This is a genomic window from Saccharopolyspora sp. NPDC045941 (genome assembly GCF_056431445.1).
On sequence record NZ_JBWKKU010000073.1, the window covers coordinates 1 to 45,862 of the forward strand.

The 45,862-nt window shown below is 70.1% G+C and carries 46 protein-coding genes and 2 pseudogenes; 27 read left to right on the top strand and 21 right to left on the bottom strand.

From position 1 onward, the window contains the following. Positions 1-294: 294 nt before the first annotated feature. From AC07FN_RS38360 to AC07FN_RS38375, 4 genes and pseudogenes are all read right to left on the bottom strand, one after another. Complete coding sequence (locus tag AC07FN_RS38360) at positions 295-696, bottom strand: DUF418 domain-containing protein (RefSeq protein ID WP_478400061.1); 402 nt, start codon at positions 694-696, stop codon at positions 295-297. 168 nt (positions 697-864) lie between these two features. Further along, the gene (locus tag AC07FN_RS38365) at positions 865-1,599 is read right to left on the bottom strand and encodes a saccharopine dehydrogenase family protein (RefSeq protein WP_478400106.1); all 735 of its coding nucleotides are present in this window, start codon (positions 1,597-1,599) and stop codon (positions 865-867) included. Between the two features lie 64 nt (positions 1,600-1,663). Beyond that, positions 1,664-1,870, bottom strand: a pseudogene (locus AC07FN_RS38370) (NAD(P)H-binding protein); the annotation flags it as partial. Further along, positions 1,867-3,435 (bottom strand): MFS transporter, encoded by a 1,569-nt coding sequence (locus tag AC07FN_RS38375; RefSeq protein ID WP_478400062.1) that lies wholly within the window; start codon positions 3,433-3,435, stop codon positions 1,867-1,869. The gene AC07FN_RS38375 and the pseudogene AC07FN_RS38370, both read right to left, overlap by 4 nt. Before the next feature lie 36 nt (positions 3,436-3,471). On the opposite strand from AC07FN_RS38375, the gene phoU reads away from it, so the two are divergent. Next, a complete protein-coding gene (phoU, locus tag AC07FN_RS38380; protein WP_478400063.1) occupies positions 3,472-4,602 on the top strand; it encodes a phosphate signaling complex protein PhoU in 1,131 nt (376 codons plus the stop codon). A gap of 189 nt (positions 4,603-4,791) precedes the next feature. Here phoU and AC07FN_RS38385 read toward each other — a convergent pair whose 3' ends face one another. Then, entirely contained in the window at positions 4,792-5,073 is a 282-nt protein-coding gene (locus AC07FN_RS38385) for a hypothetical protein (RefSeq protein ID WP_478400064.1), read from the bottom strand. A 226-nt stretch (positions 5,074-5,299) separates the two neighbouring features. Between AC07FN_RS38385 and AC07FN_RS38390 the strand changes: the two genes are divergently transcribed. Both AC07FN_RS38390 and AC07FN_RS38395 read left to right on the top strand, forming a co-directional pair. Beyond that, positions 5,300-5,593, top strand: coding sequence for a hypothetical protein (locus tag AC07FN_RS38390; RefSeq protein ID WP_478400065.1), 294 nt, complete (start codon positions 5,300-5,302; stop codon positions 5,591-5,593). Between the two features lie 359 nt (positions 5,594-5,952). Further along, positions 5,953-6,702 carry a hypothetical protein gene (locus AC07FN_RS38395; protein WP_478400066.1) on the top strand — a complete coding sequence of 250 codons (750 nt, stop codon included), beginning with the start codon at positions 5,953-5,955 and terminating at the stop codon, positions 6,700-6,702. Positions 6,703-7,036: 334 nt separating this feature from the next. Here AC07FN_RS38395 and AC07FN_RS38400 read toward each other — a convergent pair whose 3' ends face one another. Then, positions 7,037-8,668: a protein kinase domain-containing protein gene (locus AC07FN_RS38400; RefSeq protein ID WP_478400067.1), complete on the bottom strand. Its 1,632-nt coding sequence runs from the start codon at positions 8,666-8,668 to the stop codon at positions 7,037-7,039. Next, positions 8,595-9,377: a class III lanthionine synthetase LanKC N-terminal domain-containing protein gene (locus AC07FN_RS38405; RefSeq protein ID WP_478400068.1), complete on the bottom strand. Its 783-nt coding sequence runs from the start codon at positions 9,375-9,377 to the stop codon at positions 8,595-8,597. The genes AC07FN_RS38400 and AC07FN_RS38405 overlap by 74 nt, the downstream gene beginning before the upstream one ends. A 1,187-nt stretch (positions 9,378-10,564) precedes the next feature. Here AC07FN_RS38405 and AC07FN_RS38410 point away from each other — a divergent pair. After that, positions 10,565-10,690 (top strand): hypothetical protein, encoded by a 126-nt coding sequence (locus tag AC07FN_RS38410; protein WP_478400069.1) that lies wholly within the window; start codon positions 10,565-10,567, stop codon positions 10,688-10,690. Positions 10,691-10,767: 77 nt separating this feature from the next. Here AC07FN_RS38410 and AC07FN_RS38415 read toward each other — a convergent pair whose 3' ends face one another. Further along, on the bottom strand, positions 10,768-12,189 hold the full coding sequence (locus AC07FN_RS38415; protein WP_478400070.1) for a PucR family transcriptional regulator: 1,422 nt from the start codon (positions 12,187-12,189) through the stop codon (positions 10,768-10,770). Positions 12,190-12,277: 88 nt separating this feature from the next. On the opposite strand from AC07FN_RS38415, the gene AC07FN_RS38420 reads away from it, so the two are divergent. The 5 genes from AC07FN_RS38420 to AC07FN_RS38440 are packed head-to-tail and all read left to right on the top strand — an operon-like array spanning position 12,278 to position 18,579. Next, positions 12,278-13,297, top strand: a complete 1,020-nt coding sequence (locus tag AC07FN_RS38420) for a DUF917 domain-containing protein (protein WP_478400071.1) — start codon at positions 12,278-12,280, stop codon at positions 13,295-13,297. After that, a complete protein-coding gene (locus AC07FN_RS38425) occupies positions 13,294-14,601 on the top strand; it encodes a hydantoinase/oxoprolinase N-terminal domain-containing protein (RefSeq protein WP_478400072.1) in 1,308 nt (435 codons plus the stop codon). Before AC07FN_RS38420 ends, AC07FN_RS38425 begins: the two co-directional genes overlap by 4 nt. Before the next feature lie 9 nt (positions 14,602-14,610). After that, positions 14,611-15,957: a purine-cytosine permease family protein gene (locus AC07FN_RS38430; protein WP_478400073.1), complete on the top strand. Its 1,347-nt coding sequence runs from the start codon at positions 14,611-14,613 to the stop codon at positions 15,955-15,957. An 11-nt stretch (positions 15,958-15,968) separates the two neighbouring features. Beyond that, positions 15,969-17,534, top strand: a complete 1,566-nt coding sequence (locus AC07FN_RS38435; protein ID WP_478400074.1) for a hydantoinase/oxoprolinase N-terminal domain-containing protein — start codon at positions 15,969-15,971, stop codon at positions 17,532-17,534. Further along, on the top strand, positions 17,527-18,579 hold the full coding sequence (locus tag AC07FN_RS38440; RefSeq protein WP_478400075.1) for a DUF917 domain-containing protein: 1,053 nt from the start codon (positions 17,527-17,529) through the stop codon (positions 18,577-18,579). Before AC07FN_RS38435 ends, AC07FN_RS38440 begins: the two co-directional genes overlap by 8 nt. A 112-nt stretch (positions 18,580-18,691) precedes the next feature. Here AC07FN_RS38440 and AC07FN_RS38445 read toward each other — a convergent pair whose 3' ends face one another. From AC07FN_RS38445 to AC07FN_RS38455, 3 genes are read right to left on the bottom strand one after another with little or no spacing between them, the layout of a single operon-like run. Next, positions 18,692-18,937, bottom strand: a complete 246-nt coding sequence (locus tag AC07FN_RS38445) for a hypothetical protein (protein WP_478400076.1) — start codon at positions 18,935-18,937, stop codon at positions 18,692-18,694. Positions 18,938-18,970: 33 nt separating this feature from the next. Next, positions 18,971-19,390 (bottom strand): DUF2000 domain-containing protein, encoded by a 420-nt coding sequence (locus tag AC07FN_RS38450; protein ID WP_478400077.1) that lies wholly within the window; start codon positions 19,388-19,390, stop codon positions 18,971-18,973. After that, on the bottom strand, positions 19,391-20,386 hold the full coding sequence (locus AC07FN_RS38455; RefSeq protein WP_478400078.1) for a DMT family transporter: 996 nt from the start codon (positions 20,384-20,386) through the stop codon (positions 19,391-19,393). A gap of 110 nt (positions 20,387-20,496) precedes the next feature. On the opposite strand from AC07FN_RS38455, the gene AC07FN_RS38460 reads away from it, so the two are divergent. Then, positions 20,497-20,964: an Lrp/AsnC family transcriptional regulator gene (locus AC07FN_RS38460; RefSeq protein WP_478400079.1), complete on the top strand. Its 468-nt coding sequence runs from the start codon at positions 20,497-20,499 to the stop codon at positions 20,962-20,964. Positions 20,965-20,983: 19 nt separating this feature from the next. Here AC07FN_RS38460 and AC07FN_RS38465 read toward each other — a convergent pair whose 3' ends face one another. The 4 genes from AC07FN_RS38465 to AC07FN_RS38480 all read right to left on the bottom strand — a co-directional run bounded on the left by AC07FN_RS38465 (position 20,984) and on the right by AC07FN_RS38480 (position 25,241). After that, positions 20,984-21,301, bottom strand: a complete 318-nt coding sequence (locus AC07FN_RS38465; protein ID WP_478400080.1) for a WhiB family transcriptional regulator — start codon at positions 21,299-21,301, stop codon at positions 20,984-20,986. 102 nt (positions 21,302-21,403) lie between these two features. Then, positions 21,404-22,687 (bottom strand): ATP-grasp domain-containing protein, encoded by a 1,284-nt coding sequence (locus tag AC07FN_RS38470; RefSeq protein WP_478400081.1) that lies wholly within the window; start codon positions 22,685-22,687, stop codon positions 21,404-21,406. Positions 22,688-22,841: 154 nt separating this feature from the next. Beyond that, entirely contained in the window at positions 22,842-24,866 is a 2,025-nt protein-coding gene (locus tag AC07FN_RS38475; RefSeq protein ID WP_478400082.1) for a CocE/NonD family hydrolase, read from the bottom strand. Between the two features lie 108 nt (positions 24,867-24,974). Then, on the bottom strand, positions 24,975-25,241 hold the full coding sequence (locus AC07FN_RS38480; RefSeq protein WP_478400083.1) for a DUF1206 domain-containing protein: 267 nt from the start codon (positions 25,239-25,241) through the stop codon (positions 24,975-24,977). Between AC07FN_RS38480 and AC07FN_RS38485 the strand changes: the two genes are divergently transcribed. Together AC07FN_RS38485 and gvpJ are read left to right on the top strand one after the other, a co-directional pair. Continuing rightward, entirely contained in the window at positions 25,194-25,529 is a 336-nt protein-coding gene (locus AC07FN_RS38485; RefSeq protein ID WP_478400084.1) for a plasmid stabilization protein, read from the top strand. The genes AC07FN_RS38480 and AC07FN_RS38485 overlap by 48 nt on opposite strands. A gap of 11 nt (positions 25,530-25,540) precedes the next feature. Beyond that, positions 25,541-25,747: a gas vesicle protein GvpJ gene (gene gvpJ / locus AC07FN_RS38490; protein WP_478400104.1), complete on the top strand. Its 207-nt coding sequence runs from the start codon at positions 25,541-25,543 to the stop codon at positions 25,745-25,747. A gap of 99 nt (positions 25,748-25,846) precedes the next feature. Here the strand turns inward: gvpJ and AC07FN_RS38495 are convergent. Next, positions 25,847-25,942 (bottom strand): annotated as a pseudogene (locus AC07FN_RS38495) (hypothetical protein); the annotation flags it as partial. A gap of 125 nt (positions 25,943-26,067) precedes the next feature. On the opposite strand from AC07FN_RS38495, the gene AC07FN_RS38500 reads away from it, so the two are divergent. Together AC07FN_RS38500 and greA are read left to right on the top strand one after the other, a co-directional pair. Next, positions 26,068-26,580 carry a DUF1360 domain-containing protein gene (locus AC07FN_RS38500; RefSeq protein ID WP_478400085.1) on the top strand — a complete coding sequence of 171 codons (513 nt, stop codon included), beginning with the start codon at positions 26,068-26,070 and terminating at the stop codon, positions 26,578-26,580. Positions 26,581-26,624: 44 nt separating this feature from the next. Continuing rightward, positions 26,625-27,110, top strand: a complete 486-nt coding sequence (greA, locus tag AC07FN_RS38505) for a transcription elongation factor GreA (protein WP_478400086.1) — start codon at positions 26,625-26,627, stop codon at positions 27,108-27,110. Positions 27,111-27,138: 28 nt separating this feature from the next. Here the strand turns inward: greA and AC07FN_RS38510 are convergent, their stop codons facing one another. Both AC07FN_RS38510 and AC07FN_RS38515 read right to left on the bottom strand, forming a co-directional pair. Further along, a complete protein-coding gene (locus tag AC07FN_RS38510) occupies positions 27,139-28,068 on the bottom strand; it encodes a polysaccharide pyruvyl transferase family protein (protein WP_478400087.1) in 930 nt (309 codons plus the stop codon). Between the two features lie 71 nt (positions 28,069-28,139). Beyond that, on the bottom strand, positions 28,140-28,331 hold the full coding sequence (locus AC07FN_RS38515) for a ubiquitin-like protein Pup (protein WP_478400088.1): 192 nt from the start codon (positions 28,329-28,331) through the stop codon (positions 28,140-28,142). A gap of 297 nt (positions 28,332-28,628) precedes the next feature. On the opposite strand from AC07FN_RS38515, the gene AC07FN_RS38520 reads away from it, so the two are divergent. Beyond that, positions 28,629-30,059 (top strand): MFS transporter, encoded by a 1,431-nt coding sequence (locus AC07FN_RS38520; RefSeq protein ID WP_478400089.1) that lies wholly within the window; start codon positions 28,629-28,631, stop codon positions 30,057-30,059. Here AC07FN_RS38520 and AC07FN_RS38525 read toward each other — a convergent pair. Further along, a complete protein-coding gene (locus tag AC07FN_RS38525; RefSeq protein WP_478400105.1) occupies positions 30,047-30,955 on the bottom strand; it encodes a glycosyltransferase family 2 protein in 909 nt (302 codons plus the stop codon). The two genes, AC07FN_RS38520 and AC07FN_RS38525, sit on opposite strands and share 13 nt — an antisense overlap. Before the next feature lie 96 nt (positions 30,956-31,051). On the opposite strand from AC07FN_RS38525, the gene AC07FN_RS38530 reads away from it, so the two are divergent. After that, positions 31,052-32,008 carry an NAD-dependent epimerase/dehydratase family protein gene (locus tag AC07FN_RS38530; protein WP_478400090.1) on the top strand — a complete coding sequence of 319 codons (957 nt, stop codon included), beginning with the start codon at positions 31,052-31,054 and terminating at the stop codon, positions 32,006-32,008. A 2-nt stretch (positions 32,009-32,010) separates the two neighbouring features. Here AC07FN_RS38530 and AC07FN_RS38535 read toward each other — a convergent pair whose 3' ends face one another. Next, a complete protein-coding gene (locus AC07FN_RS38535; RefSeq protein ID WP_478400091.1) occupies positions 32,011-32,457 on the bottom strand; it encodes a GAF domain-containing protein in 447 nt (148 codons plus the stop codon). A gap of 90 nt (positions 32,458-32,547) precedes the next feature. After that, complete coding sequence (locus tag AC07FN_RS38540; protein WP_478400092.1) at positions 32,548-33,423, bottom strand: glycosyltransferase family 2 protein; 876 nt, start codon at positions 33,421-33,423, stop codon at positions 32,548-32,550. A 246-nt stretch (positions 33,424-33,669) separates the two neighbouring features. On the opposite strand from AC07FN_RS38540, the gene AC07FN_RS38545 reads away from it, so the two are divergent. From AC07FN_RS38545 to AC07FN_RS38595, 11 genes are read left to right on the top strand one after another with little or no spacing between them, the layout of a single operon-like run. Next, on the top strand, positions 33,670-35,307 hold the full coding sequence (locus AC07FN_RS38545; RefSeq protein ID WP_478400093.1) for a carbamoyltransferase family protein: 1,638 nt from the start codon (positions 33,670-33,672) through the stop codon (positions 35,305-35,307). Continuing rightward, a complete protein-coding gene (locus AC07FN_RS38550) occupies positions 35,304-36,812 on the top strand; it encodes an HAD-IIIA family hydrolase (RefSeq protein ID WP_478400094.1) in 1,509 nt (502 codons plus the stop codon). Before AC07FN_RS38545 ends, AC07FN_RS38550 begins: the two co-directional genes overlap by 4 nt. After that, positions 36,809-37,825, top strand: a complete 1,017-nt coding sequence (locus AC07FN_RS38555) for a glycosyltransferase family 9 protein (RefSeq protein WP_478400095.1) — start codon at positions 36,809-36,811, stop codon at positions 37,823-37,825. The genes AC07FN_RS38550 and AC07FN_RS38555 overlap by 4 nt, the downstream gene beginning before the upstream one ends. Continuing rightward, positions 37,822-38,781 (top strand): glycosyltransferase, encoded by a 960-nt coding sequence (locus AC07FN_RS38560; RefSeq protein ID WP_478400096.1) that lies wholly within the window; start codon positions 37,822-37,824, stop codon positions 38,779-38,781. Before AC07FN_RS38555 ends, AC07FN_RS38560 begins: the two co-directional genes overlap by 4 nt. Then, the gene (locus AC07FN_RS38565) at positions 38,778-39,998 is read left to right on the top strand and encodes a glycosyltransferase (protein ID WP_478400097.1); all 1,221 of its coding nucleotides are present in this window, start codon (positions 38,778-38,780) and stop codon (positions 39,996-39,998) included. Before AC07FN_RS38560 ends, AC07FN_RS38565 begins: the two co-directional genes overlap by 4 nt. Continuing rightward, on the top strand, positions 39,995-40,570 hold the full coding sequence (locus AC07FN_RS38570; RefSeq protein ID WP_478400098.1) for a D-sedoheptulose-7-phosphate isomerase: 576 nt from the start codon (positions 39,995-39,997) through the stop codon (positions 40,568-40,570). The genes AC07FN_RS38565 and AC07FN_RS38570 overlap by 4 nt, the downstream gene beginning before the upstream one ends. Beyond that, a complete protein-coding gene (locus AC07FN_RS38575; RefSeq protein WP_478400099.1) occupies positions 40,567-41,931 on the top strand; it encodes a PfkB family carbohydrate kinase in 1,365 nt (454 codons plus the stop codon). The genes AC07FN_RS38570 and AC07FN_RS38575 overlap by 4 nt, the downstream gene beginning before the upstream one ends. Further along, positions 41,915-42,601 carry an SDR family oxidoreductase gene (locus AC07FN_RS38580; RefSeq protein WP_478400100.1) on the top strand — a complete coding sequence of 229 codons (687 nt, stop codon included), beginning with the start codon at positions 41,915-41,917 and terminating at the stop codon, positions 42,599-42,601. The genes AC07FN_RS38575 and AC07FN_RS38580 overlap by 17 nt, the downstream gene beginning before the upstream one ends. Further along, positions 42,592-43,530 (top strand): glycosyltransferase family 9 protein, encoded by a 939-nt coding sequence (locus AC07FN_RS38585; protein WP_478400101.1) that lies wholly within the window; start codon positions 42,592-42,594, stop codon positions 43,528-43,530. Before AC07FN_RS38580 ends, AC07FN_RS38585 begins: the two co-directional genes overlap by 10 nt. Before the next feature lie 22 nt (positions 43,531-43,552). After that, positions 43,553-44,332: a Rossmann-fold NAD(P)-binding domain-containing protein gene (locus AC07FN_RS38590; protein ID WP_478400102.1), complete on the top strand. Its 780-nt coding sequence runs from the start codon at positions 43,553-43,555 to the stop codon at positions 44,330-44,332. A 16-nt stretch (positions 44,333-44,348) separates the two neighbouring features. Continuing rightward, on the top strand, positions 44,349-45,668 hold the full coding sequence (locus tag AC07FN_RS38595) for a UDP-glucose dehydrogenase family protein (protein ID WP_478400103.1): 1,320 nt from the start codon (positions 44,349-44,351) through the stop codon (positions 45,666-45,668). Positions 45,669-45,862 lie beyond the last annotated feature (194 nt).

Consider the following 45,862-nt stretch of genomic DNA (forward strand, 5'->3'; position numbering starts at 1 on the left):
TACGGCAAAGCAAGCTTCACCTTGCTACGAAAGAGAATCCTACTCGACCAATAACTACCCACAGCGTCCTTGATCACGCAACCAGCGACAGAGCCCAAAACTGGACAGCCCCCCTCCCACTCGTGGTGGTGCGGTGAAACTGCTTGTGCGGCCGTGGGCGGACCCGGCATTTCGATGGAGTGGGAGATGACCTGGCAGTGGCGCAATGCAGCCCGGCTGAGGGCGCTTCAGCGACCGTCTGAGCTCGGGCCTCTGGTGTTGGAGGTGATCGTCTGGTCTGCGTGAGGAGCGGTGTCATCCTCGCTCGGGGTGTGGGATTCGCTGTCCTGGTTGTCGGGCGAGTCGACGTAGCGCTATCTCTGCGGGCGCTCGGAGCTTGTGCCTCTCGAGCAGGCAGGCCCCTGCCACGGTGAGCAGCCACACGCCGATCGCGTAGCCGGCTATGGAGGCGCTGTGCAGGTGCGCGCCGAGTCCGAGGCCCCACGCGGCGAGCACGGGGGCGCAGAGGATGGATTGGGCGAGGTAGGCCGACAGGGAGCGTTTGCCCACGGCGGTGATGGCGGTGACGAGCGGCCCGGGCCGTCGCCCGGAGACCCGGTGCCCGAGCAGGCCGAAGACTGCCGAAGAGGAACGCGAACAACGGGTAGACGCGGAAGTCCACCGTGACGATGCTCGCGACCTGGACGGCCTGATCAAGCGCGGAGCCGCCCGGCGGGTGGACGGTGCTGGGGCGCAGCTGCCTGCCCCACAGGTACCAGGGGGTGTTGGCGATGGCGATGAGCAGCAGCATGCCGCCCCGAGCGAGGTCGGGGGCCGGCACCCGCGCTGGGTGGGACACCGGTGCGGCGGGGAGGCGAGTGAGCGTCATCGGTGGCCGTCCTCCTGCTGGTCGTCGTGGTCGAGGTGGAGGTCGAACCCGGTGGTGGCCAGCTCGGTCAGGAAGTCGACCGGGTCCACCAGCTGCTCGATGTGCCGCGCACCGGAAGGCAGAGCGCGCAGGTCGCGGATGAGTAGCGCGGCGGCGCGGCCGGTGGCGCGGCTCTGCAGCCGTCCGCTGAAGGATGCTCGGGCCGATCCCGCGGTGACCGTGACGGCGAAGCTGTCACTTCCGAGGTGGACCTTCTCCAATGCGGTGAGCAGCAGCTCGCGAACGTTCCGGCGACGCAGCATCCCTGCGGCGGCGGGCCGCCCGGCTGCGGCCAGCAGACGGGTGAACAGGCGGGAGTCCAGGCACAATCCAGTGCGCACGGCGGGCACGCCGAGGGTGCGGGGCAGCGTGTATTGGTCGGAGAACGGGAAGCGGTGGACGGTTCGCGTGCCGTGCGGTGCGGGGAAGGTCATCGTCCACGAGCCCTCGAGCACGCCCAGTCCGTCGAGGGTCCAGGCGATCGCCGCGGGACCGTGTTGTTCTCCCGAGCCGAGCAACACGCCGATGCCCAGTTCGGTGGCCGGTGAGCGCTCGGTGCAGATGCGGGCCAGCAGGTTGGTGACGCCGGGGACGAGGCCGACGCTGAGGGCAGCGCTCGCGTCGCGTTCTCGGGCCAGGCCGTCGAGGTCGCCGATCTCGGCCAGCAGGTCGTGGGAGGCCGATACGTCCACATAGGGAGATACCGCGTTCCAGGCAGGCGCGGGCGACCCGGGCATTGTCGATCTCGACGCACATCAGGACGGTGTTGACACCCTCCAACGCCCTGGCCAGGTCATCGGGGTCGGCGGCGTCCACGCGCATCGCGGTGGTCGCGGCGACAGGCCGGGCCCGGCTCGGATTGCGCCCGGCCGCGATCACCCGGGTGCCGGGGTATCCGGTCAGAGCAGCGGCGGCCTCTCGGCCGACCGCGCCGTATCCGCCGAGGATGAGCACGGTGTTCATTGCTGATCTGCTCCTTGCTGCCGAACGGGGGAAGCCGCCTCTGGACGGCGGCCGGTAAACATGACCAGCGCGCAGACGATCCCCAGGACCGCGAGCCCAGCTGTGGCGGCGAATCCGACCCGCAGCCCATCGGCCAGCGCACCCACGGCACTCACACTGGAGGCGGTCCACGCCGCCGAGATCATGAGCACGCCGGTGACGCCGAGCGCGGCGCCCAGCCGCTGGGCGGTATTGATCAGGCCGGAGGCGGCACCCTTGTGTTCCTCAGGAGCGGCACGTACGGCCGAGGCGGTGGAGCCGACGAACACCGCAGGCAGCCCGACCGCGAAGAAGAGGCTGGGCAGCAGCACGGCGAGGAGGAATCCAGCACCGGGCTGCAGCAAAAGTGCGTATCCGGTCAGGCCGAGCGCGAGCAGGCCCATGCCCACCGTCAACAGGGCCCGGGAACCGAGCCGCTGGGCCGCCCACGGCACGACGGTCCGCGCGGTCACCATGTTGACCGCCGCGATAGGGAGAACAGCGAAACCCGCCTCGATCGCGGAATAGCCCAGGACCTCCTGCAGCATCAGCGACAGCAGCACGAACGCCGGCACGTGGGCTGCTCCCACCACAGCGTTGGCCACCGTGCCCGCGCATACCTCCCGGTGCCGAAGCAGTGCCGGCGGCAGGATCGGCCACGGGTGGCGGCGCTGGCGACGCCAGAAGGCCACCGCGAGCACCACGGTGACCACGCTCGCCCCGGCAGTGAGCCAATCCCAGCCCCGGACAGGCAGTTCCGAGGCGAGGAGCACCAGCGCCAGCAGACTGCCGGTACCGGTGAGCGCACCGGCCACATCCAGACGCGAGTTACGCGTGCCGGCAAGTTTCTGGTGCGGCCGCCGGGAGCTCGTGGGCGGGTCCGTGGGCAGCAGACGCGGGGCCGCGATGAGCGCCATGAGCCCGATGGGCACGTTGATCAGGAAGATCCACGGCCAGCCGACCGTCTCGGTGAGGATCCCGCCGAGCGCCACGCCCGAGCCGGCACCGGCGGCCGCCATCGCGCTCCACACCCCGAACGCCCGCCGGTAGGCAGCGGGTTCGGTGAAGATCGACGCCAGCAGCGCCAGCTCGGCCGGGACGACGAGTGCCGCCCCGAGGCCTTGCACCGCCCGCCCCGTGAGCAGCATCCCGGCGTCCGGTGCCACGCCGCACAGCAGTGACCCGATAGTGAACAGCACGAGGCCTGCCTGGAACATCCGGCGCCTGCCGAGCACATCGGCGGCCCGCCCGCCTACCAGCTGAAACCCACCGAACGTCAGTTGGTAGGCGTTGACAACCCAGGCCAGGCTCACATCGGCCAGGGCCAGCGCACAATGGCGGGACTGGGCCGTCGACTCCCTCGTCGCCATGCTCACCGCACTGCCCCGCCCCGTCCCCGATGATGACGATGACGGCCAATAGCCGTGGCCGTCGGGAAGGCACGGGACTTGACCGCGCGCTTTCAGAGTGGATGTCGCGCACGCGCGCAAGCGCCCGGTAGTCAGCGGCCATCTCGGATGGGCCAGTTCGACGTTCGACTGCGGCATCAGCGCTGCTCCATAGCGAGCGGCATTTCCCCATTCATGAACAAGCGGCGCCACAATCGCCGACAGAACCACAGGTCGCTGGCCACACGCACGGAGCAGGCCGACTGGCTTGTCCAGAACATGCCGCCAGCGGTCTTTCACGGAGCCGCTTTCCAGCACCGTGCGGCTGATAGCGGCAGTGTTGGGCTGACGGCCATCAGCGCCGTGGCCGAGCTGCTGTGTTCGTACACCGACCTCGACGAGGAACTCACCCCGCTGACCTGGTGGCCCAGGTCAGCGCCATCGCCTGCGAACGTCTCGACGCGGTCCTCGAAGGCCAGAGCTTGCCAAGCTGGAGCCGATGGCGCGGGCCGGCTCGCCCACGAGCGTGTCCGGCAAGGGCGTTGTCGGGGGCGCCTGCCGAACGTTGCGAGCTTGGCAGGACCGCCGCTTTCGGTAGCCCTCCGCGCATCGCGGGCACCTCGCCCCAGGCTTACGCTGAATGGCGTGCGGGAAGCTTTTCACAATGAGCTAACACAGCTGGGAAATCAGCTGTCCGGCATGTGCGAGCTCGCCGCCGACACCATGCGGCGGGCCACCGCGGCCCTGCTCAACGGCGATGTGGGACTCGCCGAGCAGGTGATCGAGGAGGATGCCACGCTGGACCAAGCGGGCAAGGCCTGCGAAGAGCTCGCCCAGTCGCTGCTGGCCCTGCAGACACCAGTGGCCAGCGACCTGCGCACCGTTCTGGCCGCCCTCTACTGCGCGGTGAAGGTCGAGCGAATGGGTGGTCTCGCCGTCAACGTCGCGAAACTCGTTCGCCGCAACCACCCGGCCAGGGTCGTGCCACCGGACTTGGAAGATCAGTTCAGGGAAATGGGAGAACTCGACGTGCGCATGTGCGAGCACCTCTGCGACCTCGTCACCGGCAGTGCGGAAGGCCGGTTCGCCGAGCTCAACCGCACCGACGACGCCGTCGACGCCCTGCACGCGGGAATTCTCGAGACCGTTACCGATGGGGACTGGCCGCACGGGATCCCCGCGGCGGTGAACGTGGCGTTGCTGGCCCGGTTCTACGAGCGCTTTGCCGATCAGGCGGTTTCCGTGGCCCGACGCCTGGAGTTCGCCGCCACCGGCACTCTCCCTACCCGGCCCAGTTTCCCTGGCTCCCTTGGCTTTCCCCGGTAGGTGCTGATCGTCGACATGGCTCAGCGGACTAGCGGGGACATGTCCCGGCGGTAGGGGGCGGGTTCCACGGCAAGATCATGCGGTGGGTTCGGTGGGACACGGACGCGGCCCGCACGCTGGGCTGCAATGCTGGGGTTCGTCTGTGGTCACTCCAGCTGACAAGTCCACACGGCCCAACCAGGTTGCGCCCTACGGGGCGAGGCAGCCGGTGGTTTCAGCCAGGTCGATTGCCGTTACGGACTCGGAAGCGCATGTGACGAGCGCGAGCGGGTCCACGACCGCGTTTGCTGGCGCCGCGGCAGCGGTGATCACCGAGCCACTCATCAGGAACGCGGCTATGGCACGACGCAACATGAATTCTCCTTTGCTACAAGCCTGAATCCGGCTGATATCGAAGTAAGCCACGGGGTTCGGGCACTCGCCATTCGGGTGCCCGAAATGAGCGTCACCCACCGCTGCTTGAATGTTCAAGAGGAGAGGTGATCTGATCTCGTGGCTCTGTCGAAGTCATGCGTTGGCCGTCCTAAAATCCCGGGAGCGCCTCCGCGGGGCCCACCTGCGGCTGCCCGCGCCGTCCGCGCTACTGACTCTGCCGACTGCCAACGGAACTAACTCGGGTCGAAAGGCCCAGGTGAACCTGTGCGAGACTTCGGATACTGGCTAGTAGGTTCCCATCCCGAGACGCCGCAGGTGATCAATGGCCCAAGTGCTGAGCCGTTGGAGAGCGGGACACTCCGACTGGTCTCCCATCGCTCCGTACGAGATCGTCCTCGAACGGATCTCTTCCAAGTGGCATGTGACCTACCTGGTTCACGGAGAGCGTCACGCCCGCATCGGGTTCGATACTGAGGACGAGGCATTGCGGAACGTTGCCTGGCTGAAAGCCCAGTACCCGGAGGGAGCCGGCGCGTGGATCGCCGTCCACAACGATGTAGCGGCGCTGCCACGAGGTCACGAATCGTTGCCGCCAGGTGAGGCGAGCGCCAACTGAGCGTCTCGTGCTTGACGCCGGTCGCCGCCTCCAAGGAGGCCAGCAACACGAAACACCGCGAGCTGCGGACGGCATCGCCAAGCGAGTCCCGAAGCTGTTGGGTGGCCGCCAGGTTTTTCTGATCCCAGAACACTTTTGGTTCGAGCGCGGATACGGCTCGGGTCGGCCCGCCCGCCGACCTGCACCCCGCCGGGCTCCGCGACCGAACCCCATGGGCGGTGCCGCTCCGCCTGAACCAACGAGCCCCGAGCCTTCACCGGGTACGGGGTTTGGCTTCGTCCGGCGGCTCGGACGGCGTACTCCCGGCGCGCCCCCGCACCCTTCAATCGGGACGCTGTTGGCGAATTGATCAACACGGGATGCCCCTGCATGATCCCGAAGGGCTGCATGGCGATGCGGATGCGGGATGCGCTTGGGCAGATCTTCGCGAGTTCCGGTCGCGGCTGGTCGAAGGCGGGCTGGAGCTGCGCGTACTGGACGCGGTGTTGGAGGCGGCTCGCGCTGCTGGTTTGCTGGCCGCCGGTAAACGGCAGCGCAGCGATTCGACTCACGTGTTGGGGGCAACGCGGGAGCTCAACAGGCTGGAGTTCGTTGTCGAGACGCTGCGTGCCGCGCTGAACGTGGTCGCGGCGGTGGCCGGGAACTGGCTCGTCGATCACGTCGAGCCGGAGTGGTTTGATCGCTACACGGCCCGTCCCGAGGACAGGAGATCTCCGTCGCGGTGGGCGGCGCGGGTCGAGCATGGTCACCAGGTCGGCGCGGATGGGATGGTGCTGCTTCAGGCAGTGTGTTCGCCGCCGGCGCGCCGGAATTGTTACGGCACCTGCCCGCAGTGGAGTTCCTGCGACAGGCGTGGATCCACGCAATATCAGCTCGAAGACGGACGGGTGCGCTGGCGCGAGTCGGAAAACGTGCCCCCGGCGACGATACGGTTGACCAGTCCCTACGACGCGGAGGTGCGCACCGGCGCCAAACGCGAGACCGCGTGGGACGGATACAAGGTCCATGTGATCGAGACATGCTGGCCTGCGGCGCTATCACGCCCTGTTCGGGATCACGCGATCGGGGTGCACCGAGCGCGACGGATCCGTCCAGCGGCCGCACCTTGACTCAGAGCAGAACATCTCTCATTTCAAGCGAGGTCATTTCAGAAATGAAATACTGAAGAATGATCGCAGTGGGGTGAGGGTGTGAAGATCAGCCTGAACCCCCCGCGCCTGGTGGCAACCCGCCCTCACGTTCCCAACGAGGAACCACCGAACTCACGGGATGTCGCCCAGCAGGTGGCGCTGCCAGACATTCAGTCCGTTGCTCGGCCCAGGTGACGAGCAGGGGCCGAGCAGGACCTCTGACCAGTAGGCGGTAGACACTCACCTCTCGATCTCCCCGGGGGACCCGGGTTCAGGGGTCATGGGGAACCTTGGGTGCGGACGGGGAGGGGCCTCACCCACATGTGAGGATGCTGACCGTGCTGTCATCGCATCCCGCGAGCAGGCTCAGACCCGAGTCGTCCGGTGCGTCCCCCACCCCGGCCTCGGGCTCGGGCGCGCCGGACTTGAGTTTGCCGTGGCAGGCACGCACGAGTCCGGGCAGGTTCGCGACGGGTTCGGCGTCCGGTCGGTGGATTGCCAGTTCGGCGAGTGCGAGGGCGATTCCGGCGGAGCCGATCGCGAGGTATGGCAGTGTCCGGTTACCGTCGCGTACCTGGGTCGTCCCGTCAGCAGCGGTCCCGCACTCGGCGAAGTCGCGGGCGATGGCGTGCTCAGCGAGGTCGAGCCAGGCGTGGTCACCGGTGTGGGCGAACATCCGGGTGAACAGCATCGCGGGGCCCGACCATCCGCGGGTCAGTCCCGCGCGGGCTTTGCCCCTGGGTTGTGGTGCGGGGACGGCTGGGAACATGTCCGCAAGTCGTTCAGCGACGGCAGCAGCGTGGCCACGCTCGCCCTCGTGGAGGGCCAGGCCGAAGTGCAGCAGGTTCAATCCGATTCCCGACAAGCCGCATGCGAGGCCGTGGTCGGCGACAGCGGGTGTGGTGTGTTGCTCGATGAGATCCAGTGCCAGCTGCGAGTGCCCGAGTTCGGCGAGGACGTAGGCGATGCCGTGTGCGCCGTCGTGGAAACCGGGCCGGGTCGGCGGGGCCCGCCGCACGGTGTCGAGTAGCCACTGCTCGTGCTCGGGATGCGGGTCGCGGCCGGTGGCCAGGAGCGCGTGCAGCACGCCGGCGGCCCCGTGGGCGAAAGTTGTGCCGCCGGTGTCGAACTGCTCGATGTCGCCCGGGAACAGCCGGTCCCGCCGATGCGGTGTGGCGCTGGCCAGGATGGCCGCGGCGATGCTGTCCTGCGCGGCCCGCCAGTCGCGCTGGTCGAACACCGTCGGTGGTGGTGGACTGGTCTGCCGCCGCAGCGTCTGCAGGACGGCCTCGCCGTAGCCGTCGGATAGAGCGAACCTGCGCGTGACCCGCCAAGCGTGGTCGCAGGCCACCGAGGGGTCCAGTTCGAGCAACGGGGCGAGCGGGGCGAACAGCCAGATCTTCAACACCGCCAGCGCGTGCTCATCGATCTCGGCCCCGTGACAACCGGGCGGTGCTCGGAATCCGGGTGCACCCAACGCAGGTTGGATCTGATCGCTGACCGGGAAGGTCAGCTCGAAGTCGATCAAGCAGACGATGTCGTCCTCGTCGACCAGCAAGTTGGATGGGTCCAGATCACCGAAGACCAGTCCGCGTCGGTGTATCTCCCGCAGCAGCCATTCGACCTGTTCCAGGATGCGCAAGGCGCGGTCCCGGTACGCGATCAGGGCATCGGCGGTGACGTCGGCGCGGGTGCTCGGGAAGTGCCGAGCCAGCCACCGGCCGAGCTTGGTGCCGGGCATGTGCTGCAACGCGAGGTAGTGGTGCTCCCACACCGAGAACCGATCGTGCACCCGTGGGATCCCGGGCATGTCCGCGAGCACGGTCAGCGCGCGGTGTTCGCGGTCGAGTCGGGTGACTGCGTCGTTGCCGTCACGGTCCAGACCGGCGTAGGGGCGGGCTTCCTTGAGCACGACCTCGAGACCGTCGCGCCTGCGGGTGGCCACGTAGACACCACCGCCGTTGGAGAAGTGCAGCGGATGCTCGACGGTGTACGGGGAAGGCGGACGGGGCACCGGCACGCCGGGCCCGCACGTGCGGCGCCAGGCAAGCGGGCACCTCGACCCAGTCGGGCACGTGGAACCCGGGTCTGCGCTCGTCGGGCACCGGGACACCGTCCGGCCGCCGGATCGCGGGCGACCGCCTGCCGTCGCGCTCGACCCACCGCACAGCGAAGCCGCCATAACGCACATACAGCGGTCCTTCGCCGAAGCGGAGATCGCTGAGGATGTACGGGCCGCGCACCCCGTGCAGTTCCACCGACAGATGCTCCAGTGCGTGCTCGAGCCGCTGGACGTCGGGCGGGTAGATCGTGATCAGCTTCCCGCTCGCCTCGCGCGGGGCCGTCTTGGAGTTCCTGATCAGCAGCAACGACGGGCCGCGCAAGTGTTTGAACGCCACCCTGTGCCGCCGGCAATACTGCGCGACGGCGTCGAGCGCCCGCTGCGCATCGGCCATGGTGGTCGACACATGGATCTTCCAGCCCTGCTCCGGCAGCACCACGCCATCCGGGTGCATGCCCCGCCACCCATTCCACTCCGCCGCAGACCAGCCCTCGGGTACTGGACAGGTGAATTCGTCCGCCGGTTCCACCGCACGTGGCACGTCGTAGAAATACCGGTCGGTGAAGCAGTACGCGTCATACCGCGGATCCACCTGCCCACCCTTCCGGATCGACCACTGTGGCACCGCCCCCAATGATTTCGACCACTGCATCAGATCGTCGGCGCCATCGCTGCACCGCTGCCAGCCGAGACGACGAAGATGGCTCGAAAAGGGACCGTCAGCCAGGTGACCGCAACTGCCGCCTCACGCTGGGTTCACCGGTTCGGAACCCGGAGCACTGCACGCTCACCGGTTGCGTCGGGACGCTCGTGTCGGCCAGCGGCACGACTTGGCTGTCGGAAAGTGGGGACGCTGTTCTTGGGGTTTACCAGGTCGATGTGCAGAAGTCGCAGGCGATGATGTCGTTGGCCTGTGCGGTCAGAAACTCGAGCCACGTTGGCCCGGCTCGACGGGGAGTCGGGCCGACGCCGGTGGCTGTCAAGATCTCCCAAACCGTGGAAGAGTCGATCCGATGCCCAAGCGCGAGCTCACCTTGGATCCCGCGGCAGCCCCAGTGCGGACTTTCGGGATCGTGCGGTCGCTGTTGGAGCCCGTTGTCCAGGCTCGCTCAGGACTTGGTGGTGGCGGTGGTCGGTGTCGCTCACTTCCGGAAGTCTGGAGGTGCCGAGCCGTTGCTGATGATTTCCGGGTCCGCGGAGTTCGGGCAGGTGGTGCGATCTGCGGTGGGGTTCGCCCGTGACCCTGATGCGGAAGACGGGTCGTGTGTGATGTCGGCGATCAAATCGAACGTCGCGTCGCTGAGGACTCCGTCGCTGCGGTACGTCGTCGCTCCGGCTTCGGGTACGCGCCGAGGATGGGCTGCCGACCGAGGTGGGTCGGTTCGAGCTCGTTGGTGAATCGGACCAGGATGTTTCGGCGTTGCTCGATCACGGGCCGGTGTCGGCGGATGAGCAGTTGGAGCGGTCGGAGTCTCGAGAGTGGTTGATGGCGTCTCTGCGGGACTGCGGTGGTCGTGCTGAGGCTGGTCCGGGCTGCCGAGGCGGCTGGCCTGTCGAAGGACAAGGTCAAGAAGGCGCGGGTGAAGTCGGCGCCAAGACGGAGAAGGTGGGCTTCGCAGGGCGGTGGGAAGGGTTCTCCCTGAAGGTGCCGAAGTTGCCAGGGATATGGCGCAGGCACCTCCGGCATCTTCCCGACACCATGCGTGGGTGCTTGCGGTCTGCCTCCTACCGGACACTGGCCGCGGAGTCGACTGTGCCGGATGTGCTCGGAGAGGTCGCGTGAACCTGCGCGGCCGGCGGGGCGTCGAGCCCAGCCTTTCCAAGGCAAGCGATCAACGTGCAGTACCGCGCCGGGTGGTGCGCTACGCCGGCCCCAACAACCACGAATTCGAGGTGACGTTCTAGCGTTCCGCGTACTCGCGCACTCGGGGGATCAACGACCCGACCAACGCTTTCCGCCGCGTGCGCGGGTAGCGCGGCCGTCAGATCAGGTGGGCGCGGCAGGCGAGTTGGACTTTGAGCCGCTGCTGCGGGTCGTCGAGGTCGACGCCCATCAGCTCGCTCGCCCGGCGTACCCGCCGCCCGACGACGTTGCGGTGCACGTGCAGTTCCTCGGCCGCGCGGGCCGGTGAGCCCTGGTGGTCCAAATAGGACTGGAGAGTGCGCAGCAGCGGCTCGGCGCGGTGCTTTCCCAGGGACAGCACCGGGCGGAGCAGTTCGTCCACCGCTTCGCGTGCGGCGTCGGAGGAGTACCACTCCAGCAGCATCCGGTCGAGCCCGGCGGCGTCGAAGGCCGCGGGCGATCTCGGGTCGTGGCGGCGGAGCAGGGCGCTGCGCGCCTCGCGAGCCGAGGTACGCGCGCCCAGCGGGCCTCGGTGCGGAGTTCCCACGCCGCAACGCATTTCCACCGCGGGGAAGCGTGCGCGCAGCGCCTCGAGCAGTTGCCCGGCTTCGGCGAGCACGGTTCGCATGCCGTCGCGGCGCGGGTCGGTGGGCTGCGACCGAAGCAGGATCAGGGATTCGTCGACCCGGGCGGTGTTCCACTGCGCGGTCGCGGTTTCGCGCAGCACGCGCAGCGCTTCCGGGGTGGCGGCTTCCAGCGCGCGGTACCGGTCGGTCCCGGTCAACGCGGTGGGTTCGGCTCGAAGCACCACGTGCCAGGCGTCGACGGGCAGGCCCAGCGCGCGCCCGCGCGGGGCCAGCTGCAACGCGGTGTCCTCCGGTGCCACCAGCAGTTCGGCCAGGAGCTGGCTGCGGGAGCGCACCGGGATGTCGGCCGTGTTCCCGCCTGCTGAGACCAGCGCCGCGATCGTCAGCACCGACCGCACCGCCGCGCCCAGATGGCCGCTGCGGCGCGGGGCCGACAGCCGGACCTCGCCGTCGGTTCCGACCGCGACGGCGCTGTCCTCGCCCGCGACGGCCGCGCGTGTCTCCACGTCGACGCCCAGCACCTGCCCGGCCAGCGCCGCCGCCCGCCGCGGATCACCGGCCGCGGTCGGCAGTTCCCGTGCAGCGGAGTCGACCCGGGCGAGCGCGTCAGCGGCATCGCCGTCGATCGCGCGTGCCACGGCGACGATGAGGGCGGCGAGATCGCCGGTCGCCCGTAGGACGCAGAGGTGCCGTTTGCGGGCCAACACCTCGACGGTCGGTGGTGCCTCGTCCACGCCGTCGGTCAGCACCAATGCCGCGACGCCCGCAGCCGCGGCGTCCCGCACCGCGATGTCCAGCCGGTAGCCGGACACCGGTGCGAGCAACACGGCCACGCAGCCCGCGGGCAGCGCAGCCAACCCGTCGAGGCGGCGCTCCAGACGCACGCCGGTGACCGGGCCTGCGGTGACCGGGCCGCAGAGCACCTGGACGTCGTCCAGATATGGGGCGGCGAGCACGTTCTCGACCGATGTCATGCCGGAAGTGTGCCACCAGCACCGTCCTATGCCGAACGAGGTGCTTCGGGCACCCTTCCGTGGTGAATGCGGTCCCTAGGGTGGGCGCATGGAAATCGACGCCGGTCTGATCCCGGACTTCGCACGCGGCTGCGCCGTCCTGGGATCCGGCGGCGGTGGCGAGACCGAAGTGCCCAGCCTCGCGGCGGCGCAGGCGATCGAGGAGCACGGCCCGGTGCCGGTTCTCGCGCCCGGTGAGCTGGCCGCGGACGCGCTGGTGATGCCGGTCAGCACGTTCGGGACGTCGTCGGTCAGCGCCGAACGCGTCGGCAGTACCCGCGAACCCGCGCACCTGCGCGACCGGGTCGAGCGGATCCACGGCCGGCCGGTGGCGGCGGTGCTGGCCACCGAGATCGGAGGCATGAACGGCCTGGTCGCGCTGACCTACGCCGCCCGGCTCGGCGTCCCGCTGCTCGACGCCGACGCGCTGGGCCGCGCCTTCCCCCGGCTGGACCAGAACGTGCTGCACCTGGCCGGTCTGCCGCCGGTGCCCGCGGTGCTGGCCGACGAGCACGGCCGGACCGTGGTGATCGACGACGTCGACGCGCCGTGGCTGGAACGGTTCGTGCGCTCGGTCCTCGACGCCTTCGGCGGTCATGTCACGGTCAGCGACCACCCTCTGACAGCGGAGGAAGCGGCGGCGCATGCGGTCGCCGGATCGGTCAGCCGCGCCCTCGCTCTCGGCGCCGCACTGGCCGATGGCGTGCCCGGCTCCGGGCTGGAACAGGCCCGGGTGCTGGCGCGGACGAAGGCGCGGGAGGTCCGGCACCCTAGCGACGCGGCCACCGAGGTGCTGCTGGAAGGACTCGGCGACGACGACGGGCGGCTGTTGCGGATCGAGGCGCGCACCGAGTACCTCGCGGTGTTCGAGGACGGCCTGCCGACGGCCGTCGTGCCCGAGCTGATCGCCGTGGTCGATACCCGCACGGGCGAGTCGATCCCGGTCGACGGTCTTCGCTACGGGCTGCGGGTCAGCGTCCTGGTGCTCGACTGCGCACCCGTGTGGCGCACCCCGCAAGGGCTGCGATTGGGCGGGCCGGCCGCGTTCGGACTGGAGGGCCTGTCGTGATCATCGGCGTGGACGTGGGCCCCGACCGGACCGACGCGGTGCTGCTCACCGAAGGCACGGTCGTCTCGACCAGCGTGCAGTCTGTCGACGACGCCGTCGTCAGCGTCGGGACCGCAGTGCGCGCACTGCCGTCCCGACGTACCAACGCGCACCAGGTCGTGATCGGTTTCCCCGTCGCCGAACGCGCCGTGGTGCGGCGCGAAGGTCTCGCCCGCGTGGGTGTCGTCCGCATCGGCGCGAGATCCGATGCGGTGCGGCCGCTGTTCGGCTGGCCGCCCGACCTGCACGCCGCGGTGTGCGCGGGAGTCGCGGTCGTCGGCGGCGGCTCCGGGCTCGTCCGGGAGGAGGAGACGCCGCTGGACCGGGACGCGGTGGCGCGGTTCGCCGCCCGGATGGCGGGCGAGGCCGAGGCGTTCGCGGTCTGCGGCGTGTTCTCGCCCGCACACGGCGAGCAGGAGCACGAGGTCGCCGAGCTGCTGCGCCGCGAGGTCGGCGACGCGCCACACATCGCGCTGTCCGGGGAGATCGGGCCGTTCGGGCTCATCGAGCGGGAGAACACCGCCGTGCTCGACGCCGCACTCAGCCGGTTGACCACCGATCTGGCCGACCGGCTCGAACACGCGCTCTCCGGACTGGGGCTGCACTCCACCAGCGTGCTGGTGACCAGGGGCGACGGCACCCTGATGAGCCTGGAGTACCTGCGCGCCCACCCCGGGCTGAGCCTCGGCAGCGGTCCGGCGAGCGCCCTGCGCGGCGCGGGCGTGCTGACCGGGTTCGGCGACGCGATCGTCGCCGACGTCGGCAACGGCCGCATCGGCGCGCTCACTGCGGGCTACCCGCAGGAATCCGGGCACGGCGAGCGGATCGGCGGGGTGCCGGTCTGCTTCCGCACGCCCGATCTGGTCCAGGTCGACGGCACCGCCCCGCACCGGTGGGCGGAGGCAATCGACCGGATGCGACCGGCCGCCGGACGACTGCCGATCGTGGTCGTCGGCACCGAGGCCGAGCTCCCCGGCGACATGGAGACCGTACGGCCCGAGCACGGCGCGGTCGCCGGGGCCATCGGCGCCGCCGCCAGCCCGGTGGGCGGCCGGTTCGAGCGGATCGTCCGGCTCGACCCGCACATCGACGCCGCCATCGACGACATCCGCGAGGGCGCCCGCGCCAGCGCGGTGCGCGCCGGGGCCGATCCGCGCCACGTGCGCGTCATCGGCGTCGAGCGCACGGCGGTGCCCTACCTGCAAGGCACGGTGATCCGGCTGCGCGCTCGCGCCGCCGGGCCACCGGTGACCCCCGAGACGTGAGGATCTCCCATGTCGCAGTCCGATGCGGACTACCCGCTGGAGCGGGTGCCCAGATCCGCCCGCTACTCCTGGTTCAACGTGGCCGTGCAGCGATTCGGCCAGCTCTCCGACCTCACCCAGTTCCTGCTCGGCGCCACGCTCGGCGCCGGACTGTCGTTCTGGGGCGCGTTCTGGGCGTTCACGCTGGGATCGGTGATCCTGGAGATCGTCTGCATCTTCGTCGGCATCGCCGGGATGCGCGAAGGCCTGTCGACGTCGGTGCTGACCCGCTGGGCCGGATTCGGCCGCTACGGCTCAGTGCTGATCGGGCTGGTGATCGCAGTGAGCCTGTTCGGCTGGTTCGGCGTGCAGACCGCGGTGTTCGCCAGTGGACTGCACTCCTTGGTCGGCGCGATCCCGCTGTGGGGCTGGTGCCTGATCACCGGGCTGGCGGTGACGACCCTGGTGCTGCGCGGATTCCGGGCGATGGGCTGGACCGCGTTCGTCACCGTGCCGGCGTTCCTGGGCCTTGCGGGCTGGGCGATGTCGGTGGAGATCTCCCGGCACAGCATCGGCGACCTGGTCGCCTCGCCGCCCTTCGGCACCGGGATGTCGATCGCCACCGGCGCGACGATCGTCGCCGGTTCCTACATCGTCGGCGCGGTGACCACCCCGGACATGACGCGGTTCAACCGCAACGCCGCGGACGTGGTCAAGCAGACCGTGGTGGGCATCTCACTCGGCGAGTACGTGCTGGGGCTGGCCGGGGTGCTGCTGGCCTACGCGGTGAAGACCTCCGACGTGATCGCGATCATCACCGCGTCCTCCGGCGTCGCCGGAGTGATCATCCTGGTCTCGGCGACCGTCAAGATCAACAACTGGAACCTGTACTCGGCCACGCTGGGCCTGATCAACGCGGTCGAGTCGCTGACCGGGATCCGGCTGAGCCGGGTGCGGGTGACCATCGTGGTCGGCGTGCTGGGCAGCCTCGCCGCGGCGGCCGGAATCCTCGACGCCTTCGAGGGTTTCCTGACCTTCCTCGGCGTGCTCACCCCGCCGATCGCCGGGATCGTGGTCGCCGAGTACTTCGGGGTCCGGCACTGGCGCCCGCAGCTGGACGCCTCCCGCGCGCTCGGCAGGCTGCCAGAGACCGAACCAGCCTGGGTGCCCGCGACGATCGTGCTGTGGCCGGCCGCCTCCGTCGTCGGCTGGCTCTCCGACCACTACCAGTGGTGGGGCATCCCCGCCCTCAACTCGCTGCTACTGGCCGGGCTCGGCTACCTCGCCGCGGGCGCGCTCGGTCTGGTCCGGGGACGCGGCGAGATCCCCGTTGAGCAACCGGCGCGACCCGCCGCAGCACTGGAATCCACCCACTGAGAGGTCCCTCGATGCGAATCGGAATCGACGTCGGCGGCACCAACACCGACGCGGCGCTGCTGGGCGACGACGACCGGGTGCTGGCTACCGCCAAGTCGCCCACCACCGCCGACGTCACCACAGGTGTCGCCGACGCCGTCCGCCGGATGCTGGCGGGCTGCGACACCGGCCGGATCAGCGCGGTCATGATCGGCACCACGCACTTCCTCAACGCGCTGGTCGAAGGAGCGCGGCTGGCGCCGGTGGCGGCGGTGCGGCTGGGCCTGCCCGCCACCGCGGCGCTGCCGCCGATGGTCGACTGGCCGGAGCGGCTGCGCGCCGCCGTCGGCGGGCGCGCCTACCTCTGCCACGGCGGCCGGGAGTTCGACGGCCGTCCGCTGTCGGCGCTGGACCCTGCCGAACTCCGCCGGGTCGCGGCCGATATCGCCGCGCACGGGGTGCGCTCGGTGGCGGTGTCGTCGGTGTTCTCGCCGGCGGCGGCCGAGGACGAGCAGCGCGCCGCGGAGATCCTCGCCGCCGAACTCGGCGACGTGCACCTGTCGCTGTCGCACGAGATCGGCCGGGTCGGGCTGCTGGCGCGGGAGAACGCCACGATCATCAACGCTGCCCTGCGCGAACTCGCGGTGACCATCGTGGACTCCTTCGGCGCGGCGCTGGCCGACGTCGGCATCACTGCGCCGTTCCTGCTGTCGCAGAACGACGGCACGCTGATGGACCTGGACTTCGCCCGCCGCTATCCGGTGGCGACCTTCGCCTCCGGACCCACGAACTCCATGCGCGGCGCGGCATTCCTGTCCGGACTCGCCGACTGCGCGGTGGTCGACGTCGGCGGCACGACCTCCGACATCGGCATTCTCACCGCCGGATTCCCCCGCGAGGCGGCGGGGGAGAGCGAGGCCGCCGGGGTGCGCACCAATTTCCGGATCCCCGACGTGCTGTCGCTGGGCATCGGCGGCGGATCGCTGATCGGCGACGACGGCGAGGTCGGCCCGCGCAGCGTCGGCTATCGGCTCACTGACGAGGCGCTGGTGTTCGGCGGCTCGACACTGACCGCCACCGACCTGGCGGTCGCCTGCGGCTTCGCCGAGATCGGCGACCCGGCGCTGGTCGCGCACTTGGACCGGCCGTTCGCGACCGCCGCACTGCGGCGGGTGGCTGAACGGCTTGCCGACGCGGTCGACCGCATCCGGACCTCGGCGGCGCCGCTGCCGGTGGTGGCCGTCGGCGGCGGCAGCGTCCTGGTCCCCGGACAGCTGCCCGGATTCCCGGACGTGCACCGCCCCGGTCACTTCGACGTGGCCAATGCGGTGGGCGCGGCCATCGCCCAGGTCGGCGGCGAAGTCGACCGCGTTTTCCGGATTCCGGACGGGAAGCGGACGGTGGTGCTCGACCATGCCAGGGAGGAAGCCGTGGCGCGCGCCGAGGACGCGGGCGCCCGGCCCGGCACGGTCCGCGTCGCCGACATCGAGGAAGTGCCGCTGGCCTACCTGCCCGGCGGCGCCACCCGCATCCGGGTCAGAGCCGTCGGCGACCTGGACCTGTCCCGGATCGGTGCGAAGGAGACCGCGAATGCGTGAGATCGGTATCGACGACCTCGACGACATCGCCCGCGGCGCGGGCATCCTCGGCACCGGTGGCGGCGGTGATCCCTACGTCGGCAAGCTGCTGGCCCGGGAGGCGATCCGCCGCAACGGTCCGGTGGCCGTCGTCGACATCGACGAGGTCCCCGCCGACGCCACCGTGGTGCCGATCTCCGGGCTCGGCGCACCGACGGTGCTGCTGGAGAAGCTGCCCAACGGCAGCGAGGAGATCACCGCGCTGCGGGCGCTGGAGGAGGTGCTCGGCCGCCGCGCGACCCACATCGTGCCGATCGAGATCGGCGGGGTGAACTCGATGCTCCCGCTGGCCGCCGCGGCCGAGGCCGGGCTGCCGGTGATCGACGGCGACGCGATGGGCCGTGCGTTCCCGGAGGCACAGATGGTGTTGCCGGGTCTGATCGGGGTCGCGAACACCCCGATGGCCATCGCCGACGACAAGGGCAACACGATGGTCGTCCGCGCGGTCGACAACCACACCGCCGAACGCATCGCCCGCACCGTCTGCGTGCAGCTGGGCTGCCAGATCAGTTGCGCGGACACGGTTATGCGTGGCGACCAGCTCGCCGATGGACTGGTGCCGGCCACGCTGACGCTGGCCCAGCGGCTCGGCGAGGAGGTCCGCCGAGCGCGAGCGGGCCATGCCGACCCGGTCGACGCGGCGCGTGAGCTGCTCGGCGGCAGGCACCTGCTGGCGGGCAAGGTGGTCGACGTCCAGCGCCGCACCGAGGGCGGCTTCGCCCGGGGCAGGGCCGTTCTGGAAGGGGCGGGCCAGGTGCTGGAGCTGGACTTCCAGAACGAACATCTGCTGGCCACAGTGGACGGTTCTGTCGTGGCGACGACGCCCGACCTGATCTGCGTGCTGGACACCGAGACCGGTGAACCGGTCACCACCGAAGGCATGCGGTACGGACTGCGCGTCAGCGTGCTGGCCACGCCGTGCGACCCGAGGTGGACCAGTCCCGCCGGTCTGGAGCTGGCCGGTCCGAGGTATTTCGGTTACGACACCGACTATCGGCCCTTCTAGCTCACAGTGGACGGAGGCAGCAGGGCAGCCAGTCCGTCGAGGTGGCGTTGCAATCCGAACTCGAAGATCTCGTCCAGATCGATCGGCCCAGTATCGCGTTCCAGGGCGGTGGTCAGGGTGCGTCGAACAGCGGCCGGTGCTGTTCTTGGTACTGGGCCACCGTCACGGTGTGGCGGCTCACGATGTCCTCGGTGGCAGGTGGCTTTTCGCCGTACTTCTCGATGTAGAACCTCTTGACCTGCTTGCCCATGATGGGCGCGAGCTTCCGGCACCCGGGTGGTGGTGTAGTCTTCCGCGAATCCGCCGAGACAGCGGAGGCGTTGAGGCGTTGCCACTGCTGGCCGGGGGCCTTCAGCATCCCGCCGAGGTGCTGCGGGCGCCGCCCAACGGGTCAGCGGAACAGCGGAAGCGCTCCGACCATCTTGTTGACGGGCTTGCGCGGGCCGTGCAGCCCGACGCCCACGCTGTTGAGGTCGGCGGTCGGGGTGGCGGACATCTTGTCGATGTACTCCTCGTAGGTCCGGCACCCCTGGGCCAGCGAGCTGAAGCTGACGAAGAACACGTCGTCGTGCGCCGCGGCGGCCTGCACGATGGCGTCGACCTGGCCCTGCGTGCCCTTCAGGATCGGCACGGGCACGTAGGCGATGCCGGGGTGGATCACCCCGGTGGCGTCCTTGACGTCCTGGCCGACCAGGCCGTCCACGCGGTGGCCCAGGGGCAGCGACAGCACGGCGGCGGCGTTGGCCCCCAGCCCGGTCGGCAGCTGGTCGCTGACCACGATCGCGCACTTGTAATCGGCTTTCTCAGTCATCTATCGCCCTTCCACCGGAGCTTCTTCCCGTTCCGTCCCGGCCTCCGCGCCGTCGCGCGAGTCGCGGTACAGCCCCAGCACGACACCGAGGATGACCACCGCGCCGCCGACGACCTGGGTGCCGGACAAGGTCTCGTCGGCCAGCAGCACCGCCCACCCCAGGCCTGCGACCGGGACGATGTTGAGCAGGTTGACCGCCACGCTGGGCACCAGCCCGCGCAGGCCGTAGTTGTACAGCAGGAACGCCACCACCGAGCACAAGATCGCCAGGAACGCGATGCGCAGGGCGCCTCCGGGCGAGGGCACGGACCACCGGTCGATCTCGAACAGCGACAACACGACGAAGCCACCCGCGCCCGCCACCGTCTGGTAGTAGGTGACGACGATCGGCGAGGCCCCCGACTTGTTCCGCTGGGCGACCAGGTTGTACGCGGCCCACACCACACCGCCCAGGATCAGGATGGCGTCGCCGAGCAGATGATCGGCCCCGTGGTCGGTCGCGCCGTCGCGCACCACCAGCCACACGCCGCCGATGGCGACCAGCATGCCGACCAGTCGCACGACGGAGAAGCTCGCCCGACCGAACAGCAGTTCCAGTACCAGCGTGATGATCGGGTAGGACGCCACGATCAGCGTGGCGTCGGACGCGGAGGCCAAGTCGACACCGACGTTCTCCAGGGCGAAGTAGAGCGAAATGCCCAACAGCCCGGCGATCCCGATCGTGATCCGCTGGCGCACGGTGGGCAGGCGCTTGTCCTGCTTGGCGTGCACCAGTACACCGAGTACCACGGCCGCGAGGACGAACCGAAGCGCGCCGATGGTCATCGGCGGGATCTCGGCGAGGGCCACCTTGGTGACCGCGAACGAGCTGCTCCAGATCAGCGCCGCCGCGAGCACCGCCGCCACGGACAGGCCGAGGGCGCGCGACGGAACACGGCGCACGCCCGCGGAGGTAGCGGTGATGGCTTCCACGGCAGTGTCGTCACGGAGAGTCATGGCCGCGACGGTAGCAGCATCTACGGCTTAGATGTCTAGCATACGTGTTAGATTCAGAGATCGAGACGATCTACCGAATTTGGCTCGACTTATGGCTTTGAATGGTGACCATGGACGAACTTGATACGGCCTTGCTCACGCTCCTGCAGGAGGATGCGGGCCTGACGAACAAGGAGCTGGCCGCGCGGCTGAACACCGCGCAGTCCACCTGCCTGGAACGGGTCCGCCGGCTGACCCGGCTGGGAGTCCTGCGCGGCAGGCGCGCGGAGGTCGACCTGCGCCGGATCGGTCGTCCGGTGCAGGCGATGGTCGCGGTGCGGCTGCGACCCCCGAACCGCTCGGTGATCGAGTCGTTCACCAAGTTCGTGGAGACCTTGCCGGAGGTGTTGTCGGTGTTCGTCATGTCCGGTGACGACGACTTCCTGCTGCACATCGCCGTCACGGACAACGACCACCTCAACTCCTTCGTGCTCGACCGCCTCACCGAGCGGCGGGAGATCGTCAACGTGCGGACGTCCATCATCTTCAGCCACACCCGGCGCGCCGTGGTCCTGCCGTTCCCGCAAGACCCAACATGAGAGGCCTGCAACCGGCTGCTCAGCGAGGTAATCGACCAGATCGACCGGGACGTCCAGCGGGACCAGCTGCCAGCTGAGGCCGAGTGAAAATCCAGCCTCTTGTCTCCCGCGGGGACCGGTCGGGGGTGTCCTGGCGAAGCCGGCGGCGTTCGTGGGCGTTGAGCTCGCCCCACACGCCGTAGGGCTCGATGCAGGCCAGGGCGTGATCAAGGCATTCGGTACGCACGGGCCAGACCGCGCAGAACTGCTTGGCCTGGTTCTCGCGCTTTTCCTTGGCTTGTGGACGTTCGTAATCCGGCGGAAAACACCGCATCACCAGTATCTCGACAGGCCGCATGGATCTGCCAGAGGCGGACCCGCTCGGGGTGCGCGACCTCGCGATGCACCGGCTGCCGTTGGACGAGGCCCCGCACGGCTACGACATCTTCCAGCGGGTGGATCAGGAGTCCTCGTCGAGGGTGAACGGAAGCAATTCCTTGCAGCGGTTGAACTTCTCGGTGAGTTCGGCCTCGTCGCCGGCTCCGAGGTAGCAGGTGGCGAGCTCGTAGCTGTAGCTGTCCTGGGCGGACAACCGGGACAGCCGGTGCCCGCGGGTGACGGGGATATCGACGATCGCATCCGGCATTTCCCGCTTGACCAGCTCGATGTCCTCCGCGGCCGGGCACTCGCGGACGGTCGCGTCGGCGAAGGTGCGCAGGAACCACTTCGCGGCGACGGCGTGCTCGCCGCGCCGGTGCGGCATTTCCGGCTCTTCGCCCAGTGCGAGCTGCACCATGCACTGGTGGTTCGGGAGGCCGTCGACGAGTTTGAACAGCGGGGCGTGCGACTGGGAAAGCCTGGGGTTGATCTCCACGATGTTGAGCTTGTCGGTCTCCCGGTCCCAGAAGAACTCGATGTTGAACGGCGAGTCCTCCAGGCCGATCTGGATGATCACCTTCGCGGCGATGGCGGTGATCCGCTTCTGGACCTCGGTTGCCAGGTGCGAGGGGTACTGGTAGCGGAGGAAGCTGGACGTGCCGGGGTAGCTGACCGAGTCGACGATGCCGTAGACGTGCGGCCGGTCGCGGTAGCAGTACCCCTCGGCGGTGGCCTGCTGTCCGCTGATCTCCTCTTCGGCAAGGCAGGCCTGTCCGCCCGCGGCGGCGATTTCCGGTGGCAGTTCGAGCATGCCGAGGAGGAAGTCGAAGGCTTGCCCGATGTGGTGGACGCCCTCGCGGATCTCGGTCAGCGCGTGTTCGAGTTCGTCGTCCGCCGTGACCCGGAAGGCGAGCGCGGAGGAGTAGGACTTAACCGGCTTGATCCACATCGGGTAGCGCAGCCCGGGCGGTGGCTGTGGATTACCGCCCAGGTCGATCAGGTCGAACGCCGGGTGCGCGTTGGTCACCTTGCGCTGCTCCAGGCGGCTCCAGTACTTGTGCTCGCACTTGACGACCGATTCCAAGCTCGCCCCGGGCAGGCCGTAATGGGTGCACAGGATCGGGACCATGGAGCTGGTGGGGAAGTCCCAGTAGCCGATGATCGCATCGATGGTGCCGTCGAACGCCTGCAGCCGCCGGTGCGCTTCGTCCAGGAGCTCAGCGAGGGATAGCCTGTCCTCGTACATGAGCTCGGCCTTTTCGAGCAGTGCGTGGAAGCGGTACGGGCGCAGGCGAGCCAAGTCTTGCAGGAGCACGAGGTTGCGTTCATCGAGTCCCAGCGCGAAGACGTTGACCGGGCGAACCACCGAGCTCCACCGCCCTCTCGCCCACGGGAACACTCGTCGCGAACTCCTGCAACAGTGCGTCGACAACTACGCATTACCCGGGGGCGAAGCGTAGAAACGCGGACCGGACCGACCGAGTTCTACTATGGACACCGGAGTCGGGGAGCGCTGATCATCATGTGTGGTCGCGTGTGATGGAGCGCTGCCAGTTGCGCGAGTGAACCCGGTTGCATCCTTCGAACGCGTCGAGCTCGGCGTGCAGGTGATATTCGCCCGAAGTGGACGCGAGCACCGTGCGGGTGTGCGTGCGCACCGACCAGTCGCCGCGCTCGAACGCCATCGTCCACTCGACTTCGCCCCGCACCGACCCGAAATCGTCGGCGGTCCAGCTGTAGCGCTCGTAGGCGCGACGGGTCACGGTGAGATCGATGTCCTCGAAGTGCACCACCCCGAGATCTTTCACGACTTCCAGCGCCGACTCGTAGCCGACGAGATCACGCGACACGGTCCACCGCTCTTCGCCGGGCTGCAGTTGGGCGCTCATAAGCGGCGGTGCGCCCTCCGGCTCCTCGAAGGCCGGGAAGGGTGCTTCGTCGGGTTCCCGGATCGGGCGGATCGGCAAGATCAGCGCGCTGTCCTGCGGGTGCACGGTGAGCCGCACGGGATCGGGCGGCGGCCAGGCGAGCGGCCAGTAAGAGGTCGACAGCGCCATGCGGATCTGGTGCCCAGGGGGGAAGGCCTGCGCGACGCCGTTGAGCTGGACCCGCACCTGGTAGCGCTTGCCGGGCTCCAGCGGGCTGGGTTCCGCATGGCCGTCGCGGTGGGTGAGGTTGAGCAGCCCGTAGGTCACGCGGGTCGCGCGGCCGTCGGCGGCGACGTCGGAGAGGCGCACGGCGACCATCGCGACCGGCTGGTCGACCTCCAGGCTGAGTTCGGCCACCGGGCCGCCCAGGATCTCGCAGCGCTCGGTGAGCGGATCGGTGTCGAAGACGAGCGCGCCGCCGTCTTCCTCGCGCTGGTCGTAGGGCAGATCCGGCGGTGCGTTGTACGAGCACCACTTCCCGGCGAACTGGCCGAGGGACAGCGGCGATTCGATCGACAGGGGCCGGGATTCGGGTTCCGCGCCGGGCCGGGCTATCAGGTTCTGCCCCAGCGGACAGCGCACGCGCTCGACGTGCGGGGACGGCCATGACGGTTCCCCGACCCAGCGGCCGGGCCGTTGGTCGTAGGCGGTGGAGGGCGGCATGCTCTCCTGCAGCCACGCGCGGAGCATCGGGCCGTCCATCACGCCGTTGTCGGCGTCCTTGAGCCAGTGATCCCACCAGCGGACGAGTTCCTGCAGGAACCCGATCGCGGGCCCCGGCTCGCCGAGGTGCGGGTACTTGTGCGACCAGGGGCCGAGGAGCCCGCGGCGGGGCACCCGCAGGTGCTCCATGAGGCGGAAGACGGCATTGGAATAGCCATCGGCCCAGCCGCTGACCGCCAGGACCGGGCAGTCGACGTCGCGGTAGTCCTCGCACACCGAGCCGTGCCGCCAATAGGCGTCGCGGCGTTGGTGGCGCAACCATTCCTCCATCCACAGGCCGCTACCGGAAAGCCTCTCGAGCCACTGATCACGCCACCGGTGCCCTGCGCTGGCCGGGTCGGGCGGGCAGGAGTTGTAGGCGAACATCGTCGAAGCCCACGACAGGTTGTCGCTGAGCAGGCAGCCGCCCATGTAGTGCACGTCGTCGGCGTATCGGTCATCGCTGCAGCTGAGCACCGCGACCGCGGCCAGGCTCGGCGGGCGTCGGGCGGCGAGCTGCAAGGCGTTGAAACCGCCCCAGGAGATGCCCATCATGCCGGTGCGCCCGCTGCACCACGGCTGCTCGGCCAACCACGCGAGGACTTCCTCGCCGTCGCTGAGCTCCTGCTCCAGGTACTCGTCGGTGAGCACGCCTTCGGAATCGCCGCTGCCGCGCAGGTCGAACCGCGCGCATGCGTAACCGTGTCCGGCCAGGTAGGGATGATTGATGGAGTCGCGGCGCGCGGTGAGGTCCCGCTGCCGGTACGGGATGAACTCCAGGATGGCCGGCACCGGTGTGGCGTCGGAGGCGGCTGGCCGCCAGATGCGGCCCGCCAGCCGGATGCCATCGGACATCGGGATCCAGAGACGTTCCTCCACCTTGATGGCCTCTGGAGGTTCCGTCGCTACCCGCATAGGCACCTCGCCCCGATCACCGGCTCGCACGCCCGGGCCTGCTGCAATGCATCCACTCCATATCTCCTCGGACCTACCCGGTTGCCGGCCCGGGCAATCGCGGTGCGGCTATCGGCGGTCAGTTCTCGCCGTTACGAAGCAAAAGACGCCGAAGGCGACGAATCCGAAGGCGATCAACCCGAGCACCACCTTGCCGACGAAATAGCCGGCCAACAGGTGCAGAGCCAGGTCCAGGCTCCCCTGTCGAGATGCGCGAAAGAAAAGTGTTCTTCCCGCGTCTGCGGGTAGCCCACAGACTGTCGGAGCCCTTCGAGAGGGGTGTGAACGATGCCGCAGCAGAGCTGGAACAAGAAGCAAGAGCGGCAGTACGAGCACATTAAGGAGCAGGCGCAGGAGCGCGGGTCGAGCACTGGACGTGCGCAGGAGATCGCTGCGCGGACGGTGAACAAGGATCGGGCGCAGCAGGGACAAGCGCGTCAGCAGAGCAAAACGTCGACCCAGGACATGTCGCCGCATCGGCGAGGCGGGAAGAGGTCGGGCAAGCGGCAAGGCCCCGGCGGCCGGACCAAGCAGCAGCTGTACGACGACGCCCGTCGCCAGAACATCAAGGGCCGCTCGAAGATGACCAAGGACCAGCTGGAACGGGCGCTCAGCCGCAGTTGATTTAGGATTCGCTGCGTGACACGCGCGAGATCGCACTCGTCGACCTGCTGGACCGACTGCTGACCGGCGGCGGCGTCGTCGTCACCGGTGACGTGACCATTTCCCTGGCGGGCGTCGACTTGATGCGCGTATTGCTGCGAGCCGTCATCAGCGAACTGCGCAACCGCGATCCACCGGGACCTCGGCGAGGTGGCTGCGGCAGGAGGGCGCGCCGATGACCGGCGGCAGGTGTCCGGCCATCGAGATGTGCAACGTGGTTGCGACGGGGTTGTTTCGAGGGCGTAGGCGCGCAGGGCGCTGCGCAGCCGGCGCATGGTGATCGCCGCCGCCAGGCCGCTGCCGACCACGTCCCCGATCACGATGCCGATGCGCCCGGACGGCAGCACGAAGACGTCGTACCACGCAGCGGCCATGGGAGTCGTGCTCGCGAGTCTCCGGGCGCGTTGACCGAATCCTGGGCGGGTACCTCTAGCGGTGTGCACCGGCGATTACGTCGGAGCCGGCGCGGTGAAGATCGATCCTTGCGAGGCGGATGAACATGGCGGAGACGTCCACTCCCGGCGAACGAGCCCGGGAAGAAGCGGAGACCTACCGCGGCGACCTACCACGCCCGTTGGGTGGATATGTCCTGGTGATGGCCGCTTTCGCCGGTCTGGTCGCCGGGGCAGCGGGAGTGGTCGCGGCGAGCGGGAACCGGTTGCCCTCCGGGGTGCGGGTGCTTGACGTGCTGTTCTTCACGGCCGGGACGCACAAGCTGTCCCGCCTGATTTCCAAGGACGCCGTCACGAGTCCACTGCGCGTGCCGTTCGCCCGCTACAAGGAGTCGGGCGGACCTTCGGAAGTCGAGGAGGAGGTGCGGCGGGGCAGCGAAACCCGGCACGCCATCGGTGAGCTGATCACGTGCCCGTTCTGCATGGACCTGTGGATCGCTACCGGCTTCACCCTCGGCGTGATCTTCGCGCCGCGCTTCACCCGGCTCATCGCCATGACGCTGTCCGTCCTGGCCGGAGCCGACTTCCTCCAGCTCGCCTATTCGAGGCTGCAGCGGTGAACCAGGGTGGCGGCAGCGCGTGGGGGTCCGGCAAGGGAGTGACCATGGAGGAACGACGCGCCACCTGGTTCAGCAGCCGGGCCTACGAACGCATGCGGCAGGAACTGGATTCCTTGGTCGCCCGGCGACCCGCTGTGGCCGCGGAGATCGATTTGGCCCGCCGAGAGGGAGATCCGCGGGAGAACAGCGGCTACCAGGTAGCGATCGAAGAGCAGGAGAAGCAGGAGGCCCGCATCCGGGAACTGCAAGCGCTGCTGCGCGATGCGCACACCGCGCCCCCGCCGCGGGACGCGGGGACGGCAGTACCGGGGACGCTGATCACCCTGCGCTTCGAGGACGGCGAGGTCGAGACCTTCCTGCTAGCCACGAGCGAGGAAGCCGCGCCGGGAACGGCGGAGGTCGTCTCGCCACGTTCCCCGCTGGGGAAGGCCGTGCTCGGCGCCGCGGAGGGGGAGGACCGAGAGTACGTGCTGCCGAACGGCCGCACGATGCAGGTCCGGGTTGTCAAGATCGAGGCATATCGAGGTTGACGGGCCTTCGAGCAGAAGGCATCGCCCTTTACCCCAACGCTTCCCGGTCGGCCGCGAGCAAGCGGCTGTCACGGAGATGGCGTGACAACAGCTGGAGCAGCGGAGAGCCGGCGCCGGCGGCGGCCCGGCATTGCTCGGCTTGTTCCTTCGCCGCGGCGGACCGGCACCACGTCCACCAGCGATCGAGCTCCTCTCGCGGACGGCCGACGCCCAGGCGGTCGGCTCCGATGACGGCTGGCCATTCCCACACGCTGGCTTGCGCCGAAACCTTCCCGCCGCCTGCCACGGGGTCGACGGCGAGGGCCGGAATGCCCGCGCACAAGGCGAAGACGAGGCCGTGCAACCGCGTCGTCACGACGAGATCGGTCCTGGCGACCAGCGCGGCGAACTGCTCCGCCGTGGCGCAGAGGCGCCAGTCGGTGGTGTCGAGCCGGGTGTCCATCGGCAGCCGTGCGCAGTCCAGCCCGAGCAGCCACCCCTCCAGTGCATTGTGGACGGACTGGTGGCGTCGGCGCTGCCCGTACTCGGGTTGCCCAGGGGCCAACACCACCCCGACGACCGGCGTCGCCGCGTCCACGGCACGGGTAGCCAGGTCGGTGGAAGCGGTCGTCCCGACGCCATCGCGGGGCAGGACCAGGTCGAACCTGGCAGCGGCCGGATCCGATGCGTCGATCACCGTCACACCGACCGCGATCCGCCGGCTGCGCGGGTAGCGGTCGTGGAGCTGCTCGATCTGCCATCCCGAGAGGGGGCCGCAGGCGAAGACGACGTGCGTGTAGTCCGCCGGATCCGCGTCTTCCATCTGCAGGCTGTCGGGGGCGAACCGGGGGCTCCACACGACGTCGTGGGCGATGCCGTCGCAAGCGAGCCGGTCCGCAACCGCGCACATGCTGCGCACGTCGCCTGCGGTCGCTTCGCCGTGCAGGAAGCTCGGCCATCCAGTGATGAGAACGCGCACGGTTCATCCCGCCACTGCCCGGCGCCGCCGGCACCGGGCCCGAGCACGGGGGAATCCGGTGCGCGCCTTCATCACTGGCCGCCTTTCTGGACGTAGGAGCGGACGAAGTCCTGTGGGTTCTCCTCGAGGATGTCGTCGATCTCGTCCAGGACGTCGTCGGTCCGTTCGTCCAGTTCTTCTCGCCGCTGCTGTCCCGTAGCGGTGGTCTCGGCCACCTCTTCGTCATCCGGCTTGGCCGGATGACTGGTCCTCTCCTGGTGCATCGCGTCTCCTCGGTAGTGGTCCGTCCGCTACGCGTTACCCCGCCCACTTCTCGGGTAACCGGCGCCGAGGACGTTGCCCGCTGTCGGTTTCTGACACTTCGTGACCAGTCATTCGGCACTCCGTCGCCATTCCTCCGGTACATCGGCACTTTCAGGAGAGCCCGCGCACAAAGCGTTGTCACTGCGCGGAAATCGGTGGAAGTGTGGCGCCGAGCGCCTCGCTGGCGGGCGCGTACCCGGCTTTCCGCTTCCCCGATATCGATCGCCGGGCGTCTGATCGAGAAGGGACCTCCCCTCGTGCGCGCAGCCCCGGCGTCGATGTTCCGCGCGCTGAAGCACCCGAACTACCGGCGGTGGGCGATCGCGGACTTCGTGTCCGTCACCGGTGCGTGGATGCAGAACCTCGCGCTGAACTGGTTCGTCCTGGTCAAGACGGGGTCGCCCGGGCTGCTCGGGCTTTCGCTGCTGTTTCAGACCCTCCCGGGGGTGGTGCTGGCGTCGTGGGCCGGGGCGGTCGCAGACCGCTGGCCCACTCGCCGGGTGCTGTTCGCGACGCAGGCGATGCACGGCCTGCTCGCCCTCGCTTTGGCCGTGACGGCCTGGCGCGACGGGTCGCTGGCGGTCGTGTACGCGATCGCCCTGCTGGGCGGTGTGGTCAGCGTGTTCGATGGTCCGGCGCTCGGCCGCTTCGGTTCCCAGCTGGTTCCCCGAGAAGATCTGGGCAACGCCCTCGGGCTCGGGTCGATCCTCAGCTCCGGCGGCCGGATCCTGGGCATGGGCCTGGCCGGTGCGCTGGTGGTGGTGACGGGAGTGCCGCTGCTCTTCCTGATCAACGCGGTCAGCTTCGCGGCGGTGCTGGTGGCGATCGCCCGGATCAGGCCGGACCGGATGTTCGCCTTGGCCACCAGCGAGCCCGGACGCCGTGGGATCCGGGCCGGGATGCGCTACGTGCTGGGGCATCGTCCGCTGATCCAGCTGTTCCTGCTCAGCTTCGTGCTCTCCTGCTTGGGCCGCAACTACCAGGTCACGATGGCCGCCATGAGCAACGGGCCGCTCGCCGCCGGACCCGCGGGGTACAGCACGCTTTCGGTGGTCTTCGCCGCAGGCACGATCGTCGGTGGTTTCGCCGCGGCGGCGTGCAAGGAACTGACATTGCGCTTGGTGCTGACGATGGCTCTGGCAACCAGCGTGCTGCAATTGGTCAGCGGTGCCACGTCGACCATGTGGGGTTTCGCGCTGCTGCTGTTCCCGATCGCGGCCGGTGCCGTGGTGCTCGACACCGCGACGGGCACGCGGGTGCAGTTGGACACCGATGAGGACATGCGTGGCCGGGTTCTCGCGGTGAAGGGGATGTTCGCGGCGGCGGCCGGTGCAGTCGGCGGCCCGCTGCTCGGGTGGCTGTCGGAGTTCGCGGGCCCCGGCCGTGCGCTGGAGGTGGCGGGGGCGGTCACGGTGATCGCCACGATGTGCGCGTGGGCGGTGTTCTCGCGCTCGCCGGAACGCCGTGCGATGCCGGCGAACCGCAGGTGGGTGAGGCTGGCCGGTGCACATCCGGCATCGTCCCCAGTCGGCCAGCCACCGTCGCCCGAGCCGGCGTCCGCCCGCCCGGCCCGGGGGCCGCAGTGGACCCGCCCGGGCAAGCGGCTGACGGGACGGCGGGCGCGCCGCGGTCGCGGGGCCGCCAACCGGCGTAAAGACGGGGCGTCCGGAGCGGGTCAGCCGACGTAGCGGCGGGCGGGCGAGTGCCGCTGCGGCTCCTCCAGGAGGCGGAGCTGTCGTTCCAGCCAATCCGGCACAACGCGGCGTTCCCGGAGGACTACCGGCAAGCGGTGCAGGGCTTCGGCGACCGCGCCGGCAGTGCAGCGGTCCTTCGGCGCCTCGGCGATCACCGCGGCGGTGCGGCGGAGCGCGCTGGTCACCGGCCGACGCAGCCACGCAGTCCAGATGGTGTTGCGGATGCCGAGCTGGCGCCGTCGGCTCGCATCCCGGGAACGCGACGGCGCGTGGTGGATGACGACCGCCTCGTCCCAGCACAGCCACCATCCGCGGGTGATGAGGTCCAGCGCCAGCAGCTCTTCCTCCCCGCCGAGCCACAGCAGCGGCGAGAACCCGCCGACCCGGCGGAACGCCCTCGTCCGGATCATGGTGAGCCCGGCCATGATGCTGAGGAGCGCGGGCCCAGGGAGCCACGACGGCGCCGGCACCGGCGATGCCCGGAGCTCCGGGGTCAGCGGATCCTCGGTGAGATCGGGTTCGACGAGGCACCGGCCCATGACCGCACCCACACTGGGATGCCGGTCGAGAACGTCGGCGGCTCGGCCCAGCGCGCCGGGCTGCCACCGGGTGTCATCGTCGCAGAACGCGATGTACGGCGTCGTCACATGTTCCGCGGCGCGGTTCCTCGCCACCGCACCGAGGTTGCGCCCGAGGCGCAGCACCTGCACATCGGGATGGTTCGCTTCGACGTGCGCGGCGGTTCCGTCGGTGGAGCCGTTGTCCGCCACGATGATCGGGGCGATGTCGGGCAGGGACGCCATGTGGTCGAGCGTCCGCAGCACCTCTGCGCGCCGCTGGTGAGTCATGATCACCACGGTCGCTCTGGGTTCTTCCGCGCGGTGGGCCACGAAGCCCGGGTACCCGCCGCGATGATGCGCCACTCCTGGTTTGTGCGGAGCTGGTGCCGGGTAGAGCGGTTGGCGCGAGACTGCGGGGGTGGTGGAGTGCACAGGGACTTTCGGCGTGCGGTGATCACCGGTGGTGCCGGTTTCCTCGGATCCCATCTCTGCGAAGGCCTGCTGCGGCGGGGAATGTCGGTGCTGTGCCTGGACAACCTCAGCACCGGGTCGGCGGAGAACGTCGAGCCGCTGCGGGAGGATCCGCGATTCGAGCTCGCCGAGCACGACATCGCGCAGCAGCCGGTGGTGGACGAGGACGTCGACCTGGTCGTTCACATGGCCTCGCCGGCGTCGCCGGAGGACTACCTCCGCATGCCCCTGGAAACGCTCCAGGCCGGAAGTACCGGAACGGTGCACGCGCTGGAGCTCGCGGACCGCAACCGGGCGAGGTTCCTCCTGGTGTCGACCAGCGAGGTCTACGGCGACCCGTTGCGGCATCCGCAGAGCGAGGACTACTGGGGGAACGTCAATCCGGTCGGGCCGCGCGCGGTGTACGACGAGGCGAAGCGGTTCGCCGAAGCGGTGACGACCGCCTACCACGCCAGCCGCGGAACCGAGACCCGGATCGCCCGGGTGTTCAACTCGTACGGCCCGCGGATGCGGCCCGACGACGGCCGGGTGGTCTCGACGTTCGTCCGGCAGGCCCTCCGCGACGAGCCGATCACCGTCAACGGCGACGGCTCCCAGACCAGGTCGCTGTGCTATGTGGACGATACCGTCCGGGGATTGCTCGCCGTCGCGGGCGCAACGCGCTCGGCGCCGGTGAACATCGGCCGTCCAGGCGAGGTGTCGGTGCGCGTGCTGGCGGAGCTCATCCGCGACCTGGTCGGTTCGCGATCCGCGATCAAGCACGTCGCGGCGAAGGTCGACGAGCCGCGACGGCGGTGCCCGGACATCGCGGTCGCGACCGCGGAGTTGGGCTGGTGGCCGTCGGTCGGCATCACCGAGGGCCTGCGGAGGACGATCGGCTGGTTCGCGGACCGCGTTGCGGAAGCGGGATGAGCTCAGGGGCGGAGCGGGTGCTCGCCGGTACCAGCGATTTCGGCTCGCAGCGCGGCACAGGCGAGGTCCAGCACTGGCGCGCCGAGCACGAGCGCTTCGTCGCCTTCCGCGAAGGCGTGCGAATGGTGCCCGTAAAGGCTGAGCGTGCCGAGAAGTCGGCTGTCCTGCGCCAGCGGCAGGACGAGGAAGCTGTGGATGCGGGCCTCCCGGGCCCGTCTCGCGAAACTCGGCCAGTGCACGCGTACTTCCGTCACGTCGGCCCGCACCACGAGCCCGCTGCGGGCGGCTTCGACGCACGGTCCGGCGCCGTCCCGGAACTGGCCGGCATCGAGGTCCCGGGCCCGTTCGTCGGTGTGCAGCGACGCGAGTGCGCAGCTGCCGTGGATCCCGGCCATGTCGGCACCCGGAACCGTCGCCAGGAGATGCAGCAACAGTTCCCCGAGCGGCACCGTGCCCGCCGACGGGGCCGATCGCTTCCGCCTTGGCACACGCACGGTCAACGCCGCAGAACCCGACCGGGGAGCATGAGCGATTACCTCCTATCGGCTCGGCTCGTCCAGCATCTCGAACTCGCGTTGCAGGCTTGCGGGAATCCGCTTGCGTTGCGGCAGGACCATGGGCAACCGGCGCAGCACCCCTAGAGCGGCTTGCCGACTCGGGACGTCTGCGATCGACCACCTCAGCAGCTCGGCGGTCGCTGTCAGCGCCGCGCGCGGCGCATACCGCAGCCAGGCGATGAGCACGTTGTTGCGCAATTCGAGTGCACGTCTCGCATTGCTGGGCAACCTGGCCGACGACGGATGGTGATGTGCGACGACGTCTTCGGCGTACACGAGGTCCCAGTCCGCGGCGGCGAGGTCACAAGCGAGCAGCTTCTCCTCCGCCCCGAAGAACAACGCCGGGTTGAACCCGCCGACCGACAGGAACGCATCCCGGCGCACGATGGCGGCGCACGCGGTGAAACCGAGGATCCGCGGGCCGGGCATCCCCGACGGGCACACCAGCGGTGAGCGGGCCATCAGCGCGTTCACCGGGTCCGGACGCTGTTCGCGGCCGACCAGCGTCCGGCCTGCGATCAGCGCGATGTTCTGGTGCACGGCGAAGACGTCCTCGGCACGGCGAAAAGCGCCGTCCTCCCACCACGAATCATCGTCGCAGAACGCCACGTACGGCGTCGACGCCGATGAGACGCCGATGTTGCGTGCGGCCGCGCCGATGTTGCGTGGCAAGCAGAACAGCCGCACCTCCGGGTGGTATCGGGAGACAGCCCGCCTGGTGTCGTCCGAAGACCCGTTGTCGACCACGATGGTCGGAGGCCGCGGCGAGAATCGTGCTAGCTGGTCCAAGGTGCGCAGCAGTTCGTCGCACCGGTTGCGGGTGGCTATCACCACGCTCGTGCTCGGTCGTTCGTCCATGGGCGCTCCCAAGCGGGCGAGATCGTCTCCTGCAGGACGAGCCCGTACCGCGCATACCCGGTCCGGCCGGAAGTAACCTCGCCGGCGGCTGCGGACGGTGAATGACTGGCAGGAGTGGATCTGGCCGCGCCGCGCGGAGCACGCAGAATGCACGCCGGTGTGTGGAGAGTCGCTTCAGCGGGTAGCGATGTAGTCGGGAAACTCCCGCCCAGTCGAAGAACCGTTGCCTGCCAAGGAGATGTTGCCGTGCGTGTGCTTGGTGTCAACGCGGTCTTCCACGACCCGGCCGCCGCGCTTGTGGCGGATGGCGAGGTCGTGGCCGCTGCCGAGGAGGAGCGATTCTCCCGGCGGAAGCACGGGAAGTGCCCGGTCCCGTTCTCCGCGTGGGAACAGCCGGAGCTGTCCGCGGCGTGGTGTTTGCGCCGAGCGGAGATCACGGCAGCGGAGCTCGACGCCGTCGCGTTTTCCTACGACCCGCGGCTGGTGGACCACACGCTTCCGGGCATGGATGAGAATTGGGAACACCTCCGAACCACGTTCACGTTGCGCGCGCCGGGATTCCTCAAGACGGCCCTGCCCGGACTCGATCCGGACATCGTGCGATTCGTCCCGCACCACGTTGCACATGCCGCCTCCGCGGGCCTCGCTGCTCCGTTCGAGGAATGTGCCGTGATCACTGTGGACGGTCGCGGCGAGAGCACCTCGGCGCTGCTCGGGGAGTACCGCGACGGACGACTGGAGATCCTTGCCGAGCAACGGCTTCCGCACTCCCTCGGACTGATGTACGAGGACCTCACCGATCACTTGGGCTTCCGGCGCTCCAGCGACGAGTACAAGGTGATGGCGCTCGCGTCCTACGCGGAGCCGGTCTTCCGGGCCGACTTCGCCGAGCTGATCCGCAGCACCGGAGACGGCCATTTCGCGACCGATGAGATCGACTGGCAGCGGTGGGTACCGCGCCGCGGGCCGGACGAGGAGATCGGCGAGAAGCACGCGCAGCTGGCCGCGAGCGTGCAAGCGAGGCTGGAAGACGTGCTGCTGGAACTGGCCGAGTGGCTGCACGCCAGAACCGGCCAGGAATGCCTTGCGATGGCCGGTGGGGTCGCGCTGAACTGCGTGGCCAACACCCGGATCGCCGATGCGGGACCGTTCCGCGAGGTGTGGGTGCAACCGGCCGCCGGAGACGCCGGGACGGCGCTGGGCGCGGCCCTGCACGTGGCGGCCGAGCACAGAGCACCCGCCGCGGCGGTGCGAGGGGCGGATCTTGGACCCGAATGGAGCGACGAGGAGATCGAATCCCTGCTGCGCCGGGCCCAGATCGACTACCAGCGCTGCGACGACGTGGCCGACGTGGCTGCCGAAGCGATCGCCCGCGATCAGACGGTGGGCTGGTTCCAGGGGCGCAGCGAATTCGGGCCCCGAGCGCTGGGGCATCGTTCGCTGTTCGCCCACCCCGGCAACGCGGGCAACGTTGAGCGGCTCAACGAGATCAAGGGACGAGAGCAGTTCCGGCCGGTGGCACCGATGGTGCTGCTCGAACGCGCCGCCGAGGTGTTCTCGCGCGGTCCGCTACCGAGTCCGTACATGCTGTTCGTGCACGATGTCGCCGAGGACTGGCGCGACCGCATCCCGGCGGCGGTCCACGTGGACGGCACGGCACGACCGCAAACCGTCGACCGCGATCGCGAACCGCGGCTGGCCCGGCTGCTCGACTCCTTCACGGCCAGGACGGGATTGCCTGCGGTCATCAACACCAGCTTCAACACCGCGGGCCGTCCGATGGTCGACAGCCCGGTCGACGCCCTGGAGTGCTTCGGCGCGTCGGCGATCGACGTGCTCGCGCTGGGTTCGTTCGTGGTGCGCCGGAAAGGCGGTCGCTCGTGACGACGCCCGAAGCCCGCTACTCCGTCGTGATCCCGACGACGGGCCGGCCGAGCCTGGCCACCCTCCTGCAGGCGCTCGACCACGCCGCCGGCCCGGAACCGGAGGAGGTCGTCGTCGTCGACGACCGGCCGCATCCGGCGCCGCCGCTGGCCTTGCCCGCCACCGGGCTGCCCGTGCACGTGGTGCAGTCCGGTGGCAGGGGGCCGGCCGCCGCCCGGAACGTGGGCTGGCGTTCCGCCGGGGCCGAGTGGGTGGTCTTCCTCGACGACGACGTGATTCCCGACCCGCTGTGGCGCCGGTACCTGCAACGCGATCTCGACGTCGCCGAGAACGTCGCCGGCTGTCAGGGCGAGATCACCGTGCCGCTGCCGGACTGGCGCAGGCACACCGACTCCGAGCGTGGTGTCGCCGGGCTGTCCACCGCGTGGTGGATCACCGCCGACATGGCCTACCGCCGCCGAGCCCTGGCCGCGACGGGCGGCTTCGACGAGCGGTTCGCGCGGGCGTTCCGGGAGGACGCCGATCTCGCCCTGCGTATGCAGTCGAGGGGCTGGCGGCTGGTCGACGGGAGTAGGCGGACCGATCACCCGGCGCGCCGGTCGGGGTTCTTCGCCAGCGTCAGGGCGCAGGCGGGCAATGCCGACAACGCGCTGATGCGGCGGAAGTACGGCCGGAATTGGCGGAAGCGCATCGGCGAAGGCAGCGGCCGGATCCGGCAGCACGGGGTGACGACCGCCGCGGCGGCGACGGCCCTCGTCGCGGCGTGCGGTCGGGGGCGGGCTTGGCGCGCCACGGCGCGGCTGGGCGCCGCGGTCTGGCTCGCGATGACCGCCGAATTCGCCCTGCGCAGAATCCTGCCCGGACCGCGGAACGCGCACGAGGTCACGAGGATGCTCGTCACGAGCGTCCTGATCCCGCCGGTCGCGTGCTGGTTCCGGCTCCGCGGCGAGCTGGCCCACCGCTCGGCCCGCCGCAGGAAGCCCGCCGCCGTGCTGTTCGACCGCGACGGGACGCTGATCGACGACGTGCCGTACAACGGCGACCCGGCTCGCGTCAGTCCGGTGCCCGGAGCCCGGCAGGCACTCGACCGGTTGCGCGTCGAGGGCGTGCGGATCGGGGTGGTGAGCAACCAGTCCGGGGTGGCGCGCGGTGTCCTGAGCGTCGACGACGTCGCGGTGGTCAACGCCGAGGTGGAGCGCCAGGTCGGCCCGATGGACACCTGGCAGATGTGCATGCACGGCCCCGACGAGGGCTGTGGTTGCCGCAAACCGGCGCCGGGGTTGATCGAACGCGCCGCAGCGCAGCTCGGCGTGGCGAGCGGGGATTGCGTGGTGATCGGCGACATCGGTGCCGATGTCGAGGCGGCGAAGGCCGCCGGGGCCCGCGCGGTGCTGGTTCCCACGGACCGCACCAGGCCGGAGGAGATCACGCGCGCGGTCGTCGAGGCGGAAGTGGCCCCCACCCTGCAGGCCGCCGTCGACCAGGTGCTCCGGGGCGCGCCATGACGGGCCGGGTCCTCGTCGCGCGCCTGGACAACATCGGCGACGTGCTGCTCGCCGGCCCTGCTGTGCGCGCCGTGGCCGCGCACGCCGACTCCGTGGTCATGGTGGCGGGCCCGCGCGGCGAGTCGGCCGCGCACCTGCTGCCGGGCGTCGACGAGGTGGTGCGGTGGTGCGCTCCGTGGATCGACCCGGAGCCACCGCCGGTCGGATCCGCCGACGTGTGCGGATTCATCGACCGGATGAGGGAGATCGCCCCCACGTCCGCGCTGGTCTTCACCTCGTTCCACCAGTCGGCGCTGCCGTTCGCCTTGATGCTGCGGATGGCCGGCGTGGACTGGATCGGGGCGATCAGCGACGACTACCCGGGCTCGTTGCTCGACCTCCGGCACCGCGTCGACGGCGATCCGCCGGAGCCCGAGCGCGCGCTGTCCCTGGCCCGTGCGGCGGGCTTTGACCTGCCTCCCGGCGATGACGGCAGGCTTATGGTGCGCGGCCCGCTGCCCGATGTTTCCGGCCTCGTCGGCGAGCCCGGCTACGTGGTCGTGCACCCCGCGGCGTCGGCGCCGGCCCGGGAGTGGCCGGATTTCCGCTGCGCGGCGGCTGTGGAGGCGTTGGCACGCGCGGGGCGGCGCGTGGTCGTCACCGGGGCGTTCGCGGATCGTGAGCTGACCAGGCGCGTCGCCGGTGATTCGGCGCTGGACCTCGGCGGTGCGACCGATCTGCCCGAGCTCGCCGCCGTGCTGGCCGGCGCGGGCGTCGCCGTGGTGCCCAACAGCGGTCCGGCGCACCTGGCGGCGGCCGTGGGAACCCCGGTGGTCTCGCTGTTCGCGCCGGTGGTGCGCGCGGCGCGGTGGGCACCGTACGGCGTGCCCGCGATCCTGCTCGGTGATCAGAGCGCCCCGTGCCGCGATTCGCGTGCTCGGGTGTGCCCGATCGCCGGGCACCCGTGCCTCACCGAGGTGACCCCGGGCGATGTGCTGGCCGCCGTGGAGAAGGTCGGGGAGGTCGCCGCATGAAGATCCTCGTCTGGCACGTGCACGGATCGTGGATGACGTCGTTCGTGCACGGATCGCACACCTACCTGGTCCCGGTCACGCCGGACCGGGGCCCCGACGGCCGCGGCAGGGCGCGCACCTTCGACTGGCCGGACAACGCCGTCGAGGTCGAGCCGGACCAGCTGCGGGACGAGCACGTCGACGTGGTCGTCCTGCAGCGCCGGCGCGAATTCGAGTTGACGGAGAAGTGGCTGGGACGGCGCCCCGGGGTGGATGTCGCCGCGGTGTACGTGGAACACGACACGCCGCGCGGGCCTGCAGTGGAGAGCCGGCACCCGCTCGCCGGCCGCGGCGACGTCCCGATCGTGCACGTCACGCACTTCAACCGGCTCTGCTGGAACAACGGCCGAGCGCCGACGTCGGTGATCGAGCACGGCATCGTCGATCCCGGGCACCGCTACACCGGTTCGATCCCCAACGCGGGACTCGTGATCAATGAGCCGGTCCGTCGGGCCCGGGTGGCGGGCACGGACCTGCTGCCGCGCTTCGCCGAGGCCGCCCCGCTCGACGTCTTCGGGATGCAGGTGCACGACCTGCCGGGGCGGCTTGCGGCGGGGCGGATCACCCCGCATGAAGACCTGCCTCAGCGTGCGATGCACAGCGCCCTCGCGCGGCGCCGCGTCTACGTGCACCCGTACCGCTGGACGTCGCTGGGGCTGTCGTTGCTGGAGGCGATGCAGTTGGGCATGCCGGTGGTCGCCGTCGCGGCGACCGAGGCCGTGGAGGCAGTGCCCCCCGAGGCCGGGGTGCTGTCCACCAACCCGGATGTGCTCGCCGACGCGATCGCCGCGTTCATCGCTGACCCCGATCGGGCCAGACAGGCCGGCGCGGCGGCGCGGGCGGGCGCGCTCAGCCGGTACTCGCTCGGTCGCTTCCTGACCGACTGGGACCGCCTGTTGGAGGAGGTGACGAGATGAGGATCGCGATGATCTCCGAGCACGCGAGCCCGCTCGCGGCGCTCGGCGGTGTCGATGCCGGCGGGCAGAACGTGCACGTCGCGGAGCTGGCGACCGGCTTGGCCGGTCTCGGGCACGACGTCGTGGTGCACACCCGCAGGGACGATCCGCGACTTCCGGCGACGGTGCGCACCGATGCGGGATTCACCGTCGAGCACGTCCCGGCCGGCCCGCCCGAACCGCTGCCGAAGGACGAGCTGCTGCCGCACATGGGCGATTTCGGGGAGCACCTCGCGGATGCGTGGGCTGACGAGCCGCCGGATCTCGTGCACGCGCACTTCTGGATGAGCGGCCTGGCGGCGCTGCGCGGTGCGAGGGCTCTGGAAGTGCCGGTGCTGCAGACCTTCCACGCGCTCGGCGTCGTCAAGCGACGGCACCAGGGCGACAAGGACACGAGCCCACCGCAGCGGGTGCGGCTGGAAGCCGGCCTGGCGAACAGCGTCGACATGGTGATCGCGACCTGTTCCGACGAGGTCCGCGAGCTCGCCGAGCTGGGCCTGCCACCGGCGCGCACGGCTGTCGTGCCGTGCGGGATCGACCTGGACGCGTTCTTCCCCGCCAGCGGGGACGACGAGAGCCGGCCACCGCGGATCCTCTGCATCGGCCGCATGGTCGAGCGCAAGGGGATCGGCACGGTGATTGAGGCGCTCGCGGAGATCCCGGATGCGGAGCTGCTCGTCGCCGGTGGTCCGGGGCCGGACGAGTGGAACACCGATCCCGAAGTCGCCCGGCTGGCGGGGATCGCGCGGCGCTTCGGCGTCGCGGGCCGGGTGCGCTTCCTCGGCCGGATCGACCACGAGAAGGTCCCCGAGCTGTACCGGTCGGTCGACGTCGTGGTGAGCGCTCCGTGGTACGAGCCGTTCGGCATCGTGCCGCTGGAAGCCATGGCCTGCGGGGTCCCGCCCGTGGTCACGGCCGTCGGCGGGCACCTGGACACCGTGATCGACCGGGCCACGGGATTGCACGTGCCACCGCGGGATCCGAGGGCGGTCGCGCGCGCGATCCGAGAGCTGCTGGCACATCCCGATTGGCGGGCCGAACTGGGGGAGACCGGGGTCGAACTGGTGCGGGGTCGCTACGGCTGGAACCGGCTCGCCCGCGAAACGGCGGCGGTGTACGAGCAGGCGCGGGCGCGTCGGGCGACGCCCGTGACCGCGACGAGGAGAGCGGCATCATGATCGAGGAACACTTCGCGTCGTTGGGGCTGACGGCGCTGCGCACCGTCGACGCCGCGCCCACGATCCGCTCATGGGCTCGCACGCTGGCTGAGGTGCTGACGGCCGGCGGGCGGCTTCTCACCTGCGGCAACGGTGGCAGCGCGGCAGAGGCGCAACACCTCAGCGGCGAGTTCACCGGGCGGTTCTCGCAGGACCGCCGGCCGTACTCCGCGATCCCGCTGCACGCCGACGGATCGGCGTTCACCGCGATCCTCAACGACTACGGGGAGCAAGAGGTCTTCGCGCGGGGCGTGCGAGCGCACGGCCGTCGAGGAGACATCCTGATAGCCCTGTCGACCAGCGGGCGCAGCCACAACGTCATCGCGGCGGCGAAGACCGCTCGCGAGATCGGAATGCTCGCCTGGGCCCTGACCGGGCCGATGCCGAACAGCCTCGCCGCGATGTGTGACGACGCCGTCGCCGTCGAGTCGTCGAGCGTGGCAACGGTGCAGGAGATGCACCTGGCCCTGGTGCACGCCCTGTGCGCAGAGTTCGACGCGTTGACCATCGATTCCGGGGAAGTGCTGCGGTGAACCTCGTGATCGTCGGGGATGCGCTGCTGGACGTGGACCTCTCCGGCCGCGCGGATCGCTTGTGCCCGGACGCACCCGTGCCAGTGGTGGACATCGGTTCCCGCAAGCGCCGCCCCGGCGGGGCGGGGTTGGCGGCATCGCTGGCCGCCGCCCGCGGATCCGGCGTCACCCTGATCGCCGGCCGGGGTTCCGATCCGGCCGGACGGGAGCTCGGCCGCCTGCTCTCCGCGCGAACGACGCTGCTGGACATGCCGTTCACCGGCGGTACCCCGAGCAAGACCAGGGTGCGTGCGGGCGGCCAGTCCCTGGTGCGGCTGGACACCGGCGACGGGGCGGTGCCCGACCTGCCGCCGGAGGCGGGCGTCGTCGAGGCGCTGCGCCAGGCCGACGCCGTCCTCGTGGCGGACTACGGGCGGGGGATCACGAGCAATTCGTGTCTGCGCCACGAGCTTTCCAGGTTGCCGTCGGACGTCCCGCTGGTGTGGGACCCCCATCCCAGGGGCGCGGAGCCGGTGTCCCGCTGCGATCTCGTCGTGCCGAACCAGGCCGAAGCGGCCGTCTTCGGGGCGCCGGCCGCCGACGGCGCGATGGAACTCCGGCGCCGCTGGGGCTGTGCGGCGGTGGCGGTGACCCTGGGTTCCCACGGCGCGGTCGTGGCTCCGTCGGGAGTTCTCGTCGCGGCCCCAGAGGTAGGCGCTGCCGTCGACGCGTGCGGCGCCGGCGACAGCTTCGCCGTGGCCGCGACGCTGGCGCTGAGCGGCGGTATGTCCACAGTGGAAGCCGTACGGCAGGCGGTCGAGCACGCCAGCCTCTTCGTCGCGGAAGGCGGCGCCGGGGCGTGGGCGACGGAGGAGGACGAAGCACCGCGACGTGCGGTGTCCCCGGTCGAGGTCGTGAACCAGGTCCGTGCTTGGGGCGGCCGGGTCGTGGCCGCCGGCGGATGTTTCGACCTGCTGCATCCGGGGCACGTGAACCTGCTCAACCGGGCCAGGGCTCTCGGGGACGCGCTGGTCGTGTGCATCAACTCGGACGAGTCGGTGCGGCGCCTGAAGGGCCCGCTGCGGCCGGTGGTGCGCGCCGACGACCGCCGGTGCCTGTTGGAAGCGTTGGAGTGCGTCGACGCCGTCGCGGTGTTCGACGAAAACTCCCCGTGCGCGCTGCTGGAGCGGATCCGACCCGACGTGTGGGTCAAGGGCGGTGACTACGAGGCCTCGCTGCTGCCCGAAGCGCGGGTGGTGGAGCGCTTCGGAGGCCGGACCGTGCTGATCCCGTTGACCGACGGCTATTCGACCACCCGGATGCTGCGCGACCTGGAGGAGGCGTACGCGGCGAGGAAGGAGATCCATGAACGAGCTGGGTAACGTGCTCATCACCGGCGGAGCGTCCGGACTCGGCGCCGCAACGGTCGAAGCGGTGGCGGAGCACGGTGGCACGCCGCTGGTGCTGGACCGCGCGGTCCCGTCGGGGCCGGTGAAGTTCGCCTGCGTCGACCTGTCCGATCGCCGTGCGGCCGAACACGCGGTGCAGGAGCTGGCCGACGCTGTGGGCGGGCTGGACTCGGTGTTCACCGCTGCCGGGATCGATTGCTGCGGCGCGCTCGACTCGGTCCCCCCGGCGGACTGGGAACGCGTCGTGGAGATCAACCTGCTCGGCACCGCCGCGGTGGTGCGCGCCGCGCTGCCGTACCTGGAACGCAGCAGAGGCATGGTGATCACCTGCTCGTCGACCCTCGGCATGAAGGCCGTGCCCGATGCCACCGCGTACTGCGCGTCGAAGTTCGGCATCGTCGGCTTCTCCCGCGCGCTGGCCGCCGAGATGAGCGGGCGCGTCGGCGTCACCATGCTGGTGCCCGGCGGCATGCGCACGGCGTTCTTCGACGGCCGGGACGAGCAGTACAAGCCTCCTCCCGACGCGAAGCTCAACCGGCCCGAAGACGTCGCCCGGGCCGTCGTGTTCGCGATGCGGCAGCCGCCCGGCTGCGAGGTCCGGGAGCTGGTGGTCTGCCACTCCGAGGAGTCCTCGTGGCCGTGAACCGAGGAGTGGTCCTCGTGCTGCGCGCACTGGGACTCGGTGACCTGCTGACCGCGGTCCCGGCGCTGCGCGGCCTGCGCCGGGCGTTCCCCGAGCACCGCTTGCTGCTGGCGGCGCCGCATGCCTTGAACGGGATGCTCCCGTTGATCCCGGAAGTGGACCGGCTCCACCCGGTGGCCGGGCTGGACGCCTTCTCCTGGCGCGAACCGCCGCCGGAGGTGGCGGTCAACCTGCACGGGCGAGGGCCTCAGAGCGTGGCGGCGCTCCGGTCCAGCGGCGCGCGGACGGTGCTGACCCATGCGCACCCCGCCTGGCCGGACCTCGGCGGGCCATCGTGGCGGGAAGACCAGCACGAGGTGCATCGCTGGTGCCGGATGCTCGACCACTACGGCATCCCTGCGGATCCGGCCGATCTGGCGCTCCCCGCCCCGGTAGACCCGCTCCTGCCGGGTTCCGTGATCTTGCACCCGGGAGCGAGCCGGGCAGCGCGGCGCTGGCCGGCGGAGCGGTTCGCGAAGGTCGCCAGGTGGGCCGCCGATCGCGGAGAGGAAGTGGTGATCACCGGCAGCGGCGCGGAGCGCCTGCTGGCGGGGAGGGTAGCCGAACTCGCCGGGCTTCCGCCGGATTCCGTGTGGGCGGGCGCCACCGACCCGTGCCGGCTGGCCCGGCTGGTGCACGCCGCGAAACTCGTCGTCTGCGGCGACACCGGGATGGCGCACCTCGCCACCGCGTGCCGCACGCCGTCGGTCGTCCTCTTCGGACCGGTGGCACCGAAGCACTGGGGACCACCGGACGAACCGCGTCATGTGCCGCTGTGGCGTGGCGAGATGGGCGACACCTTCGCCGATCGTCCCGGCCTGGGCTTGTTGCGGCTCTCGCCCGACGAGGTCGTGGACGCGGCGGAAGCGTTGCTCACCGGCGTGAGGTAGGTCGCGCAACGGAGGAGGTCGGATGGCTGCCACTCATCGGCAAAGCACCCGGGTCGAGGTGCTGGGCCACGACCGCACCGCAGCGGTCGTGGCCGCAGGGCTGGCTTGGCTCGGTCACCGCGTCCAGTGCCGGCAGCCGGATTCCGCGCTGCTGCACATCGAGGCCGGTCTGCTGAAGACCATCCTGCAGACGACGCGTTCGGGCAAGTTGAGCTTCGCGCCCGACGCCGGAGCGGACCTGGTGGTGGTGTGCGGAGCCGGCGAAGAAGAGCTCGTCGTGGTGGAACCCGAGCTCCGCCCGGGCTGCGTGGTGGTGAACACCGGCCTCAGCCCGTGGGAATCGACGCCGGATCTCGCCGAGTTCCTCGGCGGCACCGGTGTCGCGGTGGTGAGCAACCCGCAGTGCTTGCGGGATGGCGCCGCGCTGGGCGATTTCCTGACGCCTGGCTGCATCGTAGTGGGGTCCAGCTCCGCCGCCCCTGCCCGGAAAGTGGAAGCGCTCTACGCCGATGTCGACGCCCCCGTGCTGCACGTGGACGTGCGCAGCGCGGACCTGATCGCCCCGGCCAGCAACGGTTTCTGCGCGGTGGAGCAGTGCTTCGTCGCCGAGTTGACCAGGTTGTGCCGCAGGGTCGGGGCCGATCCGTGCAGCGTCCTCGAGTGCCTGCGCGCCGACCAGCGGGTCGGCCATGCGGGGACGGCGCGCATGAGCGCTGAACAACGCCGCAGCCTGGAGCGCTTGCTGGAGCTCGCCCGGCCGGACCCACCGGCCATGCTCCGCGCGCTCGCGGAGCAGTTCTGACCGTTTCGGAGCATCGATGGAGCAACGTCCTGCCGGAGCGCGCATGCGCCGGATCGCCGTCATCGGAACCGGGTACGTCGGTTTGACGACCGGCGCCTGCCTGGCGTCGCTCGGGCATCGGGTGGTGTGCTGCGACGTCGACGCAGCCAAGATCGGGCAGTTGTCCCGGGGAGAGGTCCGCATCCGCGAACCCGGGCTCCAGGAACTCGTCCACGGGGGAACGGCGTCGGGCCGGCTGGCGTTCGAGGTGGACGCGGCGCCGGTGGCCGCCCGCTCCGACTTCGTCTTCCTGTGTGTGCCCACGCCGATGGCCACCGACGGCGGCGCGGACCTCGCCGCCGTGGAGTCGGTGGTCCGGGAGGTCCGCGGGAGCCTTTGCCCTGGTTGCGTGCTGGTGACGAAGTCGACGGTCCCGGTGGGGACCGCGGCGCGGTTGGTGGCGCTGATGGGTCGCCGGGACGTCGCGGTGGTGAGCAACCCGGAGTTCCTGCGGGAAGGCTGCGCGGTTGAGGACTTCCTGCACCCGGACCGGATCGTGGTGGGATCCGAATCCGGGGCCGCAGCCGCCGCGGTCGCCGGTCTGTACGCGCCGCTGGCGGTACCGGCGATCCGGACGGATGCGGCGAGCGCGGAGCTGGTCAAGTACGCGGCGAACTGCTTCCTGGCCGCCAAGCTCTCGTACGTCAACGACATCTCGGAGCTCTGCGAGCGCCTGGCGGTCGATGTCCTGGACATCACCCAAGCGATGCGGCGGGACCGCCGGATCGCGCCATCCTTCCTCAGTCCAGGCCCGGGATGGGGCGGCTCGTGCCTGCCCAAGGATGCCGCCGCGCTGCTACGGGCCGCCGAGGTCGCGGGCCTCGACCTCCCGATGGTGCGAGCGGCGATCGACGCCAACGAAGGGCATCGGGAGCGGGTGGTGTCGAAGGTCATCGACGCGTGTGGCGGCTCCGTTTCGGGGGTTCGACTGGCATTGCTTGGGTTGACGTTCAAAGCGGGCACCAACGACCTGCGCGACTCACCGGCGCTGGAGATCGCACGCCTGCTGGCCGAACGCGGGGCGGACCTCGTCGCCTACGATCCGGCTGTTCGCGGCGATGAGCTCGCCTTGGTGGGGCGGCTGACCTGCGTCGACGACCCGTACCAGGCGGCGAAGGGGGCCCGGGTGATGGTGCTGCTGACGGACTGGCCGGAGTTCGGCGACCTCGACTGGTCGCGGCTGGCGGAACTCGCCGAGCAGCCGGAGCTGATCGACACCCGCAACCAGCTCACCTCTGGCGTTCTCCGCCGGGCAGGCCTGCGATGGCGCGGCACCGGCCGCGCGGGACGGGCATAGCAACGCGCTCTCGCGCACCGACCGGTCCGGCGGATCGGACTCCGTTTAGGGACCGGCAGCGGGGGAAGGACGAGAGGAGGACAACGACCGATTTCTCTGGGAAGGACTGCACGATGACGCGCGCAACGAGGCATTCCGGGGGCATGGTCGACGTTTTGGTGACGGATCATCGCGAGGTGGAGCAGGCGTTCGCC

Bases quoted from the DNA above. Each gene is read 5' to 3' on its own strand.
- AC07FN_RS38570 (WP_478400098.1), top strand. From the start codon at position 39,995: ATGATCGAGGAACACTTCGCGTCGTTGGGGCTGACGGCGCTGCGCACC.
- AC07FN_RS38415 (WP_478400070.1), bottom strand. From the start codon at position 12,189: ATGACATCGGTCGAGAACGTGCTCGCCGCCCCATATCTGGACGACGTC.
- AC07FN_RS38395 (WP_478400066.1), top strand. From the start codon at position 5,953: ATGCCCCTGCATGATCCCGAAGGGCTGCATGGCGATGCGGATGCGGGA.
- AC07FN_RS38540 (WP_478400092.1), bottom strand. From the start codon at position 33,423: ATGGACGAACGACCGAGCACGAGCGTGGTGATAGCCACCCGCAACCGG.
- AC07FN_RS38455 (WP_478400078.1), bottom strand. From the start codon at position 20,386: ATGACTCTCCGTGACGACACTGCCGTGGAAGCCATCACCGCTACCTCC.
- AC07FN_RS38500 (WP_478400085.1), top strand. From the start codon at position 26,068: ATGGCGGAGACGTCCACTCCCGGCGAACGAGCCCGGGAAGAAGCGGAG.
- AC07FN_RS38445 (WP_478400076.1), bottom strand. From the start codon at position 18,937: ATGCTGAAGGCCCCCGGCCAGCAGTGGCAACGCCTCAACGCCTCCGCT.
- AC07FN_RS38580 (WP_478400100.1), top strand. From the start codon at position 41,915: ATGAACGAGCTGGGTAACGTGCTCATCACCGGCGGAGCGTCCGGACTC.
- AC07FN_RS38560 (WP_478400096.1), top strand. From the start codon at position 37,822: ATGAAGATCCTCGTCTGGCACGTGCACGGATCGTGGATGACGTCGTTC.
- AC07FN_RS38460 (WP_478400079.1), top strand. From the start codon at position 20,497: ATGGACGAACTTGATACGGCCTTGCTCACGCTCCTGCAGGAGGATGCG.
- phoU (WP_478400063.1), top strand. From the start codon at position 3,472: ATGAACAAGCGGCGCCACAATCGCCGACAGAACCACAGGTCGCTGGCC.
- AC07FN_RS38420 (WP_478400071.1), top strand. From the start codon at position 12,278: ATGGAAATCGACGCCGGTCTGATCCCGGACTTCGCACGCGGCTGCGCC.
- AC07FN_RS38430 (WP_478400073.1), top strand. From the start codon at position 14,611: ATGTCGCAGTCCGATGCGGACTACCCGCTGGAGCGGGTGCCCAGATCC.
- AC07FN_RS38565 (WP_478400097.1), top strand. From the start codon at position 38,778: ATGAGGATCGCGATGATCTCCGAGCACGCGAGCCCGCTCGCGGCGCTC.
- greA (WP_478400086.1), top strand. From the start codon at position 26,625: ATGGAGGAACGACGCGCCACCTGGTTCAGCAGCCGGGCCTACGAACGC.
- AC07FN_RS38475 (WP_478400082.1), bottom strand. From the start codon at position 24,866: ATGCGGGTAGCGACGGAACCTCCAGAGGCCATCAAGGTGGAGGAACGT.
- AC07FN_RS38595 (WP_478400103.1), top strand. From the start codon at position 44,349: ATGGAGCAACGTCCTGCCGGAGCGCGCATGCGCCGGATCGCCGTCATC.
- AC07FN_RS38450 (WP_478400077.1), bottom strand. From the start codon at position 19,390: ATGACTGAGAAAGCCGATTACAAGTGCGCGATCGTGGTCAGCGACCAG.
- AC07FN_RS38375 (WP_478400062.1), bottom strand. From the start codon at position 3,435: ATGCCGCAGTCGAACGTCGAACTGGCCCATCCGAGATGGCCGCTGACT.
- AC07FN_RS38390 (WP_478400065.1), top strand. From the start codon at position 5,300: ATGGCCCAAGTGCTGAGCCGTTGGAGAGCGGGACACTCCGACTGGTCT.
- AC07FN_RS38515 (WP_478400088.1), bottom strand. From the start codon at position 28,331: ATGCACCAGGAGAGGACCAGTCATCCGGCCAAGCCGGATGACGAAGAG.
- AC07FN_RS38440 (WP_478400075.1), top strand. From the start codon at position 17,527: ATGCGTGAGATCGGTATCGACGACCTCGACGACATCGCCCGCGGCGCG.
- AC07FN_RS38485 (WP_478400084.1), top strand. From the start codon at position 25,194: ATGCCGCAGCAGAGCTGGAACAAGAAGCAAGAGCGGCAGTACGAGCAC.
- AC07FN_RS38555 (WP_478400095.1), top strand. From the start codon at position 36,809: ATGACGGGCCGGGTCCTCGTCGCGCGCCTGGACAACATCGGCGACGTG.
- AC07FN_RS38465 (WP_478400080.1), bottom strand. From the start codon at position 21,301: ATGCGGCCTGTCGAGATACTGGTGATGCGGTGTTTTCCGCCGGATTAC.
- AC07FN_RS38435 (WP_478400074.1), top strand. From the start codon at position 15,969: ATGCGAATCGGAATCGACGTCGGCGGCACCAACACCGACGCGGCGCTG.
- AC07FN_RS38590 (WP_478400102.1), top strand. From the start codon at position 43,553: ATGGCTGCCACTCATCGGCAAAGCACCCGGGTCGAGGTGCTGGGCCAC.